Origin of the sequence: Streptomyces sp. NPDC050508 (genome assembly GCF_040655155.1) — a bacterium.
Classification (GTDB): Bacteria; Actinomycetota; Actinomycetes; order Streptomycetales; family Streptomycetaceae; genus Streptomyces.
Genome location: NZ_JBFAJJ010000009.1, coordinates 109556 through 166961 on the forward strand (window position 1 = coordinate 109556; position 57406 = coordinate 166961).

Below are 57406 nucleotides of genomic sequence, written 5' to 3' on the forward strand. Positions count from 1 at the left end.
CCTGCCGACCAAGGTGTCCAGCGCGGTCGTCAGATGAGGTATGAAAAATGACCAGCCCGGCCAGTTCTTGGGCAACTCGGGGTCACCAGGATCGACGGCGGCAAACAGCCCCGCCACATCGTCCTGGACCGGCCCCACGGCTTGACCACCCGCGCGGTGACGCACCACGGCCTGTGTCAGCCGGTGCACCTGGAACACGTCCGGCCCGACGACCGCCAGCCCCAACCGGGCCAGCGGCTGGAGCGCGTTCCTGGGCCAGCGGAAATCGTTCGGGTCTCCAGGAACGCTGGTCAGCGCCTCGCGTGCCTTGACGAGCCATGTCGTCGGAATGGGCTCAGGACCGAGGAACGCGGCCAGCCGCAGCACCGCCGCCGCTTCCGGATGGTCCGCGTCGAGGCGGTCGGCGGCGATCGTGACCGTCGCGGCCACCGAGACCGGATAGTCGTAGACCTCCCCGTCGGCGAGGAGCTGGGCGGTGTTGGTCCTGAGCAGCTGGAGATAGTGGTCGGGCGGTGTCCCTTCGTCGAGCGCGCCGGCGGCCTGCGCCAGTGCGAGGGGCAGATCGCCGAGGGCGTCGGCCAGGGCGTCCGCCGTGCCGCCGCTCAGGGTGGGCAACTGGCGCTCCAGGTAGGCCAATGACTCCACACGGCTGAAGACCTCCAGCGCGAGCCCCGGTACGACCCTGCTCCACGCCGGGTCGCGCGCCGTGATCAGCACATGCCCGGCCCCTTCCGGCAGCCAACTCCGCAGCTGCTTGGGATCCTCGGCGTTGTCCAGCACGATGAGCCAGCGCTCATGGGTGCGCAGGTACTCCATGGCGTACCGGGCGTTGATCTCGGCGCCCGCCTCCGGCTTGGCCACGTCGACGCGTGCGGCGAGTTCCGCGTACCGGGCAGGGACCTGTTCGCCCTGTTCGGCGTCGACCCACCACACCAGGTCGTACTGTCCGGCGAACCGGTGCGCGTATTCGAGCGCCACCTGGGTCTTGCCGACGCCGCCCGGTCCGTGGAGCACCCGGACGGCGGCCCGGCGCTCGCCGAGCAGACCGGTGCGTACCTTCTCGATGATCTCGTCGCGGCCGGTGAAGTGCGGGTTGCGTCGCTGTCGTACGTCCCATACGTCGGGGTCTTGGGTGGTGGAGGGGAAGCGGGGTCGGAGGCCGGGCCGGGCCGACGTCCGGGCGGATTTGGTACCGGGAAAGGCCGGCGGGGTGGTCCGGGGCAACGGTCCCCGCACCGCGTCGAGGAGCGCCTTGAGCGCGTCCGCCTCGTCCAGATCGTGCAGCTCCCGACGGATCCGGGGCCGCAGGATCGCGGGCAACTGCCCTGCCTCCAGAGGCTCGACGACCAACGGAATGAAGCGGTCCCGCCCGGCGACGGCGGCGGTCCACTCCTCCTCGGTGTACCGGCCCGGGCCGAAATACTGGGGGGAGAACAGGGCGACGACGGCGGACGCCTTCTCCAGCGCCTCGCTCATCTTCTTGACGAAGTCCTCGCCCGGGCGCCAGTGCCAGATGTCGAGTTCGACCTCGTAGCCGTTCTCCTGGAGGTGCCAGGCGACCCACTCCGCCCATTGACCGTCGCGCCCCGCATGGCTGACGAAGATCGGCCCGGAACTGTCGCTCATGCCCGCCTCCCACCCCAGCGGCCCCAACGGCCCCCGTACCGCACCTCCTTGTATACCTCGTGAGGTGAGGGTCGCGCGGGTGGAGCTGCGAGTCGGCCTCAGGCCGCGCTGACCTCGGGCTCGGCCGCAGCCGGTGTTTCCACGGTCGCCGGTCCGCTCGCCGGAAGCCCCCGCATCAGCGCCCCGTACCCCACCGCCGCCACCGTCCCCACGACCGCGCACGTCCCCCACAGCCACTCCGCGCCGAGGTGGTCGATGACGAACCCGGACATCAGCGGTGCGACGAGGGCGGCCACGGCCCAGGACACGTTTCGACGCTCGCGCGTTGTCCTGTGACAGCAAAGGTTGAGCGGGTGCCGCCGAAGTTTGGGTACCGGAGAGTCGTTTGCCGTCGAACACCGTGAGATCAGCCGACCTGAGTGAAGGACCGTGTGGAATCGCGGGTGCGTAGACCTGGCGTGGTTCTGCCCAGAAGCCGGTTCTCGTGACGCTGCTGCGGACATGATGCGCCGCATGAAACTGCCGGTGAAGCGGCTCGTCCTCGTAGCGGCGCTGGTCCTTGCTGTCGTCGGCTACGCCTTGTTGTTGTGGCGCGGGCCTTGGTGGATCGATGGCGCCCACTTACGCACACGAAATCTGGAACCTGCTGACGGCGTCGTGATCACTGGCTTCCGTACGGCGCTTGTCGCTCTCGGCGCCGGCGCCCTGGCTGGGGCGGGCCGTTCTCGATCACCGTCGTGTGCTGATTCCCTGACCGGCCGCGCATTGCTCACCTTTACCCGCCCATCCGGTTTCGGGTGGGCGGGTCTCGGGCGGGAGTGACCACTCGCCCACCCACCCCCCAGCAGCGGACGCGTTCGCCGAGGGGGATTGGGGAACGCGGTGGACAAGGTGGTGAAGGGTGCGCGGATGCACCCGTGACGCCATCCACGACCGAATCTGCACAGGGCGTACGCAACCGCGGGGTGGGCGGGGCCCGTTGGGGCAGAGTTGTCCGGTTCGAACCGGCCGCCGCACTGTCTGTAAGCCCGCTGTGCGCCGCCGCGTGTAGAGAACCCGGACCCAACTCGTGTGCACACTCGCACGATTCGGCCGTCGCAGCATTCAACTGCCCTGCCGGGAACGGGTTCGGACTGGATGCCCCGCACGTCGCGTGGTTTGATCCTGCGCATCGCGGCCCGCAGTCTGTCCCCCAGCGGGACCGCATCCCCATGTGGACCACCACGCGAAGGGCAGTTTCCCCATGAACTCCGCTCCCCAGGTTCAGACCCTTGAGATCTCCGACGCCGAGCTCGACACCGTCTCCGGCGGCGTGAGCCCGCAGGTCAGCGTCAGCATCGGCTCGACGACCCTCAGCAGTGCGGACCTCCTCGCCGAGGTCGACTCGGTCAAGGCAACTGTCCTTGGCACCCTGGGCGGCACTCTCGGTGCGCTCCCCCACAACGTCGGTGTGAACGTCGGCTACTGACCGACGCCCATCGGCGGTCATCGCCGGTCACCACGACGAGCCCCCTACCGGCAGAAGAAGTGCGGGTGGGGGGCTCGTCGTTGGCGCAGCCGTGTCATCGGAGGGCTGTCAGGCCGCGCTGATCTCCGGCTTCGCGGTGGCGGGGGCCGGGACGGTCGCCGGTCCGCTCGCCGGAAGCCCCCGCATCAGCGCCCCGTAACCCACCGCCGCCACCGTCCCCACGACCGCGCACGTCCCCCACAGCCACTCCGCGCCGAGGTGGTCGATGACGAACCCGGACATCAGCGGCGCGACGAGCGCGGCCACCGCCCAGGACAGGGTGTACATGCCCTGGTAGCGCCCGCGTCCCTGGACGGGGGAGAGGCGGACCACAAGGCCCGTCTGCGTCGGGGCGTTGATCATCTCGCCGAGGGTCCACACGCACACCGTGAGGGCGAAGACGCCGACCGAACCGGCGAACGCGGTGAGCCCGAAGCCGTAGCCCGCGAGGAGCGAGGAGACGACCAACAGCCGCTTGGGGTCGCGGTGTTCGATGAGGCGGGTGACCGGGATCTGGAGGGCGACGATGAGGAAGCCGTTGACGGCGATGGCGGTGCCGTAGTCGGCGGGCGTGAACCCGGCCTCGCCCATCGCGACCGGCAGTCCGACCGAGCCCTGCTGGAAGACGAGGGCGACGAGGAAGGACAGTCCTACGACGCTCATGAACCGTCCGTCGCGCACGACCGTCCCGAGGCCGACCGCGTCGGCGGCGGCCCCCTTGCCGTCGTCCGTAGCGACGGTGGGCCGGGACTCGGGCAGCTTCAGGAACACGACGACCGCGCAGACCGCCGTCATCCCGGCCTCCAGCAGGAACCCGGCGCGGTAGCTGACCTCGGCGATGAACCCGGCGGCCATGGACGAGACGGCGAAGCCGAGGTTGATGGCCCAGTAGTTGAGCGAGAACGCGCGGACGCGGTCCTCGGGCCGCACGATGTCGGCCATCATCGCCTGCACCGCCGGGCGGGACGCGTTGGTCGCCGCCCCGACGAGGCACGCTACGGCGGCGATGGCGACGGGGTCGTGCACGAAGCCGAGCAGCGCCACGGACGCGGCGGTCGACGACTGCGCGACGAGGAGGGTGGGCCGGCGTCCGATCCGGTCGGTCAGCACCCCGGAGCCGATGGAGGAGACGACCCCGCCGAGCCCGTACAGCGAGGCGACGAGACCGGCGTAGGTGGCGGAGTAGCCGCGGTCGAGGGTCAGGTACAGGGCCATGAAGGTCGAGACGAACGCCCCGAGCCGGTTGACGAGGGTGCTGGTCCACAGCCACCAGAACTCGCGGGGCAGACCGGAGACGGTTTCCCGGGCGGCGCGTCTCAGGGCGGCAGGTGACATGGATGAATCCCCCCACGGTCGGACCAGGTGCAGGTGCAGGTGTAAGTGGTCAAGGCGGCAATCACAACTTACGAAGGGGAAGGGTCGGCGGACCACTCAATTAACAGAAGCCGTCAACTGTCGGACCGGGAGGCGGCCACCCGACCGTGGCCCGAATGCGTGGATTACGCTCTGAGGCATGGCCGACGCACCGTACAAGCTGATCCTCCTCCGCCACGGCGAGAGCGAGTGGAACGCGAAGAACCTGTTCACCGGCTGGGTGGACGTCAACCTGAACGAGAAGGGCGAGAAGGAGGCAGTCCGCGGTGGCGAACTCCTGAAGGACGCCGACCTCCTCCCCGACGTGGTCCACACGTCCCTCCAGAAGCGCGCGATCCGCACGGCGCAGCTGTCGCTGGAGGCGGCGGACCGCCACTGGATCCCGGTCCACCGCAGCTGGCGCCTGAACGAGCGCCACTACGGCGCCCTCCAGGGCAAGGACAAGGCCCAGACCCTCGCGGAGTTCGGCGAGGAGCAGTTCATGCTCTGGCGCCGTTCCTACGACACCCCCCCGCCCCCTCTGTCCGACGACTCGGAGTTCTCCCAGTCCGCCGACCCGCGCTACGCCTCCATCCCCCCGGAGCTGCGCCCCCGCACGGAGTGCCTGAAGGACGTCGTCGTCCGCATGCTCCCGTACTGGTACGACGGCATCGTCCCCGACCTCCTCGCCGGCCGCACGGTCCTGGTCGCAGCCCACGGCAACAGCCTCCGCGCCCTGGTCAAGCACCTCGACGGCATCTCCGACGCCGACATCGCGGGCCTGAACATCCCGACGGGCATCCCGCTGGCGTACGAACTGGACGCCGCGTTCAAGCCGGTCAAGGCCGGCGGCACGTACCTCGACCCGGATGCTGCCGCGGCTGCGATCGAGGCGGTTAAGAACCAGGGCAAGAAGAAGTAGCCCCCAACCGCACGGGACGCGGACGGCCCGGGTGCGCAGGGGATGCGAACCCGGGCCGTCTCTGCGTGCGTCAGCGGGACCTCAGCGCCGCCAACTCGCCTTCGCCAGCGCCGGTATGAACCGCAGCGCGTCCACCGTGCCCACGCCCGTCGCCATGTCGTAGCCGTTGACGGCCGTGTAGCCGGTGACGCCCGCGTACGTGTTGTTCGTGCCGTCGTTCACGTCGACGATGCCGTTGCTCTTGGCGCCGTGCTTCGACAGGGTGTACAGCGCCGAGTTGATGTTGCCCACCCGGTGGCCCGCCGCCTGGTCGGCGAGGGCGACGATGCCCGAGAAGAGGGGGCTGGCCTCGCTCGTGCCGCCGTAGACGTCCCAGCCGATCGCGGTCGGGTCGTAGCTGGAGTAGACCCACGCGCCGCCGTTGACCGCCGCCGCCATCGACACGTCCGGCGTGGCGCGCTGGGTGCCGACGATGCTCTTCACGCCGTTCTGGAAGGACGGGCGGGAGAACACGTGGGACTGGCCGCCGCCGCCCGCGCCGTAGTCGTTGTAGACGCTGTCCGGCGTGACGCGGTCGCCCTTGTCGTTCAGGTGGAGCTGGGTGCCGCCGATCGACGTGACCAGCGGGTCCGAGGAGGGCCAGGAGTTGACGGGCTTGTCGTAGAAGGCCGAGCCGTCCAGGTTGTAGTCGGTGGCGCCGCCGTCGCCGGAGGAGGCGAGGACGGTCACGTGCTTGCGGTTGGCGTCCTGGAAGGCGTAGCGCAGCTTCTTGATGCTGGAGAAGTCGCCCTGGTCGAAGCCGGGGAAGGTGTTCTCCGTCGCGCCGAAGCTCTGCGTGATGACGTCGCCGATGCCGTGGTCGATCAGGGCCTTCTCGGCGTCCATCATCTCCGGCAGGCCGGTGACGCCCTCGGTCTCGGCGACCGCCGTCTCCACCAGCACGATCTTCGCGTCGGGCGCGACCGCGTGCGCCATCTCGACGTCGAGGGTGGTCTCGCCGGCCCAGCCGGTCATGTCGGCGTTCTTGGGGTCGAAGACGGGCACGTTGCCCCACTTCACGACCTTGACCTTGGCGCTCTTCAGGCCGAACTGCTTGCTGTACGTGTCGAGATCGTGCTGGATCGTCGGCGAGCCGAACGAGTCGACGATGACGATCGTCCGCCCCTTGCCCGTAATGCCCTTCTTGTAAAGCGGGTTGAGGTTGTACGCCGTGCGGTACTGCAGCGGGTTGTAGCAGGCGATGTGCCACTTGGCCTCGCACTGCGCGCTGGTCAGCGGGCTCGGCACGTCGCGCGCGAGGGTGTGTCCGGCGATGGCCGGGATCGCCTTCGTCTGCGGTACGGCGGCGGGCGCGGCGCTGGTGACGCCGGCCAGCGGCGCGGTCGCCAGGGCGGCGACGGCGAGGGTGGCGGTGGCGGCCGTGGAAGCGGCTATGCCACGCCTGGTGGGCCTGGTGCGGGCCATGTGCATGAATCCCCCCTGAGTGCTGCGGAGTTCGCCCGGCCGTCAGCCGTACGAAAAGGTCTCCGCGCATCTCATCGAGTGAGACATGCACAGGACAAGACTGTTGAACTGTCGATGTCGAACCCTTTGCCCAAACAGCACCGAAGGCTCGAACAGTCCTGCCGATCAGACGTGTTGATTCAGTTGACTCAGGCCGCGGACCCTGCCAGGCGGCGGAACGCCTCCGTAGTGCGGGGATGGGCGATCTCGTCCAGCAGATGCCGCCACTCCGGGTCGCCCACAGCGGGGTGCGCCAGGTCCCACGCGGCCAGCAGCGGGGCGAGGGCGTTCTCGCCGGGAACCTCGGCCGGGTTCGTGAACTGCGTTGATTCCATGGGACGTTCCTTCCGGCGGACGGACGGGCGAGCGGCTGTTGTCGACCGCTGTCGGCTGTTGTCGACTGACCTCCACGATGCCCTCGCCCGCCCACGGCAGCCATGGAGCGCCCCACCCGATAGAGGGTGGGGCTGGCTGCACCCCCGTAGGGCCGTCGTAGGGCCGTCAGATCGAGTACGGCACCGCGTGCACCTCGTCCGCCCGGTGCCCCGCGCGTTCGTGGACGCGCTGGACCGCCTCGGACGACGGGGCCTCCGACAGGCAGTAGACCGTTCCGGACTCCGGGTCCGCCCAGGCCCGCTCGAAGTGGACGCCCTCGTCCTTCTCCACGGCGAGGTCCGCCTTGTGGGCCTCCATCAACTGGTCGGCCGTGATGCCCTTCATTCCGTGGTGTACGTCCATGTACTGAGCCATGGCCGCGCACCTCCTTCCGTGCGCTCGCCCGTTCCACCTTCCCTACTCATGCTGCGCCTGTACGGCGCCCCCGGCTACCGTGCGGAACGATCACGGGCACGGCAAGGCGAGGGGCCCCGGCGCGGCGAGCGCCCGGGCCCCTTCAACGGCGTTACGCGGCGGTCAGCCGCACTGGCAGGGATTGCCCGACTGGCACCCACAGCCGCAGCCCGAACCGCAACCGCACGCGCCGAAGAGCGGGAGGCTCTTGATCTCGGCGGGCTGCTGCGTCTCGCGCTCCTGCGTGGGGTCGGGTGTCGTGCCGGGGGATTCGGCCATGGGTCCTCCTAGAGGCTGGTGCCTGTGCCCATTGGATGCCCGCTTCGCCGGGCGCATCAACGGCGCATTGGGGCTTCCCCGCAAGCCCCCCGCTCGGAGGCCCGTGCCCGGCGGCCTACGCCCCCTCGGCCCCCGTGACCGGCTGGATGTCCGGCTGCAGTTCGTCCGCGTGCTCGCCCGTGACCAGGAACACCACGCGCTTCGCGACCGACACCGCGTGGTCGGCGAAGCGCTCGTAGTAGCGGCCGAGCAGCGTCACGTCGACCGCGGTCTCGATGCCGTGCTTCCACTTGTCGTCCAGCAGGTGCTGGAAGAGCGTGCGGTGCAGGAGGTCCATCGCGTCGTCGTCCTGCTCCAGCTGGAGAGCGAGGTCGACGTCCTTCGTGATGATGACCTCGGCCGCCTTGGCCATCAGGCGCTGGGCGAGCTGGCCCATCTCCAGGATGGTCGCGTGCAGGTCGTGCGGCACCGCGCGGTCCGGGAAACGGAGCCGGGCGAGCTTCGCCACGTGCTGGGCGAGGTCGCCGGAGCGCTCCAGGTCGGCCGACATGCGCAGAGACGTGACGACGATGCGCAGGTCCGTCGCCACCGGCTGCTGCCGGGCCAGCAGGGCTATGGCCCGTGCTTCCAGGTCGTGCTGGAGGTCGTCGACCTTCTTGTCGGCCTCGATGACGCTCTCGGCCAGCTTCAGGTCGGAGTCCAGGATCGCCGTCGTGGCGCGCCCGATCGCCGACCCGGTCAGCCGGGCCATCTCCACCAGACCGTCACCGATCGAGTCAAGTTCCTCGTGGTACGCGTCCCGCATCAGGGTTCCCTCTCCTACGTTCGCTTCGGGGGCTCAAGGGGCCCCGGGCCTGTCGTGGTGACGAAAAACCGGCCCTTCCACCCCACGCTCCCACGTTCCCGCTCCTACGCGACGGTTTCCGCCACCCCAAATGAACCAATACTGGCTCCAAGGTGAACTCTGGGCGACGAGTGTTCGAGGTCGCACTCCGATGGCTGTGGCCAGGAGGTATCCCATGCCTAACCTGGGGGCATGGACGTGAACGCGGCGGTCGCCGCAGCGGCAGCGATCGCCGGGGTGCTCACCGGCGTCATCGCCATGCTGGCGTTCCGCTGGAGCGAACGCGACCAGAAGCGACCGACCAGGACCTCCCTGCATACGGACCCGGTGCTTCCGCCGGGTGTGGACACCGTGCTCTCGGTGCTCCGCTCCTCTGCCGTCGTCCTCGACGAGGCGGACGCCGTGGTCAAGGCCAGCTCGGCGGCGTACGCCCTCGGACTGGTCCGCGGCGGGAAACTCTCCGTCGACCCGATGCTCCAGATGGCCCGGGACACCCGGCGCGACGGCGAGATACGCCAGGTCGAGCTGGATCTGCCCCGGCGCGGCACCGGACGAGGAGAGGCCCTGGCGGTCTCCGCCCGGGTCGCGCCGCTCGGCTCCCGGCTCGTCCTGCTCCTCGTGGAGGACCTCACCGAGGCCCGCCGTATCGAGGCCGTACGACGTGACTTCGTGGCGAATGTCAGCCACGAACTGAAGACTCCCGTCGGCGCGCTCTCCCTCCTGTCGGAGGCGGTCATGGACGCCTCCGACGATCCTGAGGCGGTGGAGCGTTTCGCCGGCCGGATGCAGATCGAGGCCACCCGCCTGACCAATCTCGTGCAGGAGCTCATCGACCTGTCGCGGGTCCAGAACGACGACCCCCTCGAAGACGCCGAACCCGTCCGCGTCGACGAACTCGTCGCCGAGGCCATCGACCGCTGCCGGCACCAGGCCGGCGCCAAGCAGATCACGATGGCCGCCGGCGGCACCGCCGACCTGCACGTCTGGGGCAACCGCGGCCAGCTGGCCGCCGCCCTGGGCAACCTGGTCGAGAACGCCGTCAACTACTCGCCCGCCCGCACCCGGGTCGGCATAGCCGCCCGTCGGCTGACCGCGCCCGGCGGCGACCACATCGAGGTCGCCGTCACCGACCAGGGCATCGGGATCTCCGAGAAGGACAAGGAGCGCGTGTTCGAGCGCTTCTACCGTGTCGACCCGGCCCGCTCGCGGGCCACCGGCGGTACGGGTCTCGGGCTGGCGATCGTCAAGCACGTGGCCGCCTCGCACGGCGGGGAGGTCACGGTGTGGAGCTCCGAGGGACAGGGCTCCACGTTCACCCTGAGGCTGCCGGAGGCGGGTGCGGCCCGCGACCGTGCCCACCAGCACCCCGACCTCGACGACGAGGTCGAGGGGTCCCCTGAACCATCCCCGTACGAACCGCTTCCCGCCCCGGAGGTCCTTCCGTGACCCGAGTGCTTGTCGTCGAGGACGAGGAGTCCTTCTCCGACGCCCTGTCGTACATGCTCCGCAAGGAGGGCTTCGAGGTCGCCATCGCGACCACCGGGCCCGACGGTCTCGACGAGTTCGAGCGCAACGGCGCCGACCTCGTCCTGCTCGACCTGATGCTGCCGGGGCTGCCCGGCACGGAGGTCTGCCGTCAACTGCGCGGCCGTTCCAACGTCCCCGTCATCATGGTGACGGCCAAGGACAGTGAGATCGACAAGGTCGTAGGCCTGGAAATAGGAGCCGATGACTACGTCACCAAGCCCTTCTCGTCCCGTGAGCTCGTCGCCCGTATCCGGGCCGTCCTGCGCCGCCGCGGCGAGCCCGAGGAGGTCACCCCGGCCGCCCTCGAAGCCGGTCCGGTCCGCATGGACGTGGATCGCCACGTGGTCACGGTCTCCGGCTCCAAGGTCGACCTGCCCCTCAAGGAGTTCGACCTGCTGGAAATGCTCCTGCGCAACGCGGGCCGCGTACTGACCCGCATGCAGCTCATCGACCGCGTTTGGGGCGCCGACTACGTGGGCGACACCAAGACGCTGGACGTCCACGTCAAGCGCCTCCGCGCGAAGATCGAGCCGGACCCGGGCGCGCCGCGCTACCTGGTGACGGTCCGCGGCCTCGGCTACAAGTTTGAGCCGTAGACCGACCATCGGGCCTTAGGTGTCGAGTACGACGAAGGGCGGGACCTCTCCATGAGGTCCCGCCCTTCGTCGTACGCGTCACCCGTACGGGTGCTCAGCCCGCGGAAGCCGACTCCGTGGCCGTCGCCGTGGTGCTCTCGGAGGCCGAGTCGCTCGGCGTGGCCGACGTGCTCTTGCCCGGCTTCGGGGAGGCGGAGGTGGTCGCGGAGGCGCCCGGGGCCGCCGTGGGGATCGAGGTCGGACCCCACTTGGTGAAGTAGCTGTCGGCCGGGACGACGAACGCGCTCAGGCTCACGCCGCCGGTCGCGCTGAAGGTGAAGGTGACCTTCTGGGCGTTGCCGTCCTGGAGGCTGTCGCCGGGGTTGGCCAGCGCGGCGGAGGCGTTGCCCCTGCCGCCCAGGACGATCGAGCCGAAGGCCGGGACGACCAGCTTGCCCTTGCCCTTTGCGGGGGTGAGCTTGGCGGTGCCGACGCCGTCGACGCTCACCGAGTCCAGGGTCTGGGGATCCTTGCTGTTGTTGAACAGGGTCGCGGAGATCACCGCCGGGCCAGCGGCCTCGGTGCCGGTCTCGGTGAGGGGCTGGGTGATGACGAGCGCGTTCTGCACCTTGATGGTGCCGACGGAGGCCGCCGCGTTGTCCGGCTTGACCTCCAGCGTCTGTGCGTCGTTGCCGGCACCGCACGCGGCGAGCGAGGCGATCGAGAACGCGATGGTGGCGGCGGCGAGGGCGCCGCGTCGAAGGCTGCTGCTCACGGCGGCGGCTACTCCTTGAACGTGGGCGGAGCAGGGCGGCTCCCGAATAAAGCCGCCCTAAGTGTCTGTCAGCGGCCTTAGGTTACCGAGCCGTTCCCGCACCACTGCACCCGACCCTCCCCCAACCGGGTACCCGTGTGCCACAAGTGACTCACGGGTCACTTGTGCCCGGCACTCGTCCGGCATTCACATAAGCAGCTCAGCGGGTCGTCGACGGATTTTCCGTGAAGAATGCAGGACACCTCGAAGAATTGATCACCGGCCGTTCCACGCCACCTCGGTGATCAATTCCGGATTCGTCTCGTACCGGGCTCCGGCCACCGAACGGAGTAGCGGAAGTCGAGCACTTGGAACCAGACATTTAGGGACGTTCGTCCACTTGGGGGCGGCTCCGGATGTGTGTAACGTACGCGTTTCACCTCGCCCGGAGAGCTGCTCCGACCTGCGAATACCCTCTTCCGCCGGGCCTCCGCAGCACGTTCCTGTTGCTGTTGTCAAGCCCCGAGATGTGCCCTGACCTGCGAAAACGCCATTCAGAACCCGCAGTTTCCGTGTTACCCTGGATAGCCACGGAAGGGGTACCTGTCACATGACGTTCAAGGTTGGCGACACCGTGGTCTATCCCCATCACGGGGCCGCGCTGATCGAGGCTATCGAAACTCGCCAGATCAAAGGCGTGGACAAGACCTATTTGGTGCTGAAGGTCGCTCAGGGTGACCTGACGGTGCGTGTGCCAGCGGACAATGCGGAGTTCGTCGGCGTACGTGATGTGGTCGGTCAGGACGGGCTGGACCGGGTCTTCGAGGTGCTGCGCGCTCCGTATGCCGAGGAGCCCACGAACTGGTCGCGTCGTTACAAGGCAAATCTGGAGAAGCTCGCCTCCGGCGATGTCATCAAGGTCGCGGAAGTTGTCCGTGACCTGTGGCGTCGTGAGCGCGAGCGCGGACTCTCCGCAGGTGAGAAGCGCATGCTCGCCAAGGCTCGCCAGATCCTGGTGAGTGAGCTCGCGCTCGCGGAGAACACGAACGAGGACAAGGCCGAGGCCCTGCTCGACGAGGTTCTCGCGTCCTGACGCAGGCGACTGGTACGCCCTGCTCAGCACACTGAAATGCCGTGGTGCCCGATGACAGCTCCCTTGTCGCCGGGCGCTTCGGCATGTTCGGGGGCGGTTCAGGGCCAGGCCGAGAAACCCCCGATAATGGTGTGCCGGGCCCGGGCAGCTGGCTCGACCGGTGTCACGGAAGGGTCCGGTCAAGGCGTCGCGCCCGGCACTCCTCAGGCCATACCCACGTAGGTCGAGCACACAAACCTGACAGGAACCGATGTCTGACGATTCGCGCTCTTCGCAGGCGCAGTCCTCCGTCGCCGCCGTGATTCCGGCCGCCGGACGGGGCGTACGCCTCGGACCGGGCGCCCCCAAAGCGCTACGCGCGCTGAACGGCACCCCCATGCTCATCCACGCGATCCGCGCCCTGGCCGCGTCCCGCGCGGTCTCCCTGGTCGTCGTCGTGGCCCCACCCGACGGCGCCGCCGAGGTGAAGTCCCTCCTCGACGCCCACGCGCTGCCGGACCGCACCGACTTCCTGGTCGTCCCCGGCGGCGACTCCCGCCAGGAGTCCGTGAAGCTGGGCCTGGACGCGCTGCCGCCCGGCTACGACATCGTCCTCGTCCACGACGCGGCCCGCCCGCTCGTCCCGGTCGACACGGTCGACGCGGTCATCGAGGCCGTACGGGACGGAGCCCCCGCCGTCGTACCGGCCCTGCCCCTCGCCGACACCGTCAAGGAAGTCGAGCCGGCCGCGCACCCCGGCGCCCCGGAGCCGGTGGTCGCCACCCCCGAGCGGGCCCGCCTCCGCGCCGTACAGACACCACAGGGCTTCGACCGAGCCACCCTGGTCCACGCCCACGAGACGGTCACCGACAACGTCACCGACGACGCGAGCATGGTCGAGCAGCTGGGCCTGACGGTCGTGGTCGTCCCCGGCCACGAGGAGGCCTTCAAGGTCACCCGCCCCCTGGACCTGGTCCTGGCGGAGGCGGTCCTCGCCCGCAGGAGGCTGAACGATGGCTTCTGACCCGTACCCCCTCCCTCAGGTCGGCATCGGCACCGACATCCACGCCTTCGAGGAGGGCCGCGAGCTGTGGTGCGCCGGCCTCAAGTGGGAGAACGAGGGCCCGGGCCTGGCCGGCCACTCCGACGCGGACGTCGTCGCCCACGCGGCCTGCAACGCCCTGTTCTCGGCGGCGGGCCTGGGAGACCTGGGCCAGCACTTCGGCACGGGCCGCCCGGAATGGTCCGGCGCCTCCGGCGTCACGCTCCTGACGGAGGCCGCGAGGATCGTCCGCGAGGCGGGCTTCACGATCGGCAATGTCGCGGTCCAGGTGATCGGCCCGAGGCCGAAGATCGGCAAGCGAAGGGACGAGGCGCAGAAGCTTTTGTCGGAGGCGGCAGGAGCCCCCGTCTCGGTATCAGGGGCGACAACGGACGGCTTGGGCTTCCCAGGGCGGGACGAAGGCCTGATGGCAGTGGCAACCGCCCTGGTGGTCAAACGCGCTTGACTGGTCCGACGTAAAGGGGCGCGGGGAACTGCGCGACCAGCCCCCACCGGGCCCGCGGACAACAATCAACCCAACCGTCTGAGGCACAGGGAAACGCCCACTACCCTTGTACCGTGACCATTCGTCTGTACGACACCAGCGCCCGGCAGATTCGCGACTTCACCCCGCTCACCGCGGGCTGTGTCTCGATCTACCTCTGTGGCGCCACCGTGCAGGCAGCCCCCCACATCGGCCACATCCGTTCCGGCCTCAACTTCGACATCCTCCGCCGCTGGTTCGAACACCGCGGCTACGACGTCACGTTCATCCGCAATGTCACGGACATCGACGACAAGATCATCGCCAAGTCCCGTGACCAGGGCCGCCCTTGGTGGGCGATCGGCTACGAGAACGAGCGCGCGTTCAACGACGGCTACCAGGCACTCGGCTGCCTCCCGCCGACGTACGAACCGCGGGCGACCGGGCACATCCCCGAGATGATCGAGATGATGCGGGGGCTCATCGAGCGCGGTCACGCGTACGAGGCCGACGGCAGCGTCTACTTCGACGTGCGCTCCTACCCGGAGTATCTCCAGCTGTCCAACCAGGACATCGACGACCTGCGCCAGCCCGCCGAGGAAGGCATCACCGGCAAGCGCGACCCGCGTGACTTCGCCATGTGGAAGGCGACCAAGCCGGGCGAGCCCGACTGGGAGACCCCGTGGGGCCGCGGCCGGCCCGGCTGGCACCTGGAGTGCTCGGCGATGGCGCACAAGTACCTGGGCCCCGCCTTCGACATCCACGGCGGCGGCCTCGACCTGATCTTCCCGCACCACGAGAACGAGATCGCCCAGGCCAAGGCCTACGGCGACGACTTCGCGCAGTACTGGGTGCACAACGCCTGGGTCACCATGAGCGGCGAGAAGATGTCGAAGTCGCTCGGCAACAGCGTGCTGGTGAGCGAGATGGTCAAGCAGTGGCGGCCCATCGTCCTGCGCTACTACCTCGGCACCCCGCACTACCGCTCGATGATCGAGTACAGCGAGGAGGCCCTGCGCGAGGCCGAGTCCGCGTTCGCGCGGATCGAGGGCTTCGTGCAGCGGGTCGTGGAGAAGGCCGGAGCCGTCGAGCCCGCGGCCGAGGTGCCGCCGGCGTTCGCCGAGGCGATGGACGACGACCTGGGCGTGCCGCAGGCGCTCGCCGTCGTCCACACCACCGTCCGGCAGGGCAACAGCGCACTGGCCGCCGACGACAAGGAAGCCGCTGTGGCGCGTCTCGCCGAGGTGCGTGCCATGCTCGGCGTCCTCGGACTCGACCCGCTGGACCCGAAGTGGGCCGGCGAGAGCGACCGCGGTGACGATCTGCACGGTGTCGTCGACACCCTGGTCCGCATGGTCCTCGACCAGCGCGAGGCCGCCCGGGGCCGTAAGGACTGGGGCACCGCGGACGCCATCCGCGACCAGCTCAACCAGTCGGGCCTGGTCATCGAGGACGGCCCGCAGGGCCCGCGCTGGACCCTCGGCCCACGCTGAACCCACCCCGATCACACCCGGTCAACGAAGATCGACTGTGCCGCCCGGCCCTCCGGGCGGCACACTGCATAGACGTACGTACGCAGACTCACACGCTTCAGAACAGACAGGTAGGTCATGGCAGCCAACAACCGCCGCATGTCCGGCAAGAAGGGCGCGCAGGTCGGCAGTGGCGGCCAGCGGCGCCGGGGCCTCGAAGGCAAGGGCCCCACCCCGCCCGCCGAGGCGCGCAAGGGCCACAAGAAGAACCGCATCGCCAATTCCAAGGCCAAGCAGGTCCAGCGCCGTCCCGCGCCCCGCGGCCGTGGCGGCAAGGGCACGTCCGAGATGGTCGTCGGCCGCAACCCGGTCGTCGAGGCGCTGCGCGAGGGCGTTCCGGCGGTCACGCTCTACGTCCAGCAGTTCATCGACAACGACGAGCGGGTGCGCGAGGCGCTCCAGCTCGTCGCCGAGCGCGGCGGCATCCACCTCATGGAGGCCCCGCGCCCCGAGCTGGACCGCATGACCAACGGCCTCAACCACCAGGGCATGGTCCTCCAGGTCCCGCCGTACGAGTACGCGCACGCCGAGGACCTCGCGAACGCGGCCTACGACAAGGGCGAGGACCCGCTGATCGTCGCCCTCGACGGGGTGACCGACCCGCGCAACCTCGGCGCGATCGTCCGCTCCGTCTCCGCGTTCGGCGGCCACGGCGTGCTCGTGCCCGAGCGCCGCGCGGCCGGCATGACCGCCGGCGCCTGGAAGACGTCGGCCGGTACGGCTGCCCGTACGCCCGTCGCCCGCGCGACGAACCTGACGCGCGCGCTGGAGGCGTACAAGAAGGCGGGCCTCGCGATCGTCGGTCTCGCGGCCGACGGCGAGGCCGAGGTCGGTGAACTCGCCGCGCTGGAAGGCCCGGTGGTCATCGTCGTCGGCAGCGAGGGCAAGGGCCTGTCCCGACTCGTGGGCGAGACCTGCGACTTCCGGGTACGGATCCCGATGCCGGGTGGGGCGGAGTCGCTCAACGCGGGTGTGGCGGCGGGGATTGTCTTGTACGAGGCGGCTCGTCGACGCGTCTGACGGCAGTCGGCGCAGGCAGGCGGAGCCCGCCGGTCGGAGGCCGGCGCAGCCGTCCCGAAGCGCGAAGCGTGCGAGCGGCGGCCGACAAGAGGGGTCCTGCGACTTCCGGGTACGGATCCCGATGCCGGGTGGGGCGGAGTCGCTCAACGCGGGTGTGGCGGCGGGGATCGTCCTCTACGAGGCGGCACGCAAGCGTTCCTGAACGGACGTTCGGCACCGTCACCCACTCGGGGCAATCTGGGTGTCGAGGGCGAGCTTGACGCTGTCCGGACACTTCCGGCAAGTCAAAGCAGTGTCCTAAACACACGTCACTCGGTTAGATGAGTGTGGACACCAGAACACCCCGCACACCCACGGGGGACCGCTCGTCCGGATTCGAGTCCGGGTTGGACGACGCTCCCGCGCTGAGCATGGTGAAGGTGCCGAGCGATCCGGCCCAGGTCATCGTCAATCATGCGAGCTTCCGCGTGCAGCTGGGCGCCTCGACGCGCACCCAAAACCCGCGCCTCGCACGGCAGTTGAGCGCCTCCGGGGACGCCGCCCGGATGCCCGGGGCCGGCTCGGGCGCCGCGCGCCGCCGGCCCGTCGTCTGGAGCGGCAAGTCCGCCCCGGACGACACCGGCGCCCACCGCCTCCTCCAGGCCGTGCGGGGCAGCGGCGTACGCCACGGCGAGCAGCCGGCCGGCGACGCCGGGGCCACGCAGGTCATCCCCCGTATCGACGACGGCGGTTACGACGGCGACCTGACCGCGCAGACCCTCGAAACCCCCATGGTCGGTGCCCAGCGCGGCCACGATCACGACACCGGCGAGAACCGACTCCTGCCGAAGATGCGGACCGTGGGCAGCGCCTACGACGAACCCGCCTACGGGGACCGGGAGTTCGAGGACTTCGAGTCGGACGAGGCGGACGCGCGGCGCGAGCAGCGAGCCAAGCGCTACGGCAACGACCCGGTACGGCACGCCTATTACCCGGGCCGCCGCATGAACCTCGGCGTCGTCCTCCTCCCGCTCCGCATCTTCCTCGGCTTCATCTCCATCTACGCCGGCATGGGCAAGCTGTGCGACCCCGTCTACTTCGACGGCGGCAAGCGCGGCTCCATGGTCAAGTGGCTCAACACCCTGCACCCCTGGGAAGTCGCCGAGCCACTACGGCAGTTCGCCCTCCAGCACCCCGTCGGCTCCGGGCTCGTCATCGCCTTCGCCCAGGTCATCGTGGGCGTCCTCACGATCCTGGGCCTGTGGCAGCGGGTCGCGGCGGTCGGCGGCGCGCTGCTCTCGGCCGCGCTCATCGTCACCGTCAGCTGGAAGACCGTTCCCGCCTACGACGCCCCCGACATCATCTACCTCGCCGCCTGGTCCCCGCTGATCATCGCCGGCGCCCCCGTCTACTCCGTCGACGGCCGCCTCGCGGGCAGCGCCTGGCGCCGCCTCGGACCCCGCGCCGACATCTGGGAGCTGCGCCGCTACGTCCTGCGCCGCGGCGCCCTCATCACGGCCGTCTCCATCGGCCTCACCCTCCTCATCGGCTCCCTGCTCGGCGGCGCGGTCCGCGACTCCAGCCGTGTGGTCGTCCCCGGCCCCGGCGAGGCCCCGCGCAACGAACTGCCCGGCACCCCGCTCCCCGGGGAACCGACCAAGCGGCACAGCAGCAGCCCCTCCGCGGCCAACTCGCCGTCCCGGCACGCCACTTCGGCCAGCCCGTCGGGCGCCGCGACGACCCCGGGCGCGACCCACTCCTCCGGTACGGCCACCAGCGGCTCGCCCAGCCAGACGCAGGGCACCGCGGGCCGCACCCAGCCCCAGCACTCCTCCCCGGCCGGCCAGGCCCCCAGCACCACCTCCGGCCCCACGTCGAGCGGTGGCACCAACGGCGGCACCGGCTCCAGCGGCGGCTCCAGCACCGGGGGTTCGTCCTCCTCCGGCCAGCCGGGCCTGGTGGGCGGCCTGTTGGGGTAGCTGGGCCGGTGGGCGGCCTGTTGACACGGCCGCCTACCGGCTGACACACAGAGAGAGGGCCTGCACTTTTCAGTGCAGGCCCTCTGCAGTTTGCCTTTAGGGGCGCGGGGAACTGCGCGACCAGCCACAGCGGACCCGCACTCAACGACCCAGCGCAGCCAGTTCTTTGGCGGCTTCGGTCAGATCCTTGGCGGTGTCGATAGCTCGCCAGTAGGCCCCTTGAGGAATCGGGAACCCGGCCAGCCTCAACTCACGCGCAAGGTGAGGGAAAGTCGTCCGCTCGTGATCCCCCCGCTCCGGCAACAACCCCGCGAACTCGGGCGAGAAGACGTACACCCCCGCATTGATCGCGTACTGCGTCGGCGGCGACTCGATGAAGTCGGTGACGCGCCCGAAGCCGTCCGTCTGCACGGCCCCCCATGGGATCCGCGGCCGAGCCAGCGCGATCGTGGCGACCGCGTCGCGCTCCGTGTGGAAGTCCGCCATGTCGCGCAGCGAGAAGCGGGTCCAGATGTCGCCGTTGGTGGCGTACCAGGGGCGGTCAGGGTGGGGCAGACGCGCGGCGGCGTACTTGAGGCCGCCGCCGCGGCCCAGGGGCTCCGTCTCGACGACCGTGGTCACGTCGACCGGCAGGTCGGCCGTCTTCAGCCAGTCCTGCAGCACCTCGGCGAGGTGGCCGCAACTGACCACCACGTCGGTCACGCCCTCCTCGGCGAGCCAGACGAGCTGATGGCCGATGATCGGGGTCCCCGTGCCGGGGATCTCGACCATCGGCTTGGGCCGGTCGTCGGTGTACGGGCGCAGCCGGGAGCCCTGGCCACCGGCCAGGATCACGGCTTGGGTGGGGCGCGACGCGGCGTTCGGATCGGTCATGACCCGAACTGTACGTGGCGGCCCCACCGCATCTTTCGGCTGCAACCGTTCCTTAATCAGCCGTTACCGACCTCCTACTCCGACCTCGTACCCGGGCACCGGCTCCGGTCAGCTGTGCGCGGCCATGACCCCGGAGGCGAACGCGGTGTCGCACACGGGGCGGGCGTAGGACTGGGCGCGCGTCGCGCCGTAGATACGGACCGCTGCGCGGCCCAGTGCGCGGGCGATGGAGGTGCAGTGCGTGGCGAGCGACGGGCGGCCGTTCACCGCCTCCTGGAGGTGCGTCAGGACGACGCCGGGGTTCTTGTCCTGGAGCTCGGTCATGAGCTGGTCGCGCAGGATGTCCTGCGGGGCCCGTGCGGCGGCCTTGGAGGAGGCGCCGGCCGCCGTGACGTCCGTCGCGGTGAGCATCGAACTGGAGGGGCTCCCCGACCAGTTGACCCGGGTGACCGCGAGGGTCCCGGAGAGCACCATGACGACGGGCAGGACGAGGGCGAGCGTGCGGCCGACCCGGCGGGCGGGGCCCCGGCCGCGTCGCGGCTGTTGGTTATTGGAGTGCTTCACGCGTGTGAGGGTAGCGTCCGGTAATGATTTGGCGACATTTAGTCACCAATTCGGGGGATGGATTGGTGCCTCGAATTGGGTAAGGCGTTGACGAACGCTGCTCGAAATGACCGCTCTGCCGGGGTATTTGTCGACACGTTCGGGCGACGTCCCGCACGGGAAAGGGCCCCGCGGTGAACCGCGGGGCCCTTCCTGGGAACGTTTGATCAGTCGGTGAGGCGCTCGCCCGTGGAGGTCGAGAACACGTGGATCTCACCCGGACGCGGGACCACGTGGAGCGTGGCGCCCTTCTCGGGCACCGAGCGGCCGCTGACGCGGACGACCAGGTCCGTGATGTTGTCGTCGACCTTGGCGCTGCCGTAGACGAAACCGTCGGCGCCCAGCTCCTCCACGACGTTCACGGTGACCGCGAGACCGGCCGGGGCGTCCTCGGAGTCCTTGGTGAGGGACTTCGCGGCCTCGCCGTTGTGCTCGTCGATGTCGAAGTGCTCGGGGCGGACGCCGACCGTGACCGTACGGTCACCCTTGTCGGTGGCGGCCTTGAGCGCCTCGCGGTTGACGGGGACGACCGAGTTGCCGAACTTCACGCCGCCGTCGGTGATCGGGACCTCGATCAGGTTCATGGCGGGGGAGCCGATGAAGCCGGCCACGAAGAGGTTCTTGGGGCGGTCGTACATGTTGCGGGGCGAGTCGACCTGCTGGAGCAGACCGTCCTTCAGTACGGCCACCCGGTCGCCCATCGTCATGGCCTCGACCTGGTCGTGGGTGACGTAGACGGTGGTGATGCCGAGGCGGCGCTGCAGCGAGGCGATCTGCGTACGGGTGGAGACACGGAGCTTGGCGTCGAGGTTCGACAGCGGCTCGTCCATGAGGAAGACCTGGGGCTCACGCACGATGGCGCGACCCATCGCGACACGCTGGCGCTGACCGCCGGAGAGCGCCTTCGGCTTGCGGCCGAGGTAGTCCGTGAGGTCGAGGATCTTCGCCGCGTCCTCCACCTTCTGGCGGATCTCGGCCTTGTTGACGCCGGCGATCTTGAGCGCGAAGCCCATGTTGTCGGCGACCGTCATGTGCGGGTACAGCGCGTAGTTCTGGAACACCATGGCGATGTCCCGGTCCTTCGGCGGCAGGTGCGTGACGTCGCGGTCACCGATGCGGATGGCGCCGGCGTTGACGTCCTCAAGCCCCGCGAGCATCCGGAGCGAGGTGGACTTGCCACAGCCGGACGGACCGACGAGGACGAGGAACTCGCCGTCCCCGACCTCGATCTCCAGACCGTCTACGGCGGGCTTCTCGGTGCCCGGGTAGATCCGGGTCGCCTTGTCGAACGAAACAGTGGCCATGGTGAAGGGCCCCCTTCTACCGGCAGGAACGTGCCGGACGATCCGTTGTAGGAAGGTGGTGGTGTAGTCCACGCGAGTGAACTGGGTACGGACGGTACCTGGCGTTTGCCCGGTCTGTCAGTACCCGAGGCCATGTGAACTTCGCGGAAATTTTCGACAGGGGGTGGTGGGGACCTGGGTACACTGCACGGGCACGTGATCGCGATCGCGCGCGTCTCGGGTACGCACGTATCGCGCAGGCCTCCTTAGCTCAGTTGGCCAGAGCAACGCACTTGTAATGCGTAGGTCGTCGGTTCGAATCCGACAGGGGGCTCCGGCGAAGGCCAGGTCACATAGCCCGTGACCTGGCCTTTTGTGTTGCTCGGGGCGTGACGCGTCGCACGGCTGGGGTGCCGTGGGACGGCTTGCGTGAGCGATGCGTGAGCGGCGCGGCTCGGTGCCCTACTTCTTGGGCTTCTTCCGCGCCTTGTTCTTCTTCGCCTTGGCCTGGGCTTTCGCCTTCTCCTTGGCCTTCTGAGCGGCCTTACGGGCCTTCTCCGCCTCGGACTTGCGCTGGAGCGGGACCAGCTTGGCGGTGGCCTCGGCGGAGCTCTTGCCGACGTGGGGGAGAACGCTCTGGTAGATGTCCCGGGTGATGCGGGTGTCGCTGTGCCCGAGGGTGTCCGACACGATCTTCACGTCGATGCCGGCGGCGAGCATGAGGGTGGCCGCGCCGTGACGGAGGTCGTGGAGCCGGATCGGCGGGAGGCCGGAGGCGGCGACGAGCCGCTCGAAGAGGTCGGTCACTTTGCCAGGGTGCAGCCAGGAGCCGTCTTCCTGGGTGAAGACGAGACCGGTGTCGACCCAGGCCGGTCCCCATTCCTCGCGGTCCGCTTCCTGCTCCTTGCGGTGCCGCTCCAGGACTTTGACGGTGTCGTCGTCCAGGGCCACGACGCGGAAGCCGCTGTCGGTCTTCGGTTCGGACGCCTCGACGTCCCATCCGTCCTGGACGAGTTGGCCGGTGACGGTGAGGGAGTGCCGGTCGAGGTTGGTCTCCGACCAGGGCTGGCCGCACGCCTCGCCGCGACGCAGGCCGCGGAAGGCGATCAGGTGCCACATGGCGTACAGCCGGTCCGCGGCGACGAAGTCGAGGAAGGCGCCGGTCTGTTCCGGCGTCCAGACCATGACGGGGGAGGGCTTCTCGCCGGTCTGCTGCCACCGCGCGACCCGCTCGTCCGTCCAGACGAGGGCCTTCGGCTTGCGTACGGGGTCGATCTCGACGTGGGCCGCCGGGTTGAACGTGATGATCTGCTGGCCGATCGCCTCGTTCAGGGCGGCGCGGAGCGTGGCCTTGACGTGCTGGCGTGTGGACGGCCCGGTGACGCGACGGAAGGGCGGCATCGCGTCGATCGCTGCCTTCATGGCCTTGCGGCGGGCGCGGTTCTCCATGCCCTTCCACGGCACGGCCGCCAACTCCTCGACTGCCGAACGCCGTTGGGCGTTCTGCTCAAGGATCTCGGCGTTGGCGTCGGTGATGGCGGTGAACATCTCGCTGAGGTGGCTCACGCGCAGCCGGTCGAGGCGCCGGTCGCCGATGTGGGGCTTGAGGTGGACGCGGACGTCGGTCTCGTAGCGGCTGACGCCTGACTTCCGGATGCGCTTGCCCGCGAGCCACCGGTCCAGCCACTCACTCACGGTGAGGCTGCCGACGAGGTCCTGGCCGGCGTTGAGGCGACGCCGGGTCTCCTCCACGTCGGGGAGCGGCAGCTTGTCGCGGCTGACCTCGGACAGCATCTCGGCGATCAGCTGGACGCCTTCAGGGTCGTCCGACTCGGCGAGCGCCATGAGGGCGCGTACGTGGTCGAGATCGGCCTGGGCCGCCTTGAGGCTGGTGTACCCGCCACGGGCGAAGGAGCGTCGGCTGCCGTCCTCGCGGGGTGGCAGCTCCTGGCGTATGGAGTAGGTGCAGTGGTTCCTGCTGTTGCGCTTGGGGCAGGACGTGCCGAGTTCCTTGCCGGTCTTGGGGTCGCGGCAGGAGCAGCGGCGGTAGGTGGAGCCCTTCAAAGGCGTTCCTCCGGGGTGGTGTTGGGGTCGGGTTCGGGCGGGTCGACGTCCGCCAGGGCGGGTGGGAGAGGGGGCGGGGTGGCACCTTCGTCGCGGAGGTCGCGACGGAGGTAGCGCAGTTTGTACTTCGCGGAGATGGCCTCGTCGGAGTACTTGGTCCGCCTGCGCTCGGCTTCCTCCTCCTGGGCGCGGTTGCTTGCCGTTTTGGCTGCGAACCGTGCCTGTTCCGCTTCTTCGAGGGCGGCCAGAGCGGTGCGTACGAGGTTGTCGTGCACTTCGAAGTCGGGGACCAGCCCTGCGTCGTGCAAGGGAATGTCCTCGTTGCCGGTGAAGCGCCGCAGGGCGTCCCAGGTGGGCACGAGTTCCTGGAAGGGGAGTTCCTGGGTCCTCTCGACGTAGCCGACCGGGAAGATCAGGCAGACCGGGTACGTCTCCAGGGCGGCGGCCAGGACGATGACGTCCACCAGCGGCAGGGTGGCCCGGCGGCCGGACTCCATGTTGGCGATCACGTTGCGCGGGATGGGATGCCCGAGCTGCTCGCAGGCGTCGGCCAAGTCCTGTGCGCTCCATCCCATCTCCTTTCTTCTGCGCCGGACTTCGCCGGCGACGTTGGCCTTGACCCGGTCCTCCCACTCGGGAACGTCGTCCTCATCAGCGTCCATATCGCGTTGTGTCATAAAGACACATTAGCTTCCCGATGATGGTTGGTAGACGCCTGGAGCCGGACGTGAGGGCCACGTTCGCCGAGGGCTGTACCGAAAAGGGGCGCACTGTATGCGCGAAGACGCGACGGCCGGACGGATGAAGGACTCGAAGGGGATGAGTCGGGACGAGCTTCTCGCCCTCCCCGTGTCCGTTGACCTGGACACAGGCAACCGTGCTCTGGGGCTCGGGCGGAGCAAGGGCTATGAGCTGGCGAAGCGGGGCGAGTACCCGTGCAAGGTGCTGCGGCTCGGCAACGCCTACCGGGTCGTGACCGCGGATCTGCTCGATCTGCTGGGTCTGGCGGCGTGATGACGCGGCACCGTACCAAACCGTTCTGCGCTGAGCTGACACAGAAACGCTGGACTGTTGCCGGGTGTGGACGTACGGTCCGTGTTCCCTCGCGATGGCCTGGTGCCCGCGAGACGGGGATGGGCCCCCGGCGATGCAACGCCGGAGGCCCGAGCAACCCCAACCGGCCCGTGAAGAACCAACCCGGCGGCCAGGGCGCACACGCCCGCCACCGCCAGACGAGGAGCTGCCCCGTGGAACATGCGGGAGCCGAGCCCTATTCCGACTCCGACAAGCCCTCGTGGCCGCCCGTCACCATCCCCGGCCAGCTCGGCCACCACACCGGCGAAGCCCCGCCGACCGCCAACGACGGTGCGCCTGACGCCACTTCGGTGGAACAGCCTGCCGAGGAGACTGTGCCGGATCCTGAGCCGACGCCCGGCTCGGCGCTGCTGGACGAACTGCGTGCGCAGATAGCGAAGTTCGTGATCCTGCCCTCGCAGGAGGCGCTGGACGCGGTCACGCTGTGGGTGGTGGCGACGCATCTGCAGCCCGCGTGGCAGCACGCGCCGCGTCTGGCGGTGGTGGGACCGGCGAAGCGGTGCGGCAAGTCGCGATTGCTGGACGTGCTGACCGAGACGGTCCACGAGCCGATGATCACCATCAACACCACACCGGCGGCCATCTTCCGGTCGATCACCGAGGAGAACCCGCCCACACTCCTGGTGGACGAGGCGGACACCATCTTCGGCACCCCGAAGGTGGCCGAGAAGAACGAGGAGATGCGCGGCCTGCTCAACGCCGGCCACCAGCGCAACCGGTACGTCACCCGGGTCGTGGGCAACGACCACACCCCGCACCGCTTCGCGACCTTCGCCATGGCGGCCATCGCGGGCATCGGCGACCTGCCCGACACGATCATGGACCGGGCCATCGTGATCCGCATGCGGCGCCGGGCCGAGGGCGAGAAGGTCAAGCCCTTCCGCTCCCGCCGCGACATCCCGGCCCTGCATGAACTGCGGGACCGCATCGCTGCCTGGGCCAGGCCGTTGCTGGACGAGGCGGCAGAGCTGGAGCCGGTCATGCCGGTGGAAGACCGGGCGGCTGACACCTGGGAGCCCTTGGTCATCGTCGCCGACCTGGCCGCCGGGTCCTGGCCCCGCCGCGCCCGTACGGCGTGTGCGCGGATGGTGGCCACAGAGGTCGAGGTGGAGGAGGAGCGACCGGGCGGAGCGCGGATCCTTGCCGACATCCGCCGGGTCTTCGTCGCTCAGCGCGAGGCGGACAGCCTCTCCACGGACGAGCTGCTGTACCACCTGCGCAAGGACGCCGAGGCCCCGTGGGCAGAGCGGGGGCGCAACGGGCTGGACTCCCGCGACCTGGCACGGATGCTCAGCCCGTACGTCATCAAGCCAGGCAACGTCCGCCTCGCCGACGGAACCCAGCGCAAGGGCTACATGCGCAATAAGTTCCTCGACGCCTGGCGGCGCTACTGCCCCACCGTCCACCCGGTGGACGCCGGGCCTACCGCCCCCGCCTCGGGCTGAGCCCCGCATCCTCCGGGTGGCCGTCCCTGCCGTCCCTGCCGTGATCCCGCAGGTCAAACGGCATGCAGACAAGACGGAAACCGGGGGCAAGACGGCAACGCGATCATGAAGGCCGCGCTGCCCGGCCGGGACCACGTCCCGATCCGTCTTGTGCCGTCCCGCCCGTCCCCGCCGTATCGCCGCAGGTCAGAGCGTCAACCGCTAGGACGGCACAGCACTACTAAGCCGTCTCGGCCGATGCCGGAGAACGCCTCCGGCATCGGCCGAGACGGCAGACCAAACCTCGTGCCGTACCTGCCCTGACCTGCGCTTGCAACGGCCAAGACGGCAAAGACGGACCACGCCAACGCCCAGGAGCACCCCGCTTGACGAACATCTCCACCGCCAGCAACCGAGACGAACGCCCCGACGAGGGAGGGCCGACCACGATCCAGGAGGCCGCCGAGCGATTCACGCTCATCGCAGCGGGCGTGGTCATCGTGGCCCTCACGGCCGGTGGGTTCTGGCTCTCGTACGCGCATCTCGCCGAGGTCGCCGGACAACACGGGCTCAGGAACTCCCCGGTCCGCCAGTGGGCCTGGCCGGCGACCCTGGACGCGTTCATCGTCGCGGGCGAACTGCTCATGCTCCGCGCTGGTTTGCGTCAAGCGACCGACGGGTGGGCCATCGCCCTCACCGCCACCGGATCGGTCGGCTCCATCGCACTCAACGTGGCGGGCGTCAGTGGCACGGGTGGCACCGGCGCCGTGCCCCTGCTCGACTACGTGGTCGCCGCGGTCCCGCCGACCGCCGCGCTGCTGGCCTTCGGTGTCCTGATGCGGCAGATCCACCAGCTCGTCGCCGAGCCCGCCGACGCCACTCAACGCCACAACGCTGCCGACAGCAGCCACAACGGCACCCAGATAGTCAGTCTCGCGGGAGACGGTTCCGGTCAGCCGCAGCCAGCTGCCCTCGAAGCGGCGGACCGGCACTCCGACGTGGCGCAGGACGCCACCAACCTGCCGGAGCTCCCGCATCCTTCGGACGAGCCGGAAGGCAAAGAGTTCAGCACGGTCTCCGAGGAGTTCCTCACCATCGCCCGCACCGCGCCACTCGGACGGGGAGGCCGTGCTTCGCGCCGCCACATCGAAGCGGCGATACGAGACAAGGGCCTGTCCATCGGCAGGGCCGACGCGGAAAAGGTCAAAGACGCCTTGCAGACCGAACTCGACGAGGCCGCCTCTCAGCGGCAGGCCGAACACGACAGGGCATCTGCCCGCGCCTTCTGAGTCCACCGCTTCCCGCCCCACGAACGCGCCACGGAGAACCCCCTCATGCACAACCCGGGCTACGAACTCCCCACTTCTCAGCGGGAGATGACCACCACCGCAACCCAGCCAGCAAGGTATCCCATTGGACCGTCCAAGGGCCGGTCCAACGGGGGTGCCTCCGCCCCAGGGGTGGCGGAGGGGCTCGGGCACCAGAGGGTGCCCGAGAAGGACAGGCTCGTCGAGACCCCCGCCGTTTTGCTGCCCCGAGCCGCCGATGCCGCCGCGCTGCACCGTGTCGCCCGCCGCCGTCAGCGCGAACCCGTCCAGCGCAAAGAACGCGTCGACGTGCGCTACAGCGCCGACGAGAAGACCGCGATCCTCGCCAAGGCCCGGTCCCTGAACATCGCCGGCGCCCACTACATCGGCGCCGTCGTCATGGCCCACCTCCACGGCGACCTCGCCCTCCCCGGCCAGCGCACACCCCTCGACGACTACATCGACGAACTGACCGCCCTGCGCCGCGAGGTCGCCAAGATCGGCCACAACATCAACCAGATCACCAAGAAGCTCCACTCCGGCGGCCATCCACACCCTGGGGACAACGCCATGCTGGCCCAGGTCGAACCCACCTTGGACGCAGTAAGCGCCACCGTCCGCCACATCGCGTCCGCCGCGAACCAAGCCGTCGCCAAAAGGTCCGCCCGATGATCGCGAAGATCAGCGGCGGCACGGACACCGCGGGCCTGATCCGGTACCTGTTCGACACGAAGAAGGCCAAGAACCACACCGACCCCCACCTGGTCGCCTCCTGGGACGGCTTCGCCCCCGACCCCGGCCGCACCGACGACTTCGAAGCCACGAAGAGGCTCCTCGTGGCCGACCTCGACCTGCACGTCAAACAGGCCCGGCGACTGGGCCGCGCCCCCGAGAAGCACACGTGGCACTGCTCGATCCGGGCCGCCGAATCCGACCGCCACCTCAGTGACGAGGAGTGGGCCGACATCGCCCGCCGGGTCGTCGCGGCCACCGGCATCGCTCCCGTTGACGATCCGGACGGCTGTCGTTGGGTCGCCGTCCGCCATGCGCCGGACCACATCCACATCGCCGCCACCAAGGTCCGTGCCGACTTGCGTACGGCCCGCCACTGGAACGACTACCTCACTGCCGACCGTGAACTCGCCGCCATCGAGAAGGAGTGCGGCCTCTTCCAGGTCGTCCGCGGAGACCGCACCGCCGCCAAGCGCCCCACTCGCGCCGAACAGGAGAAGGCCCGCCGCGCCGGCCACGACACGACCGCTCGCGAACGCCTGCGTGCCACCGTCCGCACCGCCGTGGCCGCCGCCTCCACCATCGAGGAGTTCGTCGACCTGCTCAGCCGCCTCGACGGCGTACTCGTCGAGGTCGTGCACTTCCCCTCAGGCGACGTACGCGGATACAAGGTGGCCGTCGCGGATGACGCCCAGGGTCCCATCTGGTACTCCGGCTCCAAACTCGCCCCGGACCTGTCCCTCCCCAAGATCCAAGAACGCCTGGCGAGCATAGGGCCGCAGCCCACCGTCCAGTCGGACAGGCGCAGGCCCAACCCCTGGCACCAGGCCACCGCCGCAGCCGAACGCATCCCCCACCACTTCGACCAACCCGACGACGAAGCCTCCCAAGGTCACCTCGCCGCCTTCGGTGAAGCTCTCGACGCCCTGCCCCTCGTCACACCCCAAGCCATACGTCCTCAACTCCGAGAGGCGGCAACCTCGTTCGAGCGCGCCACCCGCTCCCGCATCCACGCCGAACACCACCACGCCCGAGCCCTGCGCGGCGCCGTACGCGCGATGCTCCGCGAACCCGCTCCCCAAGACGGCGCCGTCCTGGCGATGTTCCTCGACGCGGCGATCCTCGTCGTCATCGCCGCCGCCCGCTGGCACCAGCTCCGTCACCACGACCAGCAGGTTGCCGCCGCCCGCCAGACCCTGGTCCACCTCCAGGCCGCCTACGACCGAGCAGCCGCCGTACCGCTGGCTGCCCTCGCCCAACGCCGACCACCGCAGCAGACTGTGGACCGGCACATCTACCACCTGCGCCAAGCTGTCCCCGACCATGCCGAGAATGTCGTCAAAGACCGCGCCTTCGGCGCCCTCACCGCCGCCCTCGCCGAGGCCGAGGCAGCAGGCCACGATCCGCAGCAGCTCCTCCAACAGGCCGCGGACCAGCGCGCCCTGGACGACGCCGACTCCCCGGCACGAGTCCTGACCTGGCGCATCCGACGCCTCAGCACACGACCGGCACCGAGCGCACGAGCCCGTGCGGCACAGGCTCGCAGCACAGTACGGGGCGGCAGCACACCACAACTCCCGGATGCCGCAGGCCACACACCCGCCGCCCTCCCGACCTCGCAACCGCCGCAAGGAAGGCGGCGCTGATTACGACCTCGCGGACAGTTTCGGGGCAAGCAGCTCCAGCACTTCCTCCCAGCGATACCGATCCGCCCCACCGCCGGCCTTCGGCCGATGAGGCTCGTACGACCCGATAAGGATGCCCATCTCGCGCAATCGCTCCAGGCTCTGGCGGTATGCGGGGTGGGCGGCCTGGGCGGAGTTCAGGTACGGCAGTACGGCGATCGGTACGCCCATGGCGGGTGCTTCGCACAGGATGCCCAGGGCGAGGTTGTCGGAGATCCCAGCGGCCCATTTGTTGACGGTGTTGAAGCTGGCCGGGGCTACCGCGATCGCGTCTGCGGGGCGGGTCGGGCGCGGTTGGTCCGGTGTCCGCCAGGCCGAGCGGATGGGGAGACCGGTCTGCGCCTCGATCGCGTCGACGTCGAGGAAGCCGAGCCCTTGAGGGGTGGCGACGACACCGACATCCCAGTTCCGCTCGTGCGCTGCGGTGATCAGCTTGCCGACGTCGGCGGCCACCCCGGCCGCGCAGACGACGATCTGGAGGAACGGCTTGTCGGGCTGATCACTCACGCTGGCACTCCCAGTTGGCGGCTGAAGTGGTGCAGCTCGGGCAGTGCCCGGCGCCGGTCGCGGGCCGCCATGTCGGCGACCAGTTCGCGTACGGCCGGGCGGCGGATGTCCTGAGCCGCACAGCTCTCGGCGATGCGCAGGGCCTGGTAGCCGTCGGCGAGTCTGCCCTGCTGACTGTAGGCGCGGGCGGTCTCCACCCAGAGCGCGGCCCGGCGCTCGGGGACGGGAATGTGCCGCCGCATGAGTGGCCGCGCGGTTTCCAGCGCGATGCCGGCGTCGCCAAAGGAGACGGCCGCGCTGATCTCGTGCAGGGCCACGTTGGTGGGGCTGAAGTTCGCCCAGGCGTCGGGCCGGTCGAAGGAGACGTAGCGCGCCACCTCTTTGGCCTCGGTGAGGAAGTCCTGGGTCGTGGCGCGGTCGCCGTTTCTGCTGGCGGCGGTCGCCCCACGGAGCAACAGCAGACCGACCGCTGCCAGGTACCGGGGCGAGCGCTGGTCGTAGGAACCGGTGAGCTGGTCGGCAGTGTGGCGGACCATGTTCACGGCCTGGGCGGTGTGCTTCTCGCGCACGAGGACGTGGGCGTGAACGCGGACACTAGCGGCGAGGACGATGGGATCCCCAGATCGCTCCGCCTCGGCCATGGCCCGACCGGCCGCGAGCCAGGCGTTGCCCTGATCGGATCGCTTCAGCAGCAGACTTACCGACGTCTGGTACGCGGTGGCGAGCAACCCGGACGCCTCCGCCGAGCCGGATGAGCCTCCGGCGGCATGGCGCAGGTCGGTGATCAGGCCCGGCAGCGTCCGTTCCAGATCCGTGTAGTCGCACGTGCAGAACATCCGGCGTACGTCCCGTGTCCGGTCCCGTAGCTCGTCGATGTCCAGGGCTTGCCCGGTGGCAGCAGGGATCGTGCTTGGCAGCAGGACCTGTACCAGGTCGAAGTGCGCTGCGGTGGACGACGGCGGAGCCGCGAGAGCTGCGACGCTCGCGGCCAGGAAGGTACGGCGGTGCATGTCCTCTGTTCCGGGGTCAGCGGGGCTGGTGTCGGAGGAGGCGGCGAGACCGAGACGGTGCGGTGGAATGTCCAGCACCTGCGCGATCTCGCGCAGCGTGCGCACGTCCTCGGTGCCCCTGCCGCTCTCCAGACGGCTCACCTTCGACTGGTGGTACCCCAGGGCGGCGGCAACCTCCGTCTGCGAACGCCGCTGTAACACGCGGGCCTGACGGATCACTTCGCCGATCCGTCTCGCTTCACTCTGTGCCTCGGCCATCTGTGCCACGGCCCCTTCTGCCGTCGCCGATCCTGCCTGCTCAACCGAGCGTAACCGAGCAGCAATTGACCGCGATGCAGCTCCTGCATAAGTCATGCGGCGCCGGCACACGGCGTGGCCCCGCCTGCCTCCTAAGCGGTTGCGTGGAGCTGCCACACCGATCCAGGAGGCCGCTCATGGAAGCGCATCAGATCCAATTTCCCGTTCACGGCACACCTGCTGCCGCCAGCTCCGCGCGCCAGCAGCTCGCCATCGGGATACGGGCCTGGGACGCCTCTCTCGATCAGGAACTCCTGGAGACAGCGGAGTTGGTCGCCGCCGAGTTGCTCGCCAACGCGGTACGGCACGCGGGCCACGGCCCTATCTCGGCCGGCGCTCGCCTGAACGACGAACGCCTGCTGATCGAGGTGACCGATGCCAGCTCCAAGGCCCCGCAGGTCGGACTGCCGGACGTGGAAGAGGAAGGCGGACGGGGCCTGTTCATCGTCGCCGCCCTTGCAGACCGCCACGGGATCGAACCACTGCCATCCGGCAAGCGGTGCTGGGCCGAGTTCAAGATCAGCGGCCCGGACCAACCCTCACGATGCCTTCCCCTGCAAAGGAGTTGACGGTTGACAGCCGTAAGGATTCCCCCGGTCGCCGCCGAAGTGGTCGCTATCCGGCCCGGCACCTCTCTCACCGGTTCCGTGACAGTCGACGGGTCCAAGAACGCAGCCCTGCCCCTCCTGGCCGCCGCCGCGGCCCTGCACCGCCCAGTACATGTGGGCAACGTCCCGGCGAACACCGACGTCGAAACGATGCTCACCCTGCTCCAGCAGTCCGGCTGGCACACGGCCCGCCCCGTCACCGATCCGCACACCGCGGTCATCCTGCCCAGCGACAGGCCGCAACCGGGGCCCAACCCCGAAACCGCCGCACGCATCCGAGCCTCGTACTACCTCGTACCAGCGTTGCTCGGCGCCTACGGTCGGGCCCGACTTCCCTGGCCAGGCGGGTGCCGGATCGGGGAACGCGGCATGGAACAGCACTTCACGGTCTACGAGCATTTCGGCGACCGTACGACCGTCGACGACCGGGGCTACCTCGTGGAAGCAGCCGCCGCACGGACCGGAACGGTCTCGATCATGCTGCCCTTCCGCTCCCGAGGCGCGACCATCGCCGCCGTCCTGCGCGCCGTCGTGGCCGGACGGCCACTGCGGCTGGGAGGGCCCAACCTCTCGCCGGAAGTCCTCAGCGTCGTAGAGGCGATACGGCTGGCTGGATGGCAGTGCCGGGCCGGCGGGTCCCTTCTTTCGCTCGCGCCACCCCCATCCGCTCCCACTGAGACCATCGCCTGGAAGGTGCCCGGCGACAAGATCGAGGCAGGCACGCTGGCCTGTGCCGTCGCAGTGACGGGCGGCGAGGCACGTATCTGCGGCGTACGCGGCGATGACGTCGTTCCCCTGGTCAGCGCTCTACGACAGCTCGGTGTGCCCGCGAGCACCGAGGACGACGTACTGACCATCCATGCCCACGACACCCGCCCCACCAGCCGGCCGCTACGAGCCGTCGCCTCCCTCGCCCCCGGCGGCCTGGACGCCGACTTCGAACCGCCCCTGATGGCCTTGGCCCTCACCCGCCCCGGCACCCATCTCTTCTCCGACACCGTCAACCCCGGCCGCCACGGCAACCTCCTGCCCCAATTCGCCCGCCTCGGCGCCGAGATCCACGACCTGTCGCCCACCAAGTGCTGTCTCACCGGCCCGCAGCAACTGACCGGCACCGGAGTGGAGGCCACCGACATCCGCACGGGCTCCGCCCTGCTCATCGCCGGCCTCACCGCACGCGGTGTCACCACGTTGGGTGGCCTCGACCAACTCCGGCGCGGACACGCCGACCTGCCCACCAAACTGCACGCCCTCGGCGCCGACATCTGCGAGGTCACCCCATGAGCCGACGGTTACGGAAGATCATCGCTACGACCGACGTCCACTCGGCCTTCGACGTGGCCACGCCGATGCTCACCCACGTCCACACCGCCAGGGCCGAGAGCCTGATCGTGGACTGCGGCGACTTCTTCGAAGGGAGCGGCTACTACCGTTTCGGCAAGGGTCGGATCGAGCGCGAGATTCTCACCAGCCTGTACGACCTGCTCGCGCCTGGAAATCACGGCTGGCCGCACTACTTCGAACCAGGGCTGCACGAGATGACCGTGTGCGCCAACGCCTCCGACGACAACGGCAAACCGCTCTTCGACCGGGTACGCATCAAGCGGGTCGGCGGCCAACGCGTCGCTATCACCGCGGTGATCGGTCCCCAGGCGTTCAACACGATCCCCACCCGCGATCGCAACGGCCATCACGTCACCAACCCGGCTCATGCCCTGCGCGAGGTGATGCTGGAGAACCACCACCGAGCCGACGCCTGGATCGTGTTGTCCCACTCCGGCTTCGAGGAGGACCTGAAGCTGGCCGCCGCCTGCCCGTTCGCGGACGTCATCTTCGCCGGCCATTGCCACAGCGATACCTACGGCCCTGTGCGCATCGGCAACACCTTGGTCGTCAAGGGACGCGAACTCGGCGTCGGCTACGCCACCGCAGAACCGGGCGGCAGCGGCTGGGCCGCCCGCACATGCACCTTTCCCGATGCCACCGCAGTTCCCGGAGACCTCGCCACGGTGCGGGAGAAGATCTCCCTCTTCAGCCGGAAGCTGGCGAGTCCGCTCGGAACCGTGAACGAGCCCTACCGCAATGGGGAGTTGGACCGCAGCCGTCTGCTGCGAGAGATCGCCGGTCGACTCCACTCCGGCCTCGGCGCAGACGCGGTGATCCTCAACGAGACCGCGCTCCGTTCCGTACCGCTCGGCGAAGTGCTGACCCTCGGCGACCTGTTGGCCATCGAGCCCTTCGACAACCAGCTCGTCCACGCCATCCTTCCTGACGAGCACGCCCAGGACCACGACAAGCTGCTCACGCAACTCGCTGAATGCGTGGGCCCGTTGGTCATCGCTCCCACGCCTCTTCCGTCGGCGATGAGCAGCGTGCTGACGACGGGCTACCTCGCCGACAGCCATCTGGGCGGCCGAACACATCAAGCCGGGCTCCGGCTCAGCCAAGCAGTACGCCGCGTCCTGGCCACCACCTTGCCCAGCGGCGCCACCGAGGGAGGCGAGCAGTGATCCTCACCGGCCCCGAGATCACCGCCGCTGCCCGCGACGGTCGCCTGACCATCGACCCCTTCGAGCTGGAGCAGGTCAACCCCAACAGCTACAACGTCCGCCTCGGCCCCACCCTGCTGACCTACGCCGACACCGTGATCGACTCCTACCGCCCCAACCTCACGCGTGAGATGGAAATCGGGACGGACGGACACGTGCTCCAACCCGGCGAGTTGTACCTCGGGCACACCCTCGAACAGGTCGGCTCCAACTCCTTCGTACCGCTGCTGTTCGGCCGCTCCTCGGTCGGCAGGCTCGGCCTCTTCGTCGAAATCACCGCCCCCATCGGCGACATCGGCTTCCACGGCCAGTGGACGCTGATGCTCTCGCCAGTCCGTCCGCTACGGGTGTACGCCGGCATGAAGATCGCGCAGATCATGTTCTTCCTCTCCACGGGTGAAATCGACCCGTACCAAGGCAAGTACCAGGCCGCCACAGGACCGCAGCCGTCGAAGTACTGGCGGGACGTCGCCCCGGTGCAGGCGGTCGCCTCATGATCCTCACCGGCCCCGCAATCAGAGCTGCCCTTCAGGCCGGCGAGATCACGATCGACCCGTACGATCCCGCATGCCTCTCCCCGAACGCCTACGACTGGCGGCTCGGCGACACGCTCCACGTCTGCGCCGGTGACCTGGACGCCGCCACCCCCACTGCATTCACCGAACAGACCATCCCCGCGGCGGGCTTGGTGCTGAAGCCGGACGTGCTCTACCTCGGCGTCACGCTGGAGAAGACCGGTTCGGAGACGTACGCGCAGATGCTCAACGGCGACCGGACCATCGGCGCACTCGGCATCTGGGTCCACGTCTCCGCCCCGCTCGGCCACCAAGGCCACGCCATCCGCTGGACGTTGGAGATCCGCGCCGCCAGGCCCGTCCGGGTCTATCCGGGGATGACCTTCGGCAAGCTCGTCTTCCTCACCGCCTTCGGCACGCCGACCAGCTACCAGCAGCAGCTTTCCAAGTACGCGGATACGGACGGCATCGACATCTCCCGCCTCTACGAGGAGATCCCCGGAGGAGTCCTGTGAGTCCCCGCTCAGCCGCCGGGCCACTGGCCGCCACCCTGCTGGACCTGCCCGTCGGAAGCCCGGGCGGCAGCGTCGAACTCTTCCTCGATCTCTACACCGGCGACCGCCCTCTGATCCCCGCACGCGCGTTCATGCTCGGCTCACCGAATCTCAGGCACCACCTCCCGGCCGGGCTCGACCTGCTGCCCGTCGCCGGGAAGTGCTTGGAAGGCCCGGCCTTCGGTCGTTACGTCGCAGCCCTGCGTAAGGCTCTTTCAGCCGCGATCGACCCAGATCAGATCAGCGTCCTGCACCTCCAGCACCTCGCCTTCGGCGCCACCCCCGCCCTGATCCGGGCCCTGCCCCTGCATCCCCGCATCGCCCTGGTCCACGGCACCGACCTGCTCTTCGCCGAGGCCCACCACGATCAACTCCGCGTCCTGCGCGAGACCGCCAGAGCCGCGGACGCGATCGTCGTACCGACAGGAGCAATGGCCGACCGCCTACTCAAGCTCGCCCCGCAGATCGACCGCCGGAAGATCACTCACATTTCCTGGGGCATCCCCGACCGCCTGCTCGCCGACCCGCCACCCCGGCCAACTCGTGCCTCCACCAGCCACCTACGGCTGCTGTACGCGGGACGGCTGACCGCCGAGAAGGGAGGCGACGCCCTGATCAAGAGCCTGGCGCCCGTGCCAGGTGTCGAGCTGAGCGTCGCTGCGCCCAGGGCCCAGTTCCACGCCCTGGCACCGCTGTTACAACGGGCCGGCCTACGGCCCCGCTACCTCGGCTGGCTACGCCGTCCACAGCTGTGGAAGGCGTTCGCCGAACACGACGTGCTGGTCATGCCGTCGACCACTCTGGAGGCCATGGGTCTGGTCGCGCTGGAGGCCCAAGCCTGTGGACTGCCCGTCCTCTACCAACCCGTGCCCGGCCTCAGCGAGGCCCTCGCCGCCTCCGGAATGGCCACCGATTTCACCAACTCGGCCGCCCTCGCCCGCGATCTGGATCGGCTGCGAGCTTCTCCGGGCCTACTCTCCGCGCTGCGGCAGGCGGGCTACGCGAACGCTGCTCGCTACCCACTGTCGGTTGCCGCACAAGCTCTGATCGACCTCGGCCACCAACTCTCCTGAGCAGGTACAGAAACCGGGCCATCCAGCGGGGCGGGGGCAGCCCCCGCATGCCGTTCCTCCACTCATCCCACCCGCGTCACTACGCTGACCGGCGGGATGCCCACTGCGAACAGGGAGACCATGACGTACCGCACCGACCGCATCGAAGAGCTCCTGAGTGAAGGCGTCCGCGACAAGGTCTACCCAGGCGCTGTATGGGCCGTCGGAGACGCCGCCGGAACTCACGTCCACGGCGCCACAGGGGTCCTCGACCCCGAGCAGCCGGACATGCCGATGCGGTCCGACACCGTCTTCGACGCCGCCAGCCTCACCAAGATCCTCGCTGTGTGGTCCTCCATCGGCTCCCTCTGGGAAGAAGGCAAGCTCGACCTCGACTCTCCCCTCGGTACCTTCTGGCCCGAGGTCGAAGGCCACGCGCTCGGATCGGTAACCGCCCGCCAGTTGCTGACCCACACGGCCGGCGTCCCCCTGCGGGCCCAACTCAAGAACCTCTACGGCACCGACCCGCAGGACATCCGTGACGGCGTACTGAGGGAAGCACTGCACCGCCAGCCCGGAGAGGCCGTCGAGTACACCGACCGTGCCGCCCTCATCCTCGGCTACCTCGCCGAACACCTCTCGGGCCAGCGCCTTGACCAACTCGCCACGGAGCGGATCTGGCAGCCGCTCGGTAGGAACACCACCCGGTTCGGGCCGCTGCCCTCGGAGATCGCCGCACGGTGTGCGCCGACCGAACTCGACCAGGACACCGGCACTCACCTCAAAGGCGTCGCCCACGACTTCTCTGCACGACTCCTGGGCGGCGTGTGCGGCATCGCCGGTGCCTTCACTGTCCTCGACGATCTCGCCGCTTTCCTGCGTTACATGCTGGGCGGCACCTCTGCATCTGAGCAGGCTGGCTTCGGGTCGACCTGGGTGACTGAGTCGCTGACGATCCAGACCGGTGAACTGGAGCCCGTACGCGGCCTGTTCTGGCACCCGGCTCCTGGTACCGAGCCGACCCAGGATGTCTGGGTGCACTACGGCTTCACCGGAACCGGCATGTGGATCTCGCCCGACCAGGGGCGCTGGGCCACACTGCTGACCAACAAGCTCTACTACACCCGCGACCGCCAGCCCCTCACGGAGATTCGCAACGCCTTCCGCGAACTCGCCTTCGACTGAGACAGAGGACCGACTCACGCCGCCGGTTCGAAGACGACTCCGACTGCAAGTAGTCACACGGAGGTTGAGGTCACGAGGATGAAGGGATCAGGCAGCAGTTCTGAGGTGGACCGCGCCTCGCAACTGGCTGCGAGCGACGAAGGGACACTAGCCTTGGCTCAGCGGACCAGCGACGATCAGCCTAAACGCCTACCGCCCGCCCTCGAATCCATGACCCTGCTGGTCGCCGCCGTCATCGTCCACGACAAGACCACCAACCGGGTTCTGCTCCTCCAGCGCAGCGAGAACGCCAAGTTCGCCCAGGGCATGTGGGACCTCCCCGTCGGCAAGAGCGAACCCGGCGAGCCCATCACGGCAACCGCCGTACGCGAGTTGTACGAGGAGACCGGCCTGACGGTGAAACCGGACTTCCTGAAGGTCGCTCACATCATCCACGGCGCTTGGGGCGTCGAAGCCCCCAACGGCTTCTTCACCGTCGTCTTCGCCGCCCACGAATGGACCGGCGAACCCGAAAACCGCGAGGCTCGCAAGCACGCCCAAGTCCGATGGATCGACGCAGATGCCATCCCTGAGGACTTCGTCGACACCACTGCCAGCGCCTTGCACTGCTATCTCGCTGGCGGGCCGGAAGTCTCCCTAGATGGCTGGCGATGAGGACGCCCATGGCCCAGTGTGCCAAGGTCGCGAACAGTTAGATTGCAGCAAGGTCTACGCCTACGTGCTGGTCGATATCGTGAACGTCTGGACCGCGGCGCACCTCCGGCCTGCTCTGCAAGGCAAGCTAGTTCAGATGCCACCCGATTGTGCAGCAGTCCTGGCGGGCCGACCCCCAGCGTTGACTGTGAACTCGCTGGCCCAGTCGGCGAGCGCTCCCCGCTTGTCCACGAGTGTGTTGTCGAGGTCGAAGAGCACCAGAGGGCGCCGCACATCTCGCACCATAAGGCTGCAGCGCGTTAGTTCATCGAGGCGATGTCCCCTGTAGTGGCGTAATCGCGTCTTCTACGGCTGACTCGGCCGATCATGTGGCTTCTGTGGAGTCCTGCTTCGAACCCGAAAATGTGTGGCAGCGCGCCCTTGTGCAGCCCCGTGCAGCTGGGAGGCCCAGCTCCCGAAAGAGCACGTCACCGCTACTGATCCAGTCGAGGACGAGGACACGCCCACCCCGATGGTGGAATATGGGTCGTCCGGGACTCGGCGGGGGGAAAGACGCGCGTGCACGCTCAGGAGACCACGTTCAACGAACTCGTCCAGGGTGAGAAGCAGTACCAAGTGCCGCTCTATCAGCGCACTTACAGCTGGCAGCGGAATGAGCTGCGACAACTCTGGGACGATGTACAGGAGTTGGTCGAGGAGCAGTTGGAAGGACGCCCCCCTGCAGCGCACTTCCTCGGCTCCGTGGTGCTGGCCCCCGGCCGGATCACCGCTGGCGGCATGCAGCGCTGGCTCGTCGTCGATGGCCAACAGCGGCTCACCACCCTCATGCTCGCCTTTACCGCGCTGCGCGACCGCCACCGGGAACGCGGCGCGCAGCGGAAGGCTGAGCGCATCCACGACCTCGTGCTCGTCAACAAGTACCGCAGCGGTGACGATCACTACCGCCTCCTACCGACGCAAGCCGACCGCGACGCCTTCACCGCCTGCGTCGAGAGCTCTCCCAGAGCCGGTGGCCCTGGCAATGTGGGCGCCGCCTACCGGTACTTCCTGGGCGCCCTCGCCGAGGGTGAGGAAAACGGCGGTGAGGTGTGGACGGACACGGTGGAGACCGTGCTGAGCGGTCTGCTGTCGATCGTGGAGATCACCGCGTCCGAGGGCGACAACGTCTACCGGATCTTCGAGTCGATCAACAACACCGGGGTAGGACTCAGCCAGAGCGACCTGCTGCGCAACTACCTCTTCATGTGCCTGCCGACCCGGGGCGAGTCCGTCTACCAGAATCTCTGGCTGCCCATGCAGGAACGGCTGGGCCCCGCCAACCTCGAACTCCTCGTCTGGCTCGACCTGGTGGTGGCCGGCAACAGCCGGGCGAAGCAGAGCGAGATCTACCGGGACCAGAAGAAACGCCTTGAGCCTCTGAGCTCCGACGAAGCGGCCCTGGAAGGCGAGATCGCCTCCCTGGCCCGCCGGGCGGAACGTCTGATGCGGATCCTAGAACCCGAGAGGGAGCCCGACCCGGAGCTTCGCGAAGTGCTGGAGAGGCTCTCCCGGTGGGGCGGCCAGACCCACTACCCGCTGGCACTCCACTTGCTCGACCGCGTGGACGACGGGCAGGCCACACCTCACCAGGCCGCCCGGGCACTGGTGAACGCCGAGAGCTACATGGTGCGGCGCCTGTTCACCGGACACTCCACCACGGGCAGTAACCGAGTGTTCATGGAGATGGCCAAGGAGATGGAGAAGGACGACGATCCGGCCGATGCCGTAAGCCGCTTCCTGTCGAAGAGCAAGACGGGGGCCCGCGTCTGGCCCGACGACGACGCCGTCCGCGAGGCGATCCGCACCCGCCCCTTCTACAAGGCGGGCCGCAGCAACCAGCGGTTCCAGGTGCTGCGCAGACTGGAGGAGAGCTACGGAGCCAGCGAACCGGTCGACTACGCCAAGGCGCACCTGACCGTCGAGCACGTGCTGCCTCAGAGCCCCGCGCACCAGTGGCTGGACCTGCTCGCCGAGGAGACCGAGGACGGACAGGGCGCCGAGGAACTCCACGCCCTACTGGTCCACACGCTGGGCAACCTGACTCTCTCGGCTGACAACGCGAAGCTCTCGAACCATCCGTTCCGCCGCAAGCAGGAGATCCTGGACTTCAGCTCCCTGCGGATGAACCAGGAGATCGCAGGGCGGGAGCGTTGGGGGAAAGCAGAGATCCTCGACCGCGCCGCCGCCCTCGCCGACCGGGTGGTACGGCTGTGGCCCGGCCCCGTCGCGGGCACGGTCCCAGTGGACGACGAGTGGTCAGGTTGGAAGGAGCTGCGGGCCGCGCTTCTCGCCATGCCGGCCGGGACGTGGACGACGTACGGCGATGTCGCAGCGCTCATCGGCACCCACGCCGTCCCGGTCGGCCAGCATCTGGCGTCCAAGGTGGGCCTGCACGGCGCCTACCGGGTGCTGACGGCGGACGGCCGCGTCTCGGCGGGCTTCCGGTGGCCGGACGGCCAGGACCTCGGTGATGTGCGAACCCGTCTGGAGGCCGAGGGAGTTTCCTTCGACGACGCGGGCCGGGCCCGCCGATCCCACCGGCTGACCACCTCCGACCTGGCGGCCCTGCTGGGCAAGGATGTCGCCGAGGATGCCGAGCCGTCGCCGCAGGCCGATGGCGATGAGCAGCAGTCGGCGGCCGGCCGGTTCGAAACTCAACTGCGCGACAACCAGACCAGTGAGACCGTCGACGGCGTCCTGGGTGCCCTTAGTTTCTGGGAGCAGCAGGGCGGTCACCTCGCCTACGGCCGGGCGAGTGAGACCAGTTGCTTCCCCACGGTGCGTTTTGGCAGTGCCCCCGCTCCCCGAGAGCTGTGGCCCCTGGCTCTGTACCCGGTCTCCGGCACGGTCGAGGTCGTCTTCCAGTATCTGAAGCGGCGTCCCCCGTTCGACGACGAGCCGCTGCGGCGCGAGTTGATGACCCGCCTGAACAGGATCGAGGGCATCGACCTGGCCGAGGCGAAACTGGACCTGCGCCCTTCCTTCGCGGTGGAGGTCTTCGCCGCGCACAGCGAGGAGATCTGCGCGGTGCTGGAGTGGTTCGCGCATGCGGCGGCCGTCGCGGAGGCCCGCCGCATGGCGGACGGGGACCCCGGCACTCTCTGACACCCTCTGCGAACGCTCCAGTGGTGCGTGGGGCGCCCACGGGCTCTGTGGTCCCACGCACGTGACGCTCGGCCCCCGCAGGAATGGCGTGCGGGGGCCCATGGACGCTATGAGCGCGGGTTGGTCACCGGTGCCAGGAATGGGCTCGGCGCCCCGTGCCAGGACACCCACAGTGCCTCGCGCGCCCGCGTGCACGCCACGAACAGCAGGCTCAACTCGCTGTTCAGGTCTTCCTGATGCTGCTGGGCGTCGACCTCGACGGCGGTGACGGCTGACTTCATCGGTACGGTGCCGTCATTCACGCCGGCGACGGCAACGCAGCGGAACTCCAGCCCCTTCATCCGGTGCATGGTGCCGATCCGGACACCGGCACCACCGCGCCCAGCACCGAGCACGCACGCGGAGAGGCCGGCCCGCTCCAGAGCCTGGGCGATGTCCCGCCCCAGCTGGACGAAGCGCACCGCCACCCCGATGTCCTCCGCCTGCACCCCTGCGCCGGTCCAGTCCCGCACACGGGCCACCAGAGCCTCGATTTCCTCATGCTTCGTGGCATACCCGGCCGTCTTGGGCCGCTCTCCGTGCATCGTAGAGCGGTATCCCGCCAGCGTCTCGTTTCCGCCGTCCATGTCGTCCGGCTCTTCACCGGTCAGCAGTGAGGCCGACCAGGCCAGGATCTCCTGCGTGGTGCGGTAGTTGATCCGCAGTCGGTGCGAGCGGCCGACGACCTGGACGCCGAGCGAGCGCAGCGACACCCGATTCCCGTAGATCCTCTGGTAGGTGTCCCCGGCGAGGAACAGATCGTCCTGGCCGGGGGCGACCAGGGCCCGCAGGAACCGCCACTGCGCGGGGTGCAGGTCTTGCGCCTCGTCGATCACGACATGCTGGTACGGCTGCTTCTCCCGGCCGTCCAGGATCTGTGCCGCCTCCGCGCACACCTGAAGGAACGTCCACTCGCCGGCCTGGCGCAGTTGCTCCTCGAACGCGGAGACGGCCCGCCACACCTGAAGGCGTTTCAGCGGTGGGAGCGCGGTGCCACGGCCGGTGCGCGGCGCCTTGAGGTACTCCTCCGGGGCCGTCAGCGCCTGCGCCAGGACGATCTGACGCCACTCCTGGTCGAGGAAGACGTCCGTGAAGTCGACCCCCAGCCGCCGGGCGATGCGCGCCCAGCGGGCGGTGATCTCCTTCTGGTCGAAGACCAGCTTCAGCGGGGCGCCGCCGTGTTCCGCCCGCACGATCTCGTTGGCCAGGGCATCGACGTTGACCACCCGGATCTTGGCTCGGACGTTCTCCTCCTCGACCAGCAGCGTCAGACAGCGCTCCAGCTCGGCCGCGAGATCCTTGGTGAAGGTGGTGAGCAGAACGCTTCCGTCGGGGGCGTTCTCGGGCAGTTGCCGGGCCAGGTGGTACGCCCGGTGCAGGGCGACCACCGTCTTCCCCGTGCCGGGCCCGCCGGTGACCCGGGCCGGCCCGGCGTAGCCCTCGTGGTACGCCACCCGGTACTGGCTCGGGTGCAGGAAGACCCGCCAGGCATCGAACGGCCGCTCCAGGATTCCTTGCAGCTCGACAGGGCCCGACACGAGCGCGACCCGGCCGCGGGAACGGGCCATCGCGGTTCCCAGCTCATCACCGTCATCGGCTTCGGGAGTCCGCGTGGCGGTCCGGGCATACGCCTGCACCAGTTCCCGGTCGACCGCCTCGGGCTTCATACCGCTCGCGAGCCCCAGCAGCACGTCGTACTGATGCTCCGGCATCACCTTGTGCAGTGCTTCCAGATGGTCCTCGTCCGGGATCAGCCGGATGATCGGCAGGATCTCCTCGTCCACGCCGAGGCTGCGCAGCACCTTGTCCGGGTAGTCGGAGGCGGGGAACAGGCGGGTCGGTTCTTCGGCGGCGAGCGCACGCAACCCCGCAGTGGCGCGTTCCAGGGCCACGTCGTTGCGTATCTCGATGCCCTGCGTCGCCACGTTCACCGACGCCCGGTGCTTGGCGGCCCAGTCGTTGGCCTTGTCATGAGGGAGCACCTTGAGCAGCAGGTAGCTGTCGCCCGACTCGCCCTTGAGGACGACGCCACGCCAGAAGCCAGTGATGCGGATGGTCCGCAGCCGAGGGTCCTTCTGGTGCGTCAGCTTCTCCAGGTGCAGCCCGGTGTGAGTGGCCGCCGTGAACTTCTCGAACACCTCGAAGACCCGCTTCTGAACGGGTTTCTCCAACGCCGCGAACTCCAGCAGGAAGTCCCGGTGCATCCCCAGCGTCGCCATCCGTGCCCCCTCCAGAAGACTACGATCACCTTACTGACCGCCTTCGATGCGCGAGCCGGTCCGTACGCGTAAGGGCACAAGGCGGATGGCTCAGGTCCGCCTACGGCGGTGGTCAGTTGACGCGGCGGTTGCCGGGCGGAACCTCGCTCCGGTGCATCCCCACGACGACGGAGCCCGGTCCGCCGGCGGACAGGCTCTCGCGTATCAGGTCGATGACGTAGTCCCAGCCGGTGCCACGCGTGCCGATCCATCCGTCCCTGAGCAGCGTGGTGAAGGTGGTGTTGTTCAGGTACCGGGGAACCGACTCCTCGACGATGCGCGTCCCGCCGGACGGCCCGTCGGCCTCGGGACGTTGAAGCAGTTCCTGGAAGTGCTCCCGCGTCAGATACATGCCGGGGATGAGGGCGGCGGAGTTCATCATGAAGGGAGCGGTTCGGCACAGTTTGACCATGCTGGGCGTGGGGACCAGGCGTGGATCCCCCAGCGTTGTCGGCCCCTCCTGGCTGGTCCGAGCCCACTCGTCCTCGGCCTTGCACTGGTCGTCGACGGTCTCCATCCGCTTCAACTCCCGCTCGCCGGTGGCGTCGTGCCAGTACACCCAGCCGGGCCCGCTCTGACGCATCCGCTTGTACTGGACCATGGCCACGCTTCGGGCGTGCTCGTTCACGTAGATCATGTCGACGCCCATGACGGTCTCGGCGTTCGTGCGGTTGGCGTTGTACACGAACAGCCGATGGTGGGAATCGGAGCTGCGGCGGTAGATCCGCCAGCCGACCTGCACGGCGTCTTCGCCCTCCATGCCAGGGAAGCGCAGGTAGTCGTGGACGATCTGCTGGTCCTCGATCTGCCGGAGGTCCGGCATGCCTTCGATGAAGGGGACGGATCGGGAGCGAGGATCGTCCCCGCTGAGCGGCTGCTGCCACGCTTCGAGTGGATCGCGGTCCGCGCCGAACGTCTCCATGACGGTGCCCATCGCGTCCTTCTCAAAGCTTCGCTGTTCTCCCTCCCGACCTGTCGGAGGGTTGGCCCCCAGGCTGTTCTCCAGGCCATCCAACGTCCCGTTCAGTTCCGGCCGCAGATGCCGGATGGCGGCGAGCAGGTTGTCGCCGGCCGCGGGAGACAAACGACCGTCGTCCTTGAGGAATCGGCGGCTGGCCCCCATCGCGCCCTCAAGATCGACGAGCGGCAGCGGGACTCGGAGTGCGGTGAAGTCGCGGGCGAGCAGGGCGCGTTCGTAGGTACCCGACCGCCTGCCCGGGAAGACGCCGCCCACCCCGATGATCCTGCGCTGCTCATAGCGGGCGTGACGGTCCGTGAAAAAGGCGAGGCACCAGACGCGCGGCTTTCTCCAGTCTTTGTATGGATACGCGAAGGTCCGCTCACCGCGGGTCAGCCATGCCGGAGGCTTTTCGGGGAGCCGCTCCGTCATCAGCGCGGTGCTGTGCACCAGAGCGACAGCGACCATTTGTGACCTCCTGCATCATGTGAAACCGGAGGCTCAATTGTTGGCCAGGTTCCGACCGTCAGGGCTAAGTGGCCGTCAACCGGCCATGCAAATGGCGATGATTCGACGGTGACGGCACTTCATCAGGCGCCTGGCCACCGCGCGAGAACCCCTCGGCGCTGCAACTCCCTTATGTGTTCCGCCATCCGTCCCGGCATGGGACCGCCGTTCAGCAGGACGCCCGCTTCAATGTTGCGCTCGGCGCCCGCCGCCGTGAGGTTGGCGCTGGAGAGGAAGAGGATCCGGTCGTCGGCCACCGCCAGTTTCGCGTGCAACCGGCTTCCGCGAGCGGGGCGTTGGTCCGTCGGCCAGTGCCAGAGCCGCAGGCCCGGTATGCGGGAGAAGGCGTCGGCCGGTTCGCTCCCGGAGAGCAGCCCGCCCGCGCCTTCCAGCGTCTCCACGACGATGTCCACCGTGACACCGCGGGCCACGGCCTCGGACAGCGCCGCGGTCAGCGGTGCGTACCAGCGGGCCGAGTAGGTCACGGCGACGAACCGGTGCTCCGCGGCCCCGACCACCTCCGTCAGCACCTGGGCGGTGGCGCGACTGGGTGTCCCGGGCGTGGAGGGACCGCTCCACACCGCACGGGCCTCGGTCTCCTCGCGTCGCCGGGTCCAGGCCGCCGCGTAACCCCGCAGATACGCCGCCGCCTCCGCCGAGGGAACGTCGTCCTCCGTCAGCGATGCCAGCAACGCCGATACGGCTTCCAGCGCGGCTGGGGTCTGGAGCCTGCCGAGGATGTACGCGGGGGAGCGGCTCTGGGCGAGGAGTGTGGCCAGGGCCTTCGTCCGTGTGGGGCCGAGCGAGGCGGCGGCCGTCGCTGCCGCCGCCTCGAAGCGCCTGCGGCTCACCCGGTCGATCCGCTCACCCGAAGTCCGGGATGAGGGCCAGTGATTTCGGGTCGCCTGCCAGGTGGGTGATGAACCGCCGGTCCAGGAAGCGGTTGCCGCGCTCGCACGTGGTCTCGGACACGAACAGGCAGGCGTGGCAGGCGGCACCGTGCAGGAAGTCCTCCGGCGCCTTGGGAAGGCGTTCGCCGCACAGCGGGTCCGAGGAGCACCGCCCCGCTTTGTACAGTGCCGTCCGTACGATCCTGGCCAGCCGGTTCTCCCCGGTGCTCGGGTCCTGGTCGGCGAGGGACACCAGTCCGCCGAGCGTGCCCTCCGAGTCCGGGACGGCCGTGTAGATGAGGATGCCGGTCCGCCGTTCCTCGGCGTCGCCGCTGTAGATCCGCTCGGCCAGGCTCGCCGAGTTGTAGCCGCACTCCATCGCGATGGTGCGGATGAGCAGATGGGAGAGCGTGTGCAGGGCGATGTAGCGACTGCCCGGCCAGCCCTGCATGAGGTCGGAGCCGTCCTCGATCCGGTCCGACCTGCGGTGCTCACGGAACCGGCCGAAAGCTGCGGCGTGTGCGGCGAGGGCTTCGCTCGACGCGACCCGTTGCTCCCACTGCTCGATCAGGTGATCGTCCACCCGCAGGAACAGCCCCTCGCCGCGCACCTCGCTGGCCGGCACCCAGCCGCGTTCGCGCCGCCCCAGGTCCACGCGGGTGACCAAGCCAGGGTCCTCAGGATCGGGGGCGTCGAGCCGGGTGAAGCCGATGAGGGCCCGCACCTCGCGCAGTCGTTCCGCCTGCCGCACCTGGGAAAAAACGGTGGACAAGGACCCGCTGAGCGAGGCGTCCACCAGTGCGAAGTCCTCAGTCGGGTCGGCGGTCTTCGCCGCGGACAGCACCTGCCACTCGGGGGTCAGCAGGTCCGGAGGGCCTGGCGGCTGCTCGGTCACGCCCGCATCGCCCGACAGGGCCGCGCGGTAGGCGGACATGGCCTGCCAGACCTGTCCGGGCTCGTAGTCGCGAAGGTAGCGGTGGTGCTTCGACTTCTTGGCGAACATGGCGATCTCCGCCTCGTCCTCGAAGTCCTCCAGGTCCGGCCAGCGTTCCTCGACGAGCTTGCGCAGCGAGTCGGTCCCGGTGTCGGGCAGTGCCAGTGCGCTGAGCGTCACGGGAAACCACTGGTTGGACGCGCCCACGACCAGCAGGTACGGCGTCTCGTCGCAGGTGTCGTAGACGCCGTCGAACTGCGGGTGCCGGCCACGGCAGCGGGGCAGGTTCTCGCGGCCCTTGTCGCCCATTGCGTCCCGGATGTTGCGCTTGGCCTTCTTGCACACCAGGCATTCGAGGGAGACGTTGGCCGCGAGGTTGCCGCCGTTGTCGCGCATCCGCAGCGTCGGGTATGTCGTGTCGGGGCAGGCGCGACCCTCGTGCACGAACTCCGTGTACGGGAACTCGTCGAGGTGGCCCTTGGTGCAGGCGAGCGCGAAGCGGGCGGCCACGGCGAGGGGCTTGCGGCCCTTCTTCTTCCGGTAGCAGTTCTCGTGGTAGAACCGCGCCTCGTCGGGGCGGCGGGCGTTGTTGTTCTCGAATCCCCACTTGCCGGAACCCAGGGAGGCCAGCTCATTGCACGCCGTGCAGCGCAGCCACTGCGGGAAGGGGGTTACGGGCACGCCGATCCGTGCCGCGTTCCCCTTCGGGTCGGTGTCGGTGCCCGGGATCCACGGCGCGGCGCGCAGTTCACCCACCTGGTTGGGGCCGTAGCGCCGCAGGGCCCGGTTGACGGCCCCGCGGAGCCGGGGTTCCTCGATCACCGGATCGGGCACACCGGCGTAACTCCAGTGGTCGAGGCCCTTGACCATGACGGAGAAGTTAGGCAGGTCGACGAGGGCGCCGACGCCGCCGGTGAACATTAGGTGGCTCGGCCGTACCGCCCCCACCCGCCTGAAGTATCCGCCGCCGCTCATGACCGCCGCCCCCTGGCCGTGCCGTTGTCGTCGCCGTTCCCGTCCGGGTCCGGCATCTCGCCATGTTCGTCGCCGCTTTCGGTGTCCGGGCCGTCGGTGCCCTCGGCGGGCGGTCCGAACTCCCAGGCGTTGCCGGCCGGGGCCGACAGCACGGTGTCGGCGGACAGCAGCATGTTGATCTCGTTCTCCGTCTCGCGCATCGACTGCGGGACGGTGAGCACGTCCCATCCGCTGCCGTCCGCGTTGCGCAGCAGTCCCAGCACCGTCTGCTTCTGCCGGGTCTGGCTCCGATAGCCGAGCCGGCCTTGCTCACCCTTCTTGGCCGTCCAAGCGTCGCGCAGGGCGTCGATGCGCTCGGCGAGGTAGCCGCGCGCCCGGTCCCCGTCCACGGCTTCCGCGCGCGCCAGCAGCCGCCGCTCGACGTCCCGCACCCGCGGGTCTTCGAGGTCCACCCCCTCCGCGTCCACGTTGTCGGAGAACTCGTCGCACGCCTGCCGCACGGCGGAGACATACGTGGCGGTGGTGCCCCGGTCGAGCGCCCGCCGCGTGAACGGGGTCACCGACAGCGCCTCGACCTGCCGGTAGAACGTCGCGTGGTAATGCTCGAAGTCTTCGAAGTGAGCGAGGTCCCGGGGCCGCGCCCAGTTGTAGAGCGTGATCACGATGCCGGGCCGCTTGGCCTGACGTCCGACACGGGAGGACGCCTGGATGTACTCGGCGGTGTTCTTCGGCTGCCCGGTGACGACCATCAGGCCGAAGCGGGAGACGTCCACGCCTACCTGGAGCATCGACGTGGCCAGTACATGGTCGACCGGCCTGCGGTGCAGTGGGGCGGGCAGGACCCGGGGCTGACGGTTCCTCCCGGCGTCCCGGAGCTCGTCGACGATCGCCTTCTTGCGCTCCGATGTGTCGTGCTCCGGGTTGAACCCGATCTCCAGCCGCTTGAGGGTGGCGCTGATCTCCGCCGACGAGATACGTGAGGTCAGCTCCTGGAGGTTGAGCATGTCGGTGTCGCGCAGCAGCCGGTTGGCGATGCCCCGGCGGCGTCCGTTGGCCCGCAGTCGGCTCGGCACGTCGTCGTCCAGGACGCGCCGCATTCCGGCGAGTTCCTTGGTCGCGTTGAAGTATCCGACCACCGTCATGTACGGATCGGCGGGAGCACCGTAGAGGTCGAACATGTGCTGCCCGGCGAGCAACAGGATCTCCGCGACACGGATCTCTGCGGCCTTCATGCGCACCCCGTGCGCGCAGACGCCGTAGTAGCGCCGCCCAGGGTTGTCCCGGGTGACGTCGACCTGCTGGGAGAAGAAGGTGTCGCTGACGTCGACCACCTGCGGCGGGAAGATCGCCAGGTCTCGGGCGAACACGCCAAGTACCTGCGCACGGGCGTTGCGGGTGGTGGCCGTCGACGCGACGATCTTTGGCCCGGTTTCCCGAAGCTGCCCGTGGGAGTCCTTCGCCCGCCAGGTGCACAACTGGTCGACGGCCGACTCGAACAACCCCACCGTGGTGCCCAGCGCCCCGGAGATCAGGTGCAGCTCGTCCTGGATGATGAGGTCCGGAGGCCGCAGCCTCCGTGGCATCGGTCGGCTGGTCACGGCCTTGTGCCGGTCCTTGGCGTTGTGCCGGGACCCGCAACCGATCTCCTCGTCGAGGTCGTCGTGGCGGTAGCCGTGCCGATCGCAGTAGGCACTCACGCGCCCGAACAACATTCCCGCATAGCCGCGCCACGGCAGCTGGGCGAGCTTGTCCACGGTCGCGATCAGCAGGCTCGGCACCAGCCGGTAGATCTCCTCGTCGACTGTGAGGATCGGCAGCCCCTCACCCCGCGCCTGCATGCGGGAGAACGGACAGGGTTCCGCGTCCTCCCCGCGCGGGCAGTACACGATCACGCGCCGCCGTACATCGTCCGGTGCCACGTCACGCCACGCGCGCAGTTCCTCGCCGCACCACGGGCAGGACAGCACCTGGAGGACGTTCGCATGCCTCCCCGAGGCGGACTCGTTGGCCTCGGCGATCTGCTGCGCCGCGTCCCCGTACCAGTTCGGCGAGACACCGGCACCGACCCACAATCCGATACGGAACGGCCTGCGGCCCCAGACCTCCTCGTTCTCCCTGCGGAGCACCTCCGTCGCGCACACCAGAGCGGAGGCCCGCTGGAACTGCTGGGCCGTCAGCAGCCGCAGGGTGTACCGCATGAGTACGGCGACGCCGTCCCGCCCCTCGCGGGCGTCCTCGGCCTCCCCGACGACCTTCTGCAGCCGTCGGATGGCGAACGTGTAGGCCGTGAGACCGAGATACGCCTCCGTCTTGCCGCCACCGGTCGGGAAGAACAGCAGGTCGACCGTGGCGGTGCTGTCGGCCCTGCGCTCCTTGTGCGCGGGGTCAGTGAGGGAGCACAGGTTGAGCAGCACGAACGCCAGCTGGAAGGGGTACCAGCTCGCGGCCACGGGGCCGCGTCCGTCGACCTCGGCGTAGGCCGCCGCGTACGTGGGCGGCTTCTCACCGCCCTCGGCCCGCAGCGCGGCCGTCGCCGTGGCCCGGCGTTGCATGGCCATTGCCCGGTTGGCGAAGCGGAACGCCCGCAGTGCGTCCTTGTTGGTGTGCAGCAGCTCGATACCGAGGGCGATCCGGCCGCACGCGTCGCGGGCCTCATCGACCGCCCGCAGCGCGGTGGTCCGCAGCTCGCCCGACAGCGACTCCGCCTTGGCGGCCTGCTGTTGCAGCCAGCCGTCGTAGCCGTCGGCCAGCGGCTGCAGGGCCTTCAGCAGCTCGTCGCGCCGCTCCCAGACGGCCAGTTCGGCGAGCTTGTCCATGCTCACCTCAAGACCGGCGAGCAGCGGCTGCCGAGCCGTGTTCGGCGCGACCGTGGCCGGTACGTCCTTCACCGGCAGCCAGGTCGTCTCCAACTTGACCGCGCGCCGCCCCTTCGGCAGGACACTCGCGTGCACGGCGACGTTCCGCCCGTGCGCGTGCTTCAACTCCTGCCGGTACAGCAGCCGCAGATGCTGTTCCTCGGGGTTCTCCAGGATGTGGCCAGGCTCGTCGGACAACGGGTCGTCGATCGGCAGGAAGACGCTGGACTGCCCGTCGAAGGAAGTGACTTCCAACTTCGTCTGGAACAGCCACTGCCCGTCCCGCAGTTCACGGGACTCCTCCAGAGAGTTGATCAGCGACACGTCGACGAAGCGTAGGTTGTCCGCGCCGTCGACCGTGCCTGGGCGCTCCCGCACGTGCACGTCGAGCCGGATGCAAGGAAGGTCTGGGTCGGTGTCGTCGACGCCCTCCAGAACCTTGCGGACGGTGCCCGGCGAGTCGACGGGAATGTCCACCTCGTACCGGATGGGCTCCCGCGACCACGTGCGTACCGCCCGGCCGCCGTCGGTCTTGCTGTCGCTCTGCCGGTACCGGCCCCAGGAGGCGACGACACTGAGCATGCCCACATCGGCCGGCACCAGGAAGCTCAGCCCCATGGACGACGCCCACAGCCGTCCGGCGGCCTGCGGGGTGAGCCGGTCCGCGAGCTCGGGGTCCCGCCCGTCCCCCTCAGCGCTGACCTCGGTCTCCGCCTGGCCCGCCGCGACCTTCACGGGCGCGTCGGTCGGCGCGGGTCGGGGCCCGAGAAGTCCGACGAGGTACCGGTCACGGGGTCCCGCGCTGTGCGGCGCCAGAGCCTCGGTCTCGTCCGCCCACGGCCCGAGTAGATCCCGTGAGATCAGATCGCCGAGCTCCTCCCGGACGTCGTACGACGACCCGGACCGGAAGGTCTGCGGGACCTCGTCCACGGGGTGGGGAACGCCAGGCTCTGGAGCGGGGGCGTTCTGTGATGGCGACGGCATGCGCGTATCCCTCCCTGGGCGCGGACCGTGCTGACCGACACCCGTGAACAACGATAGGGGGGTCCACTGACATTGATGGAGCCGCGGTGAGCCGTGCAGGCCGTACTGGTTCGGCAACGACTCAAGCCGTCCCGAGGGCCCTGCCGGCTTCGTAGACTCACCGCGCCGCAGCTCAGAAAAGGTCGGGGCGAACCTGCGAGAAGTAGTACGGCCGCTGGGCGATGAAGTCCACCGCGTCCATGCCGGTCAGGTAGTCCGTGTTGGTATCGGAGTAGCGGGTGTTCTCCTTTCCGTCGAAGAACTTCCCGCTGGTGGTCTTGGAGACCTCGATGGTGCCACTGGAGACGCTCATCGCAACCTGATGAGTCTGGTTCCCGTAGCCGTCATAGGGCTGATAGGTGTGGCTGACGCCGTCGAACTCGCCTGCCTCGAGCGCTTCGAGAACTCGGTTTGCATCCATGATCAGCGCCTCCAGGTCGGCCGAAGAGTGCAGAGACGCCCCGACCACCGGGGGTGGTCGGGGCGTCTCTGAGACCTCACATTGAAATGTGAGGTCTCAAGCCTAGTACCAAGGCCGTGAAGTCTGCGGTTGAGGTGCGTCGTCAACAGCCTGCGGAGGCGGGGATGTTGATGTTGGTGGCCTTGTAGGTGGTTCGGTCGATGCTGGGGACCGCGAGCCTGGTACTTGGAGATGGCGCGTTTAACGACGGGGACTGACGCGTAGTCGCCGTGCGGGCAGCAGGCAGGCTAGGACATGTCGAACGATGGCGCCGACGAGGTCTATGACCGTGTCGGCGATGACGTCCGCGGCCTGATGACCAGGTCGCGGGCGGTCTGCCAGACGGTGCTGAAGCTGGCGCGGTCGGGATCGGTGCCGTATTGAGTGCTGGTGGCATCGGCCATGGCGGTCCGCAGCAGTTGGCGGACGACCAGCAGGGCGTAGATCTCCTGGTCGATGCCGTCGGGGGTGCGGGCCCGCATGACCCGGCCGCCGAGGATGGTCAACTTCATTTCCAGGCAGGCCGTTTCGGTCTCCCAGCGCTGGTGATACAGCGTGGTCAGTACGGCTGCCGGGTGGCGGTGGTGGTCGAGCAGGGTGGGCGTGTTTCCCGGCGGTGGTGATGGTGATCTCGCAGTCGATGACGCGGACGCGTAGGTCACCTAGCGTGGAGAGGCCGGAGCCGTCGCGGTAGCGGGTGAGGACGGGCACGTGGCGGCCGTTCTTGAGCCGGACCAGGACCTCGGCTCCCGGTGGCCGCGATGTCGGCCAGGAGCCGTTGGGCGCCGAAGTTGCGGTCGGCCAGCAGGATCATCCTGGGCCCCAGGCGCGGGGCGTAGGTGGTCTCGCCCAAGGTGGCGGGACCGAATACCGCGTCGATGAGGGTGCGGGTGCCGCAGGCGACCGGGGCGAGCAGGCGGATCCCCGGTCCCGCCGTGGTGGCTGGCCTGCTTGGCCCAGCTCACGGGATTACTGGCCAGCTCCTCGTCGCCCATCACCGGTGCTTCCACAGCTTGCGTAGGCGCAGCACGTCCACGGTCCACTCGCTCCGGAGAGCTACATCCGAGAGGGGAACAGTGCGGTCGAGAGAGAAGGCTACGTGATGGTACAAAGGGTGAATCTCGCCGTCTCCCACGACGATGAGGCTCGACAGGAGGGGTTCGTCGGCCAGAGTGCCATGGTCGATGGTGACCAGGACCTCGCCTTGGTCATCGGGGTGTAGGCGGGGGAGGGCGCTCTCCCCCAGTTGCCGTCGCACGTCCCCCCACGTTGTCAGGGACTGACTCCGTGCGTGCCCGTCGCGGATCACTCGTTGGCGAAAGCCTATGTCCAGGCTCTCCCGGTACAGCGGGTAGATGTTGGCGCCCAGAAACCACTTGACAGTGCTGCCAGCAGGGCGCAGACCCAGTCCCCCCGTTTGCTGCGGACCGCCGCGACCAGCGCATGGGCAATATCAGCGACAACCTCGTCGCCCGTCACCGTGCGACCTGTGTCGTGGTTGGCGACTCCGTCGTATTAGGCGAGCACATGCCGCGTCACCGATGCTTCTTGTGCCGCTCGTGTCGTTCAGGTCCGGGCTTCCTGACGGCACGACAGGCACCGGTTCGAGCTTGTCTTCCGCACCTTGGGCCGTGATGTGCCTGGGGCAGCTCCTGGCAGATCATGTACGACCACGTGAACCCGGTCATCCCCGACGGCCGCGTACCCGGCTGTGGTCGCTGGAGACGCGTGGCGCATCAGGCGTTGTGTCATGAGCAGGTCTCTGCCAGACGAGCGGTAGACCATCGTGCCGTATCGGTGTCTTAGTTGGTGGTAGCGCATGCGGATGCCGATCTTGGCTGCGATGCCGGCGACAGTGCGGGAGACGGATTCGGCCCGTGTTCCTTCCCAGAATTCGCCCTGTCTCGTCAGGTCGAGTGCCTTCATGACGACGGGCGGTACAGGGACAGTGTCCGTGCGTCCACCCTTGCCCGTAACGCGGAGTATTGCTGTGCCGTCGTCGAGGGTAGACACGTCTTCCCGAGCGAGTTTGGCCGTTTCGTGCGCTCGGAGGCCACAGAACGCTCCCAACAGGACCCAGGTCTTGTGTGCTCCACGCGTGGCTGCAGTGAGCCGTGTGAGCTCATCTTCTGGGAGTGGGTGAGGTGTTGACCGGGGTGCTGCAGGCTTGCGTATGCCCTGTATGAGGTCCACCCCCAGCCACTTTCCGAACGCCCGGAGATGGTTTAGGTAGGTTCTGCGCGACCATGGACGCAAGGGGCGCGCAGCGAAGTACGTGATGACGTGATCGACTTTGAGCTGGTCCACGGTTACGCCAGCGAAGCGGGCTATGGCGTTGATGCAACGTACACGGGCTCCGATCGTGTTGGCTGAGTAACCGTCCGCACGCTGGGCCTCGGTGAACTTGTCGAGTGTCATGAGGGATGTCATGTGCCCGGTTGCGGGGTTTATATCGTGGCGCGATGAGTTTGGCGGGATCCACCTCTGAATCGGCCTGACCTGCGCTCTTGGCAACAGGCTTCCGTCTGGTATCAGGATCAGCGCCAAGTGAGCCTGGTAGCGGGGTGGTTAATAGGTCACCAGCGTTCATCGGTTCGTACGTGCTGCGGGCTGCCATCACTCGGCATGCCGCGAGGTCCGCGTCGGGCGCCGACCGGGTCAACTCGAGAGTTTCCGCGAGCTTCAGACAGCCCTCGCGTGCCGCTTGCAGTTCCTGCGCTTCGAACTGCAACCGGAGGATGGCCAGTCGGCGGGAGACGACCTCCGGATGCGAGGAGCCGAGACGGGGCAACACGTCGTTGAGATCCTTGCCCAGCAGCTCCAGTGCCTGGGACAACCGTCCCTCTGCCGCAAGGCGTTGCGCGCGCTCGCGCAGGTCCGCCGACTCCGCGGGCGACCCGGCCCTAGAGGTAGACGGCGGTTGCGCTGGCCGAACGGGAGGTTGTGCAGTCGCGAGCGGGGCCGGGGCGTGCTTCGGAACGGGTGCGTGTGCTTGGTCAGGAGGAGGATCGTTCGGAAGGTCAGTGCCATCGTGCGGCAGGCGCGTGGTGGCTTTGCCGTGCCTCGGAGTTCCGGCGCGGGTGGCCTTCGGCACCGCCTGCTCGGCCCAGGGTGTGAGGGCCTCCCGGACTTCGGCTGCGTCCGCCGGGCGGTCCTCCGGCCGCTTCGCGAGTAAGCGGGAGACCAGGTCGCACAGTTCGGCTGGTGCGTCGTCGCGCAGCCGATCCAGTGGTACTGGAGTATCGGCGATGTGCTGGACCACCAGGGCCAGCGGCTCGTCGGCCGTGAACGGCGGTCGGCCGCCCAGTATCTCGTACAGTACGCAGCCCAGTGCGTACAGATCGCTGAGGGGAGTGGCCGCCTGCCCCTTGCCTTGCTCTGGAGAGATGAAGCCCGGAGTTCCGGCCACCATGCCCGCGTCGGTCAACCGTGGCCCGTCCGGTGGTTGCAGGGCGGTGGCGATACCGAAGTCGAGGACGCGTACCGTGCCGTCTGCCGTGAGCATCACGTTGCGGGGCGTCAGATCCCGGTGGACGAAGCCGCGTCCGTGAGCCTGGACCAGCACGGAGCACACCTGGGCGCCCACCGCGGCGGCCCACTCCACGGGAAAGGATCCGCGCTGGGCCACCAGCCGGTCCAGCGTGTGTCCGTACACGCGCTGCATGACCAGATAGAGCCGACTCGCTCGATGGGTGCCCGCATCATGGATGACCGGTACGTACGGATGCTCCAGCTTGGCCATCAGTCGTGCTTCTCTGGTGAAGCGGACGACGGCGGGGTCCTGCGGATCGAGCCTGCGCGGCATCTTGGAGGCAGCCGTCCGTGGTGTCAGCAGTTTCACCGCCACAGACCGGTCCAGCCGCTGATCGTACGCCGCCCACACCTCGCCCATGCCACCTCTGCCGAGCAGCTCCGCCAGCTCGTAGCGGCCGTCGATCAGTTCGCCCCTCGTCAGGTGATGGTCACTCATCGTCTTCCCTGCGCCCTTTTGTTGACCCGGGTTGCCGGTGGTCGCGGAGAGGCCGGGAATCGGAATGGCCGCGTCATGGACATATCTGGTTCTAGGAAGGAATCCCACGATGCGTCAGATGCGGACGCAAGAATATGAGGGGCCAGGAGGGAGTACCCCGAGGTGGCGCCGGCGTCCCGCTCGCAGGGGTGCTTCGCGAGGAGACGGAGGACCAGATCTTTGAGGTCCGGTGGGACGTCGTGGCGGAATGAGGCGAGGGCCGGAGGCGTACTGGTCCGGTGTGCCAGCATGACGAGCGCTGGTATCGGGGCGGTGAACGGGGGCTCTTCGGTCAGCACGAAGTACTGCAGACAGCCCGGCGAGTAGAGATCGGCACGGTGGTCGACGTGGGAATGGGGACTGCCTTCTTGCTCAGGGGCCCGAGAGTCCGGTGCATCGTGCCCGCTTACAGGGCGGTCAATCGTGTGGGCATGGCGCCGGGCGCGGCCACCAGACTGAAGTCGATGATCTTCAAGGTGCCGTTGGGTGCCACCATGACGTTCTGCGGTTTGAGATCCCCTGTGCACGAGACGTGCGGCGTGCACGGCGGACAGTCCGGCGGTGATCTGC

The 57406-nt window shown here is 68.8% G+C and carries 50 protein-coding genes, 1 tRNA gene and 2 pseudogenes (2 of these 53 cut by a window edge); 27 read left to right on the top strand and 26 right to left on the bottom strand.

What is annotated here, in order from left to right:
* Together fxsT and AB0I69_RS25745 are read right to left on the bottom strand one after the other, a co-directional pair.
* A protein-coding gene (gene fxsT, locus AB0I69_RS25740; protein WP_363098037.1) for an FxSxx-COOH system tetratricopeptide repeat protein crosses the window boundary here: on the bottom strand, nucleotides 1-1626 show its 5' portion. It extends 882 nt beyond the left edge of the window; only the first 1626 of its 2508 coding nucleotides appear in the window; it begins with the start codon at nucleotides 1624-1626; its stop codon lies off the left edge, out of view.
* 98 nt (nucleotides 1627-1724) lie between these two features.
* A pseudogene (locus AB0I69_RS25745) lies at nucleotides 1725-1934 on the bottom strand (MFS transporter); the annotation flags it as partial.
* A gap of 205 nt (nucleotides 1935-2139) precedes the next feature.
* Here AB0I69_RS25745 and AB0I69_RS25750 point away from each other — a divergent pair.
* Together AB0I69_RS25750 and AB0I69_RS25755 are read left to right on the top strand one after the other, a co-directional pair.
* Nucleotides 2140-2448, top strand: coding sequence for a hypothetical protein (locus AB0I69_RS25750; protein ID WP_363098038.1), 309 nt, complete (start codon nucleotides 2140-2142; stop codon nucleotides 2446-2448).
* 421 nt (nucleotides 2449-2869) lie between these two features.
* Nucleotides 2870-3094: a hypothetical protein gene (locus AB0I69_RS25755; RefSeq protein WP_363098039.1), complete on the top strand. Its 225-nt coding sequence runs from the start codon at nucleotides 2870-2872 to the stop codon at nucleotides 3092-3094.
* Between the two features lie 108 nt (nucleotides 3095-3202).
* Here AB0I69_RS25755 and AB0I69_RS25760 read toward each other — a convergent pair whose 3' ends face one another.
* Complete coding sequence (locus AB0I69_RS25760) at nucleotides 3203-4468, bottom strand: MFS transporter (protein WP_363098040.1); 1266 nt, start codon at nucleotides 4466-4468, stop codon at nucleotides 3203-3205.
* A 178-nt stretch (nucleotides 4469-4646) separates the two neighbouring features.
* Between AB0I69_RS25760 and AB0I69_RS25765 the strand changes: the two genes are divergently transcribed.
* The gene (locus AB0I69_RS25765; RefSeq protein ID WP_363098041.1) at nucleotides 4647-5408 is read left to right on the top strand and encodes a phosphoglyceromutase; all 762 of its coding nucleotides are present in this window, start codon (nucleotides 4647-4649) and stop codon (nucleotides 5406-5408) included.
* Between the two features lie 81 nt (nucleotides 5409-5489).
* Here AB0I69_RS25765 and AB0I69_RS25770 read toward each other — a convergent pair whose 3' ends face one another.
* The 5 genes from AB0I69_RS25770 to phoU form a co-directional block, all read right to left on the bottom strand.
* Entirely contained in the window at nucleotides 5490-6878 is a 1389-nt protein-coding gene (locus AB0I69_RS25770) for a S53 family peptidase (RefSeq protein ID WP_363098042.1), read from the bottom strand.
* Nucleotides 6879-7060: 182 nt separating this feature from the next.
* Entirely contained in the window at nucleotides 7061-7246 is a 186-nt protein-coding gene (locus AB0I69_RS25775) for a hypothetical protein (RefSeq protein WP_363098043.1), read from the bottom strand.
* A gap of 166 nt (nucleotides 7247-7412) precedes the next feature.
* Nucleotides 7413-7661 carry an SCO4226 family nickel-binding protein gene (locus AB0I69_RS25780; protein WP_363098044.1) on the bottom strand — a complete coding sequence of 83 codons (249 nt, stop codon included), beginning with the start codon at nucleotides 7659-7661 and terminating at the stop codon, nucleotides 7413-7415.
* A gap of 162 nt (nucleotides 7662-7823) precedes the next feature.
* Nucleotides 7824-7979: a hypothetical protein gene (locus tag AB0I69_RS25785; RefSeq protein WP_355910143.1), complete on the bottom strand. Its 156-nt coding sequence runs from the start codon at nucleotides 7977-7979 to the stop codon at nucleotides 7824-7826.
* A 115-nt stretch (nucleotides 7980-8094) separates the two neighbouring features.
* On the bottom strand, nucleotides 8095-8784 hold the full coding sequence (phoU, locus tag AB0I69_RS25790; protein ID WP_019062517.1) for a phosphate signaling complex protein PhoU: 690 nt from the start codon (nucleotides 8782-8784) through the stop codon (nucleotides 8095-8097).
* Between the two features lie 231 nt (nucleotides 8785-9015).
* Here phoU and AB0I69_RS25795 point away from each other — a divergent pair, with 231 nt between their 5' ends.
* Nucleotides 9016-10269, top strand: coding sequence for an ATP-binding protein (locus AB0I69_RS25795; protein WP_363098045.1), 1254 nt, complete (start codon nucleotides 9016-9018; stop codon nucleotides 10267-10269).
* Nucleotides 10266-10946: a response regulator transcription factor gene (locus tag AB0I69_RS25800; protein WP_009340348.1), complete on the top strand. Its 681-nt coding sequence runs from the start codon at nucleotides 10266-10268 to the stop codon at nucleotides 10944-10946. The genes AB0I69_RS25795 and AB0I69_RS25800 overlap by 4 nt, the downstream gene beginning before the upstream one ends.
* Before the next feature lie 94 nt (nucleotides 10947-11040).
* Here AB0I69_RS25800 and AB0I69_RS25805 read toward each other — a convergent pair whose 3' ends face one another.
* Nucleotides 11041-11700, bottom strand: coding sequence for a DUF461 domain-containing protein (locus AB0I69_RS25805; RefSeq protein WP_363098046.1), 660 nt, complete (start codon nucleotides 11698-11700; stop codon nucleotides 11041-11043).
* 589 nt (nucleotides 11701-12289) lie between these two features.
* Here AB0I69_RS25805 and AB0I69_RS25810 point away from each other — a divergent pair.
* From AB0I69_RS25810 to AB0I69_RS25840, 7 genes and pseudogenes are all read left to right on the top strand, one after another.
* Nucleotides 12290-12772 (top strand): CarD family transcriptional regulator, encoded by a 483-nt coding sequence (locus tag AB0I69_RS25810; RefSeq protein ID WP_003953493.1) that lies wholly within the window; start codon nucleotides 12290-12292, stop codon nucleotides 12770-12772.
* A gap of 250 nt (nucleotides 12773-13022) precedes the next feature.
* Entirely contained in the window at nucleotides 13023-13775 is a 753-nt protein-coding gene (gene ispD, locus AB0I69_RS25815; RefSeq protein ID WP_363098047.1) for a 2-C-methyl-D-erythritol 4-phosphate cytidylyltransferase, read from the top strand.
* Entirely contained in the window at nucleotides 13765-14259 is a 495-nt protein-coding gene (gene ispF, locus AB0I69_RS25820) for a 2-C-methyl-D-erythritol 2,4-cyclodiphosphate synthase (RefSeq protein ID WP_363098048.1), read from the top strand. The genes ispD and ispF overlap by 11 nt, the downstream gene beginning before the upstream one ends.
* A gap of 113 nt (nucleotides 14260-14372) precedes the next feature.
* Nucleotides 14373-15770: a cysteine--tRNA ligase gene (gene cysS, locus AB0I69_RS25825; RefSeq protein WP_363098049.1), complete on the top strand. Its 1398-nt coding sequence runs from the start codon at nucleotides 14373-14375 to the stop codon at nucleotides 15768-15770.
* Nucleotides 15771-15887: 117 nt separating this feature from the next.
* A complete protein-coding gene (rlmB, locus tag AB0I69_RS25830; protein ID WP_363098050.1) occupies nucleotides 15888-16829 on the top strand; it encodes a 23S rRNA (guanosine(2251)-2'-O)-methyltransferase RlmB in 942 nt (313 codons plus the stop codon).
* A 94-nt stretch (nucleotides 16830-16923) separates the two neighbouring features.
* A pseudogene (locus AB0I69_RS25835) lies at nucleotides 16924-17031 on the top strand (TrmH family RNA methyltransferase); the annotation flags it as partial.
* Between the two features lie 118 nt (nucleotides 17032-17149).
* Nucleotides 17150-18787, top strand: a complete 1638-nt coding sequence (locus tag AB0I69_RS25840; RefSeq protein ID WP_363098051.1) for a DoxX family membrane protein — start codon at nucleotides 17150-17152, stop codon at nucleotides 18785-18787.
* Between the two features lie 141 nt (nucleotides 18788-18928).
* Here the strand turns inward: AB0I69_RS25840 and AB0I69_RS25845 are convergent, their stop codons facing one another.
* From AB0I69_RS25845 to ugpC, 3 genes are all read right to left on the bottom strand, one after another.
* Nucleotides 18929-19660, bottom strand: coding sequence for a nucleotidyltransferase family protein (locus AB0I69_RS25845; protein WP_363098052.1), 732 nt, complete (start codon nucleotides 19658-19660; stop codon nucleotides 18929-18931).
* A 108-nt stretch (nucleotides 19661-19768) separates the two neighbouring features.
* A complete protein-coding gene (locus tag AB0I69_RS25850; protein ID WP_363098053.1) occupies nucleotides 19769-20224 on the bottom strand; it encodes a hypothetical protein in 456 nt (151 codons plus the stop codon).
* A 206-nt stretch (nucleotides 20225-20430) separates the two neighbouring features.
* The gene (ugpC, locus tag AB0I69_RS25855; RefSeq protein ID WP_363098054.1) at nucleotides 20431-21567 is read right to left on the bottom strand and encodes a sn-glycerol-3-phosphate ABC transporter ATP-binding protein UgpC; all 1137 of its coding nucleotides are present in this window, start codon (nucleotides 21565-21567) and stop codon (nucleotides 20431-20433) included.
* 239 nt (nucleotides 21568-21806) lie between these two features.
* On the opposite strand from ugpC, the gene AB0I69_RS25860 reads away from it, so the two are divergent.
* Nucleotides 21807-21880: transfer RNA gene (locus AB0I69_RS25860), tRNA-Thr, on the top strand.
* A gap of 128 nt (nucleotides 21881-22008) precedes the next feature.
* Here the strand turns inward: AB0I69_RS25860 and AB0I69_RS25865 are convergent.
* Nucleotides 22009-23610 carry a site-specific integrase gene (locus AB0I69_RS25865; protein ID WP_363098055.1) on the bottom strand — a complete coding sequence of 534 codons (1602 nt, stop codon included), beginning with the start codon at nucleotides 23608-23610 and terminating at the stop codon, nucleotides 22009-22011.
* The gene (locus tag AB0I69_RS25870; RefSeq protein ID WP_363098302.1) at nucleotides 23607-24272 is read right to left on the bottom strand and encodes a helix-turn-helix transcriptional regulator; all 666 of its coding nucleotides are present in this window, start codon (nucleotides 24270-24272) and stop codon (nucleotides 23607-23609) included. Before AB0I69_RS25870 ends, AB0I69_RS25865 begins: the two co-directional genes overlap by 4 nt.
* A 112-nt stretch (nucleotides 24273-24384) precedes the next feature.
* Here AB0I69_RS25870 and AB0I69_RS25875 point away from each other — a divergent pair, with 112 nt between their 5' ends.
* From AB0I69_RS25875 to AB0I69_RS25895, 5 genes are all read left to right on the top strand, one after another.
* The gene (locus tag AB0I69_RS25875) at nucleotides 24385-24624 is read left to right on the top strand and encodes a hypothetical protein (RefSeq protein ID WP_363098056.1); all 240 of its coding nucleotides are present in this window, start codon (nucleotides 24385-24387) and stop codon (nucleotides 24622-24624) included.
* A 233-nt stretch (nucleotides 24625-24857) separates the two neighbouring features.
* Entirely contained in the window at nucleotides 24858-26150 is a 1293-nt protein-coding gene (locus tag AB0I69_RS25880) for a DUF3631 domain-containing protein (RefSeq protein ID WP_363098057.1), read from the top strand.
* A gap of 365 nt (nucleotides 26151-26515) precedes the next feature.
* Nucleotides 26516-27418 (top strand): DUF2637 domain-containing protein, encoded by a 903-nt coding sequence (locus AB0I69_RS25885; protein ID WP_363098058.1) that lies wholly within the window; start codon nucleotides 26516-26518, stop codon nucleotides 27416-27418.
* A 45-nt stretch (nucleotides 27419-27463) separates the two neighbouring features.
* Nucleotides 27464-28108, top strand: a complete 645-nt coding sequence (gene mobC, locus AB0I69_RS25890) for a plasmid mobilization relaxosome protein MobC (protein WP_363098059.1) — start codon at nucleotides 27464-27466, stop codon at nucleotides 28106-28108.
* A complete protein-coding gene (locus AB0I69_RS25895) occupies nucleotides 28105-29814 on the top strand; it encodes a mobilization protein (protein WP_363098060.1) in 1710 nt (569 codons plus the stop codon). The genes mobC and AB0I69_RS25895 overlap by 4 nt, the downstream gene beginning before the upstream one ends.
* Here AB0I69_RS25895 and AB0I69_RS25900 read toward each other — a convergent pair whose 3' ends face one another.
* Nucleotides 29815-30360 (bottom strand): flavoprotein, encoded by a 546-nt coding sequence (locus AB0I69_RS25900; protein ID WP_363098061.1) that lies wholly within the window; start codon nucleotides 30358-30360, stop codon nucleotides 29815-29817.
* Nucleotides 30357-31628 (bottom strand): helix-turn-helix transcriptional regulator, encoded by a 1272-nt coding sequence (locus AB0I69_RS25905; RefSeq protein ID WP_363098062.1) that lies wholly within the window; start codon nucleotides 31626-31628, stop codon nucleotides 30357-30359. Before AB0I69_RS25905 ends, AB0I69_RS25900 begins: the two co-directional genes overlap by 4 nt.
* A gap of 176 nt (nucleotides 31629-31804) precedes the next feature.
* Here AB0I69_RS25905 and AB0I69_RS25910 point away from each other — a divergent pair, with 176 nt between their 5' ends.
* From AB0I69_RS25910 to AB0I69_RS25950, 9 genes are all read left to right on the top strand, one after another.
* Nucleotides 31805-32236 (top strand): ATP-binding protein, encoded by a 432-nt coding sequence (locus tag AB0I69_RS25910; RefSeq protein ID WP_363098063.1) that lies wholly within the window; start codon nucleotides 31805-31807, stop codon nucleotides 32234-32236.
* A gap of 39 nt (nucleotides 32237-32275) precedes the next feature.
* On the top strand, nucleotides 32276-33559 hold the full coding sequence (locus AB0I69_RS25915) for a UDP-N-acetylglucosamine 1-carboxyvinyltransferase (RefSeq protein WP_363098303.1): 1284 nt from the start codon (nucleotides 32276-32278) through the stop codon (nucleotides 33557-33559).
* The gene (locus AB0I69_RS25920) at nucleotides 33556-34785 is read left to right on the top strand and encodes a bifunctional metallophosphatase/5'-nucleotidase (protein WP_363098064.1); all 1230 of its coding nucleotides are present in this window, start codon (nucleotides 33556-33558) and stop codon (nucleotides 34783-34785) included. Before AB0I69_RS25915 ends, AB0I69_RS25920 begins: the two co-directional genes overlap by 4 nt.
* The gene (gene dcd / locus AB0I69_RS25925) at nucleotides 34782-35321 is read left to right on the top strand and encodes a dCTP deaminase (protein ID WP_363098065.1); all 540 of its coding nucleotides are present in this window, start codon (nucleotides 34782-34784) and stop codon (nucleotides 35319-35321) included. Before AB0I69_RS25920 ends, dcd begins: the two co-directional genes overlap by 4 nt.
* Nucleotides 35318-35854 carry a deoxycytidine triphosphate deaminase gene (locus tag AB0I69_RS25930; protein ID WP_363098066.1) on the top strand — a complete coding sequence of 179 codons (537 nt, stop codon included), beginning with the start codon at nucleotides 35318-35320 and terminating at the stop codon, nucleotides 35852-35854. Before dcd ends, AB0I69_RS25930 begins: the two co-directional genes overlap by 4 nt.
* Nucleotides 35851-36966 (top strand): glycosyltransferase family 4 protein, encoded by a 1116-nt coding sequence (locus AB0I69_RS25935; RefSeq protein WP_363098067.1) that lies wholly within the window; start codon nucleotides 35851-35853, stop codon nucleotides 36964-36966. Before AB0I69_RS25930 ends, AB0I69_RS25935 begins: the two co-directional genes overlap by 4 nt.
* 120 nt (nucleotides 36967-37086) lie before the next feature.
* Entirely contained in the window at nucleotides 37087-38130 is a 1044-nt protein-coding gene (locus AB0I69_RS25940) for a serine hydrolase domain-containing protein (RefSeq protein ID WP_363098304.1), read from the top strand.
* Nucleotides 38131-38283: 153 nt separating this feature from the next.
* Complete coding sequence (locus AB0I69_RS25945) at nucleotides 38284-38784, top strand: NUDIX domain-containing protein (protein ID WP_363098305.1); 501 nt, start codon at nucleotides 38284-38286, stop codon at nucleotides 38782-38784.
* A gap of 558 nt (nucleotides 38785-39342) precedes the next feature.
* Entirely contained in the window at nucleotides 39343-41928 is a 2586-nt protein-coding gene (locus tag AB0I69_RS25950) for a DUF262 domain-containing protein (RefSeq protein ID WP_363098068.1), read from the top strand.
* A 107-nt stretch (nucleotides 41929-42035) separates the two neighbouring features.
* Here AB0I69_RS25950 and AB0I69_RS25955 read toward each other — a convergent pair whose 3' ends face one another.
* The 10 genes from AB0I69_RS25955 to AB0I69_RS26000 form a co-directional block, all read right to left on the bottom strand.
* On the bottom strand, nucleotides 42036-44186 hold the full coding sequence (locus AB0I69_RS25955; protein WP_363098069.1) for a UvrD-helicase domain-containing protein: 2151 nt from the start codon (nucleotides 44184-44186) through the stop codon (nucleotides 42036-42038).
* A 112-nt stretch (nucleotides 44187-44298) separates the two neighbouring features.
* Complete coding sequence (locus AB0I69_RS25960) at nucleotides 44299-45651, bottom strand: hypothetical protein (RefSeq protein ID WP_363098070.1); 1353 nt, start codon at nucleotides 45649-45651, stop codon at nucleotides 44299-44301.
* Nucleotides 45652-45773: 122 nt separating this feature from the next.
* Nucleotides 45774-46541 (bottom strand): DISARM system phospholipase D-like protein DrmC, encoded by a 768-nt coding sequence (gene drmC, locus AB0I69_RS25965; RefSeq protein ID WP_363098071.1) that lies wholly within the window; start codon nucleotides 46539-46541, stop codon nucleotides 45774-45776.
* 13 nt (nucleotides 46542-46554) lie between these two features.
* Complete coding sequence (locus AB0I69_RS25970) at nucleotides 46555-48489, bottom strand: DUF1998 domain-containing protein (RefSeq protein ID WP_363098072.1); 1935 nt, start codon at nucleotides 48487-48489, stop codon at nucleotides 46555-46557.
* Nucleotides 48486-52328, bottom strand: a complete 3843-nt coding sequence (gene drmA / locus AB0I69_RS25975; RefSeq protein ID WP_363098073.1) for a DISARM system helicase DrmA — start codon at nucleotides 52326-52328, stop codon at nucleotides 48486-48488. The genes AB0I69_RS25970 and drmA overlap by 4 nt, the downstream gene beginning before the upstream one ends.
* Nucleotides 52329-52500: 172 nt before the next feature.
* Nucleotides 52501-52788 (bottom strand): hypothetical protein, encoded by a 288-nt coding sequence (locus tag AB0I69_RS25980; RefSeq protein ID WP_363098074.1) that lies wholly within the window; start codon nucleotides 52786-52788, stop codon nucleotides 52501-52503.
* Nucleotides 52789-53108: 320 nt separating this feature from the next.
* Nucleotides 53109-53339 (bottom strand): hypothetical protein, encoded by a 231-nt coding sequence (locus tag AB0I69_RS25985; protein ID WP_363098075.1) that lies wholly within the window; start codon nucleotides 53337-53339, stop codon nucleotides 53109-53111.
* Nucleotides 53340-54393: 1054 nt separating this feature from the next.
* The gene (locus AB0I69_RS25990) at nucleotides 54394-55020 is read right to left on the bottom strand and encodes a tyrosine-type recombinase/integrase (RefSeq protein ID WP_363098076.1); all 627 of its coding nucleotides are present in this window, start codon (nucleotides 55018-55020) and stop codon (nucleotides 54394-54396) included.
* Nucleotides 54950-56797: a protein kinase gene (locus AB0I69_RS25995; protein ID WP_363098077.1), complete on the bottom strand. Its 1848-nt coding sequence runs from the start codon at nucleotides 56795-56797 to the stop codon at nucleotides 54950-54952. Before AB0I69_RS25995 ends, AB0I69_RS25990 begins: the two co-directional genes overlap by 71 nt.
* Nucleotides 56794-57406, bottom strand: the 3' portion of a protein-coding gene (locus AB0I69_RS26000) for a hypothetical protein (protein WP_363098078.1). Its footprint extends 362 nt past the window's final position; only the last 613 of its 975 coding nucleotides appear in the window; its start codon lies beyond the right edge, outside the window; the stop codon is at nucleotides 56794-56796. Before AB0I69_RS26000 ends, AB0I69_RS25995 begins: the two co-directional genes overlap by 4 nt.

Bases quoted from the DNA above. Each gene is read 5' to 3' on its own strand.
- AB0I69_RS25870 (WP_363098302.1), bottom strand. From the start codon at position 24,272: ATGGACGCTGATGAGGACGACGTTCCCGAGTGGGAGGACCGGGTCAAG.
- AB0I69_RS25775 (WP_363098043.1), bottom strand. From the start codon at position 7,246: ATGGAATCAACGCAGTTCACGAACCCGGCCGAGGTTCCCGGCGAGAAC.
- AB0I69_RS25955 (WP_363098069.1), bottom strand. From the start codon at position 44,186: ATGGCGACGCTGGGGATGCACCGGGACTTCCTGCTGGAGTTCGCGGCG.
- AB0I69_RS25905 (WP_363098062.1), bottom strand. From the start codon at position 31,628: ATGGCCGAGGCACAGAGTGAAGCGAGACGGATCGGCGAAGTGATCCGT.
- ugpC (WP_363098054.1), bottom strand. From the start codon at position 21,567: ATGGCCACTGTTTCGTTCGACAAGGCGACCCGGATCTACCCGGGCACC.
- AB0I69_RS25755 (WP_363098039.1), top strand. From the start codon at position 2,870: ATGAACTCCGCTCCCCAGGTTCAGACCCTTGAGATCTCCGACGCCGAG.
- AB0I69_RS25895 (WP_363098060.1), top strand. From the start codon at position 28,105: ATGATCGCGAAGATCAGCGGCGGCACGGACACCGCGGGCCTGATCCGG.
- AB0I69_RS25930 (WP_363098066.1), top strand. From the start codon at position 35,318: ATGATCCTCACCGGCCCCGCAATCAGAGCTGCCCTTCAGGCCGGCGAG.
- phoU (WP_019062517.1), bottom strand. From the start codon at position 8,784: ATGCGGGACGCGTACCACGAGGAACTTGACTCGATCGGTGACGGTCTG.
- ispF (WP_363098048.1), top strand. From the start codon at position 13,765: ATGGCTTCTGACCCGTACCCCCTCCCTCAGGTCGGCATCGGCACCGAC.
- AB0I69_RS25910 (WP_363098063.1), top strand. From the start codon at position 31,805: ATGGAAGCGCATCAGATCCAATTTCCCGTTCACGGCACACCTGCTGCC.
- AB0I69_RS25995 (WP_363098077.1), bottom strand. From the start codon at position 56,797: ATGAGTGACCATCACCTGACGAGGGGCGAACTGATCGACGGCCGCTAC.
- rlmB (WP_363098050.1), top strand. From the start codon at position 15,888: ATGGCAGCCAACAACCGCCGCATGTCCGGCAAGAAGGGCGCGCAGGTC.
- AB0I69_RS25845 (WP_363098052.1), bottom strand. From the start codon at position 19,660: ATGACCGATCCGAACGCCGCGTCGCGCCCCACCCAAGCCGTGATCCTG.
- AB0I69_RS25780 (WP_363098044.1), bottom strand. From the start codon at position 7,661: ATGGCTCAGTACATGGACGTACACCACGGAATGAAGGGCATCACGGCC.
- AB0I69_RS25875 (WP_363098056.1), top strand. From the start codon at position 24,385: ATGCGCGAAGACGCGACGGCCGGACGGATGAAGGACTCGAAGGGGATG.
- AB0I69_RS25760 (WP_363098040.1), bottom strand. From the start codon at position 4,468: ATGTCACCTGCCGCCCTGAGACGCGCCGCCCGGGAAACCGTCTCCGGT.
- mobC (WP_363098059.1), top strand. From the start codon at position 27,464: ATGCACAACCCGGGCTACGAACTCCCCACTTCTCAGCGGGAGATGACC.
- AB0I69_RS25795 (WP_363098045.1), top strand. From the start codon at position 9,016: ATGGACGTGAACGCGGCGGTCGCCGCAGCGGCAGCGATCGCCGGGGTG.
- AB0I69_RS25750 (WP_363098038.1), top strand. From the start codon at position 2,140: ATGAAACTGCCGGTGAAGCGGCTCGTCCTCGTAGCGGCGCTGGTCCTT.
- AB0I69_RS25920 (WP_363098064.1), top strand. From the start codon at position 33,556: ATGAGCCGACGGTTACGGAAGATCATCGCTACGACCGACGTCCACTCG.
- AB0I69_RS25770 (WP_363098042.1), bottom strand. From the start codon at position 6,878: ATGCACATGGCCCGCACCAGGCCCACCAGGCGTGGCATAGCCGCTTCC.
- AB0I69_RS25810 (WP_003953493.1), top strand. From the start codon at position 12,290: ATGACGTTCAAGGTTGGCGACACCGTGGTCTATCCCCATCACGGGGCC.
- ispD (WP_363098047.1), top strand. From the start codon at position 13,023: ATGTCTGACGATTCGCGCTCTTCGCAGGCGCAGTCCTCCGTCGCCGCC.
- AB0I69_RS25980 (WP_363098074.1), bottom strand. From the start codon at position 52,788: ATGGATGCAAACCGAGTTCTCGAAGCGCTCGAGGCAGGCGAGTTCGAC.
- AB0I69_RS25940 (WP_363098304.1), top strand. From the start codon at position 37,087: ATGACGTACCGCACCGACCGCATCGAAGAGCTCCTGAGTGAAGGCGTC.
- AB0I69_RS25960 (WP_363098070.1), bottom strand. From the start codon at position 45,651: ATGGTCGCTGTCGCTCTGGTGCACAGCACCGCGCTGATGACGGAGCGG.
- AB0I69_RS25840 (WP_363098051.1), top strand. From the start codon at position 17,150: ATGAGTGTGGACACCAGAACACCCCGCACACCCACGGGGGACCGCTCG.
- drmA (WP_363098073.1), bottom strand. From the start codon at position 52,328: ATGCCGTCGCCATCACAGAACGCCCCCGCTCCAGAGCCTGGCGTTCCC.
- AB0I69_RS25985 (WP_363098075.1), bottom strand. From the start codon at position 53,339: ATGAAGTTGACCATCCTCGGCGGCCGGGTCATGCGGGCCCGCACCCCC.
- AB0I69_RS25765 (WP_363098041.1), top strand. From the start codon at position 4,647: ATGGCCGACGCACCGTACAAGCTGATCCTCCTCCGCCACGGCGAGAGC.
- AB0I69_RS25785 (WP_355910143.1), bottom strand. From the start codon at position 7,979: ATGGCCGAATCCCCCGGCACGACACCCGACCCCACGCAGGAGCGCGAG.
- AB0I69_RS25970 (WP_363098072.1), bottom strand. From the start codon at position 48,489: ATGAGCGGCGGCGGATACTTCAGGCGGGTGGGGGCGGTACGGCCGAGC.